We start from the raw sequence: 57,671 nt of genomic DNA on the forward strand, positions 1-57,671 counted from the left end.
GGATTGCAGGCTTGCCTAATTATATCAAGGCTTACTTGCCTATTTCAGTCTGCGAAAGTTGAGTTATAATAATAAAAGGTGGGTATTGGTATGACTGGATTAATTATTAAATTACTCGTGTGTCCAATAGGGGTTATTTTAGCTTCATGGATCTTTCCTAACGTGAATTTTGCCAATTGGTATCAACCGATCATAATCGGTGTTGTATTAGCTGTGGTTGGATATGCAATGGAGTATTTATTATTACGTGAGGAAACAAACTGGTTAAGCGTTTTAATGGATTTCGCTGCTTCGGCAATTATTGTGTATATCGGAGCAGGATTTTTTATTGGTGCAGATGTTACCGTGTGGGGAGCTATTTTGACAGGTGCTTTGCTAGCGGTGACTGAGATCTTTCAACACAACTGGTTACTACGCAGCGGTCGTATCCGAAAAGAACAAGTCAGTGAATAATAAGAAAATAAATCACGTAGAAGTAGGATATGCTCTACGTGATTTTAATAGAAATTACCATTCATCTAAAAACGTATCTATAAAATTTTCCATAAAATCGTGTCGTTCTTGTGCCATTTTTATTGCAGTATTTGTATTCATCGTATATTTTAATGTAAACAACTTATCGTAAAAGTGTTGAACGGAAGAATTCTTAGACTCACTCTCACTATACATCACCTGACCTTTAAACCCACCGTAAGCAAATGTTCTGGCAATACCAACAGCACCTAATGCATCTAGTCTATCTGCATCCTGAACAATTTTACCTTCGAGTGTTTCAGGTATTTGATTGCCTTTACTAAACGAGACATCTTTGATAGCATGATCTATTAGCTTGATTGCAGAAGGTTCTAAATCTATCGACTGAAAAACCTCATATAATTCCTCTAGTTCCTTCTTGGGATCCTTAAATAGCTTGTGATCTCCGACATCATGGACCCACGCTGCAATTTCACAAATAAAAACGTTGGCATGTTCTGACTGGGCTATTTCTTTAGCAGTTCGGGCAACTCGACGCATATGATAAAAGTCATGTCCAGTGACATCATCCTTAAAAAGTTCATATATATAATCTGTAATAGCCTTTAATTGTTGTTCTTTATTCATTAAAACAATCCAACAATTTTACCATCCTGGGTTACATCCATGTTCAATGCAGCTGGTTTTTTAGGTAATCCTGGCATTGTCATCATATCACCGGTTAAAACAACAATAAATCCTGCACCAACTGATGCACGAAGTTCTCTAATCGTAATTGTAAATCCACTAGGTCTACCTAATAAGCTTGGATCGTCTGATAATGAGTATTGTGTTTTAGCCATACATACTGGTAATTCTCCCCACCCTTGTTGTTGATAAAAAGCAATCTGTTTTTTTGCTTTACTTGATAGTTCAATATCATCAGCACCATATACACGTTGGGCGACTTTTCTTATTTTTGTTTCTAAGCTCTCTTCTAATTCATACATGTATTGGAAATTACGATCAGCTTGTTCTGTTTTCTCTAATACCTTTTCTGCTAAAGCAACGCCGCCTTCTCCACCTTTAGCCCACACCTCTGTTAGGGCAACCTCAATGTTTCTGGATTCACACCATGATTCAATGAAATTTGTTTCCGCTTCGGTGTCTGTTGGAAATTTATTGATCGCAACTACAAATGGTAACCCAAATTGTTCAATCGTTTCTATATGCTTTTTCAGATTTTCCATTCCTGATTTTAAGGCATCTACATTTTCTACCGTTAATTTATCTTTATCAACTCCACCATGCATTTTTAATGCGCGTACAGTAGCTACGATAACAACTGCATCTGTTTCGAATTTACCAGCACGTGACTTAATATCAAGGAATTTTTCCGCTCCAAGATCCGCTCCAAACCCAGCTTCTGTTACAACAAAATCACCAAGTTTTGCAGCAGTTTTGGTAGCCATTATACTATTACAACCATGTGCAATATTTGCAAATGGACCACCATGGATAATAGCAGGAGTATTTTCAGTAGTTTGAACAAGATTTGGTTTCATCGCGTCCTTTAGTAAAAGTGTTAATGCGCCTTCCACCTTTAAATCCTTCACTGTTATTGGCTCCTCCTCATATGTATAACCAATAACGATCTGTGATATCCTTTCCTTTAAGTCATCAAGACTCGTTGCTAAACATAAAATAGCCATAATTTCCGAAGCGACTGTGATCGTAAATCCGTCTTCTCTCGGTACACCTCGTAATGGGCCACCTAAACCAACTACTATTTGACGTAGTGCCCGGTCATTCATGTCCATTACTCGTTTCCATTCAATTCTTCTGGGATCAATATTAAGATCGTTACCGCGGTGAATATGATTATCAATCAATGCTGCAAGTGCATTATTAGCACTTGTGATAGCGTGAAGATCTCCAGTGAAATGCAAGTTAATATCCCCCATTGGAAGAACTTGAGAATATCCACCACCAGCAGCTCCACCCTTCATTCCCATTACAGGACCTAACGAAGGTTCACGTAAAGCAATTACTGCTTTTTTTCCTATTTTATTAAGTGCCTGACCTAGTCCAACAGTAACTGTAGATTTCCCCTCGCCTGCTGGAGTTGGGTTGATTGAAGTTACTAATACAATCTTGCCATTTGGTTTTTCTTTTAATTTTGTTAATAAGTTGTCCGATAGTTTAGCTTTTGTGTGACCATAAGGCTCCCAATCTTCTTCTGTTAAGTTAAGTCCAGCTGTAATTTCACTAATGTGCTTAAGTGTTGCTTCTTGGGCAATTTCAATATCTGTCTTCATAAAAGATTATTCCCTCCTTATTAGATACCTTTAGTGTAACGTAAAGTTGTCTATCTTTACCATAGTTACATTATTTTGATAGCGTTTTCATTATATAACTTTTCAGGAAAAAATAATAGATCGTATACTAAAAAAAATTTCAAGATATTGATGCCTACTCATTGACTAACATAACTATATAAGCTATATTGGACATAAGCAATGAAGATGTACGGATTCATTAGAGACAGGCGGCTTCTATAGAAGTGGATGCAATCATGATCCTACACTTCTATACGAAGTTGCCTTTTTTGGTATTCCGCCATCTGATTTGTATTAACACGTTTCACGTGAAAGTTTTTAGGAGGATTATTTACATGGAAAACGGAGTAGTAAAATGGTTCAATGCAGAAAAAGGTTATGGTTTTGTTCAAGTTGAAGGTGGAAATGATGTATTCGTACATTATTCTGCAATCCAAGAAGAAGGTTTCAAATCTTTAGAAGAAGGTCAAGAAGTCTCTTTTGAAATTGTTGAAGGCGAACGTGGCCCACAAGCTGCAAACGTAACTAAAAAATAACAGATAACATGAATAGATAAAAGCGGTAATCTTAGTGATTACCGTTTTTTTTTGAGTTTAGGAAAATTTATTAGTGTTACACGTGATTGAATATTCCTAATAATGGAAGTGCCATTTTTTGTCAACTATTAGATACAGCTGTATTTTGTACAATCCCTTTTTATGGGCTATTTCCCCTTCAAGTATGGATAGAAATTTTTATCACTACCTAAGTCATAAAATTGATTGTCGCATTAATTAGATACACCGTTTATGTATATAGCTAAAACGTATGAATAACAACGATTAAAATGAGGATAGTTGCTAAACTATCCTCATTTCTAAATCGCAAGCAAAGTATAACTTTCAAGGCGCTTACGCTTTTGTTCTTCTTCTTTATGAAGTTGCCTTCGTTAATGCCTTTTCTTCACGTGGAATTCTTATACGTAATAACAACATATGAAGTATTGGGAATACAAATGCTGTTAAATAAGCTCCAAATAGTAACGGTATAAGAAATAACTCCAATGCGACAATAATGTAATTTGGGTGTTTTACATATTTATATGGTCCTTTTTTAATCAGCGAAACTCCAGGTAATACAATGATCTTTGTATTCCAGAATCTGCCTAATGTATGAATACACCATACCCTTGTTATTTGTGTTGCGATAAAGATGGTGAATAAAAAGTAATTCAAAGGCTGGTTAAAACCTTCGCGCGCAATACTTTCAACTATAATTGAAATGAAGAACAAACTGTGAAGGTATATAAACCATTTGTAATGTTTGGCCCCTTTCTCTATTCCCCCTCTCTCCTTCATCCACCTTTCATTACTTCTTGCAATGATTAATTCAACAAGACGCTGACAAACAATTCCAATTAGCAGTATCCACATTATTAGACTCATTTTTTCCACTCCAGTAATAATCAAATAACACACTTTAATTAGATATAGTTTGTTCTGTTTGACGCAAAATATCACCTTTTTTTCACATAATTTTCACAAACTTTTCTAACAAAAATGTTAGTAAACCTTTGTTAATCAACCGCTTAAGCATAATTGAACATTATGTGAAACGTCCCTGATTTTAGTAATTTCAGTTTCTAATTTGTGTATGATGAAAACAGATAGATAAACCTGCCCGAAAGGAGTGTGGAAAATGAATAGTGTGGAAGAGAAAAAAAGTCATCCACAACCTCAAAAAGAGAGTCCAGACTTAAAAGGAACGTTAATTTCTGTAATGTTATTAGGCTCATTTATACTAATAAGCTGGTTTGGGGTGTATATACTTTTTATTTCTAGATAGTTAAGCAGAATTGGGGGAGTGTTGAACAATGCATTTACACAAGTTTGAAAAGATCTGGTTAGTATTTGGAGTTGGTTCATTAGTTTTATTTTTAGTAGTCATAGGTATTGGAGCATTTTATAAAGGTACCCACCCATCAAGTCACCTAGCAACCATAGATCCACAAAATATTGAAGCTGAAGAAGCTTTTCAACAAGATAACTTAGGGATGACGAAAGTGGAGGATGACAAATATATTGTAAATTTAGTAGCATCTGCATTTAATTATGACTTCGGTGTAGATGATGAAGGTAGTCCGGTAAAAACAATACGCATTCCAAAAGGATCAACTGTATTGTTTCAAGCAACTACAAAAGACGTTGTTCATGGCTTTCAAATCGCAGGTACAAATGTAAATATGATGGTAGAACCTGGATATATAAGCCGCTATGAAACCGTCCTTGATAAACCTGGTGAGTATACGATTGTTTGTAATGAATATTGCGGTATGGGTCACCATTTGATGTTTGCGACAGTGGAGGTGTATGAATAATGAATACAGAAAAACTAGGTTTAACAAAATTTGATTCAAAATTAACGATGGCTTTTTTATACGTAGCATTTATTTCTTTATTAATTGGGGGATTAATGGGTTTATTACAAACTCTTGTACGTTCAGGAACGTTAGAATTACCATGGGGAATTGATTATTATCAAGTCCTTACGGTACATGGTGTCATATTGGGTCTTGTGTTAACTACTTTTTTCATTATTGGTTTTCAGTATGCTTTAATGGCAAAAACAGTTGGTATTTCTAAAAAGCAAGGTAAATACGCATGGCTTGGTTTTTGGGTAATGCTGATTGGTACTACAATGTCTGCCATTACGATTTTGTTAGGAAAAGCAAGTGTACTATATACATTTTATGCACCATTAAAAGCACATCCAGCCTTTTATATTGGTTTGGCACTAGTAGTTGTAGGTAGCTGGATTGCTTGTTTCGTTAATTTCAGACAACTTTATGTATGGAAAAAAGAACACAAAGGTGAAAAATCACCACTACTTTCATTTATGGTTGTTATAAATATGCTTCTGTGGTTTATCGCGACACTTGGAGTAGCTGCTACGGTCTTAATTCAATTTATACCGTGGTCATTAGGTTATGCAGAAACCATTAATGTCTTGGTTAGTAGAACGTTATTTTGGTATTTTGGTCACCCATTAGTGTATTTCTGGTTATTACCTGCTTACATGGCATGGTATGCAATTATTCCAAAGATAATCGGTGGAAAGATTTTCAGTGATTCATTAGCACGACTTTCCTTTGTTCTATTTTTAATGTTTTCCATTCCAGTCGGATTCCACCATCAGCTCACAGAGCCCGGAATTGACCCAACGTGGAAGTTCATTCAGGTAGTTCTTACGTTTATGGTTATCATTCCATCTCTACTTACAGCATTTTCTATGTTTGCGATGTTTGAGATTACGGGACGTCGTAAAGGGTTTAAAGGATTATTCGGATGGTTTAAACACTTACCATGGAAAGATGTTCGGTTTTTTGCACCTATGGTAGGTATGTTGGCGTTTATACCAGCAGGAACAGGTGGAATTATCAATGCTTCTCACCAGTTAAATAATGTTATACACAATACCATTTGGGTAACAGGGCACTTCCACTTAACTGTTGCAACAACGGTTATATTGACTTTCTTTGGAATATCCTATTGGTTAATACCTGCTTTAACTGGAAGAAAACTTACTTTCAAAATGAACAAATTAGGTATTATTCAAACAATCATTTGGGCAGTTGGAATGTCAATTATGTCAGGGGCAATGCACATTCAGGGCTTACTTGGTGCACCTAGACGTTCTTCTTACTCCACATATGGTGGAACTGAACAGGCAACTGATTGGATTGGGTATCAAATGGCACAGGCTATTGGTGGATCCATCTTATTTATTGGAATAATACTAATGGTATATATATTTGTTAACTTAACTTTCTTTGCGCCTAAAGGTGTTGAAGAGTTTCCAATTGCTGAGGAGGAATCAGATGCAGAGCCAACACCTATGTTTTTGGAAAACTGGAAGCTATGGGTTGGACTTACAGTTGCATTAATTCTGTTTGCATACACGATACCGTTTATAGATATTATTCAACAATCGCCACCAGGGTCCCCACCATTTGATTGGCCAATTGGAAACTCTTAATTAATTAGAAAGAGGTCAGCATTATATATGCTGACCTCTTTTCATATTGGCTGAGTTTTCGCTCAACAATGCTTTTTCTTCACAACGTACTCTCATTCGTAATAACTGAATATGAAGTATTGGACATATAATAACTGTGATATAAGCACCAAATAATAGGAAGATGGTAAGTAGTTCTATCCAAGTATATTTGGGTGTTTTAGATATTTGTAAGGCCCTTTACTAATTACGATCCTTGTCCTTTATCCAATGTTCATTTCTTCAGGCGATTACTAATTCGATTAATCGCTGACTTATAATAACAGCCAATAAAAGTCACATTAACATCGATATCATGTCCACTCCATTAAGATTAATTCTGAACTAAAACCGGGTCCCAGAGCAGACAAGATACTTCGTTCACCTTTTGAAATACTTTCATTCATCCACTCATAGAGAACATAAAACACCGTTGCAGATGACATATTTCCATGATTTGCTAATACCTTATAAGATTTGGATAGTTTTTGTTTGGGGCTTTGTAATACTTCCTCCATCGCTTCCAAAACTTTTTTTCCACCTGGATGTGCTATAAAGGAATGAATTCTCTCTTCTGTAAGTTCATTTTCATACAAAAATGAGTTAATATGTTCATTCCAAAAAGTATTCACTAATGCTGGAATACTTTTAGAAAAGATGACTTCTAAACCGCCATGTGTAACTTCCCACCCCATAACATTAGTACTATTTTTCTTCGTTAAAGAGCTAGTAGCAGTTATTTTAGGTACTGTTTTCTTGCGATAGCTGAAAAAGTTAGAGTTTTCTCCAACTACTAATGCAGCACCGACTCCATCACCGAAAAGCGCACTTCCTATTACATTACTTTTTTTAACATCATCTTTTTGAAATGTTAAACTGCATAGCTCACAACAAATAATTAATGCCATTTTATCAGAATTAGCTTTAATCCAATCAAATGTTCGAGATAATCCGATTGCACCACCCGCACAACCTAGGCCCCATAAAGGCATTCGATTAATATCTGTGCGAAAAGGTCGTTTATTTAATAAATGAGCATCAATCGATGGCGTCGCAATACCTGTACTTGAAACGAATATAATCATATCAATTGCCTCATATGGAATATCTTTAGACAAAAATTGATTGTTACCTAAACAATGATCAATAGCTTCTAAAGCATACTTTTGAGCAAAATGTTGATACAGATTGTTACTTTCCTGGAACGAATGGTTTTCATTAAACCATTCTTGATCAACTACAAATTGGCGATTATGAACTTTGGCATTATCAAATACAGGCATTAATCTGTCTAATCTATTGTTGGAAGGAAAAATCCCTTTAACTAACTCCTTTATTCTTTGTTGCGATAGATTGTTTTCAGGTATACCAACGCCAGTAGAACAGATATAAGCCATAGTGCCACCCTTTTTACCTTTATTATTCCTATAAATGGCAAAAATATGTTTCTTAACCGATTACAATTGGTAAATAGAACTATACTTTTTCATTAAATAATTTACTAAATGTTCCGGATTTAACTTTTCTTTTGTAACGTCTTCTATAATTTCTAACGGTTTTTTCATTTTTCCATATTGATGAACATTTTTGGTTAACCAATTCCGCAATTGGTTAAAGTCGCCTTTAGTTATAATTTCATCCAGATTGATTTCCTGTGTTAACGTGTTGTGTAGTTGAGCTGAATACATGTATCCAAGTGCGTAGGAAGGAAAATATCCAAAATCTCCTCCTGACCAATGAATATCCTGTAATACGCCCTCCTTATCCGAAGGGGGTGTAATACCTAAGTAGTTATTCATTTTTTCATTCCAAAGCCCTGGTAAGTCCTTCACCTTAATTTCCCCATTAATCAGAGCTTTTTCCAATTCATACCGAATCATGATATGCAGTGGGTAGGTTAGTTCATCAGCTTCTATTCGTATAAAGGAAGGCTTTACTTCATTTACAGCACGATAAAAATCATCTAACGGAACGTTTTGAAAATGTGCTGGCGCATGAGATTTAAATAATTCATAATGTGATTCCCAAAACGCTTTATTTCTACCTACAAAGTTTTCCCAGAACAATGACTGGGATTCATGAATCCCCATCGATGTGCCGGTAGCTAACGGTGTATTGATAAGCTCACTATTTATATTTTGCTCATATAACGCATGGCCACCCTCATGAATGGTTCCAAACACTGCCATTCGAAAGTCTTTTTCATCATATCGCGTAGTCACACGGACATCATTCCTATTTAAAGCAATAGCGAAAGGATGCACCGTTTCATCGAGACGACCAGATGTGAAATTATACCCCATTCGTTTTAAGACTTCTACGCTAAATGCTTCTTGGTCTTTTTTTGGAAAATGACCTGTTAATACACTAGCATCTGGTTTATGAGTACTACCATTTATCTTATCCATTAAAGATGTTAATGATTTACGCAATTCGGGAAACACATGATCCAATGTTTTTGTTGTTACACCTGGTTCAAAATTATGTAAAAGTGCATCATAGATGTTATCTTCATATCCCCAGTAGTTAGCAAACTTTTTATTATAGTCTACCAACTGCTCTAAATAAGGTTGAAACAATGAAAAATCAGCATTTTCTCTTGCTTCCTGCCAGATGGATTCAGATTTTGTCTGAAGCATCACATATTCTTTAAATTCCTGATTTGGAATTTTACGATTTCGTTCATATGTTTCTTCACACTCTTCAATTGTCTTTTTCATTACTTCATTTTCAGTTGAATCTTTCAATACATCTATAAAATATTTCATTTTCTCTGATGTTTCAATTTGGTGAAGCTTTTCAGATAGAAAACCAACTACTTCTGAACGTTGTTCTATACCATTTTTCGGAATTTTTGTACTCATATCCCAATGAGCTAACATAATTGCTTCCCGGTATGAGGCTTGTTCCTTTAATAAGTTTTTAAAATCTTTTTCTATTAAGTACGTATCCATGTTTTACCCCCCTATATATGTCTACCAAAGTATTGATAATAATTCGTTTGTATGAACCCGTTGAATAGTTTACGTTTTTTAGTTGCTTTTTGACCATATTGCTGTTCAAATTGTTCAAATGCAGTCATAATGTACACGCTCCATGATGGATTATCCTTCATTATGGTTCCAAAATCTTTATACATCTTAGCAATTTCTTCCTTATCCCCTAAACGTTGACCATATGGAGGGTTACCTATGATATATCCATTATTTTTTCTGATAAACAAATCTTTTACCTGCATTTGTTTCCATTCAATTAAATCACCTAAACCTGCTTCTTTCGCATTATCAATTGCAATTTTAGTCATATTTTGATCAATATCTGAACCAGTAATATCCAGTTTTTGATCATAATTAGCTTGGTCTTCTGCCTCCTCAAAAGCTTGGTCCCAATACTTCTGTTTGATAAATTTCCATTCTTCAGAGGCAAACTCACGATTAAATCCTGGTGCGATATTTTGACCTATTAAAGCGGCTTCAATAGGTATAGTACCCGAACCACAAAAAGGATCAATTAATGGATATTCCGGCTTCCAATTTGTCAACATTATTAAAGCTGCAGCCATCGTTTCCTTTAGTGGAGCTTCCCCTTGACCAACTCTATAGCCCCTTTTATGTAGCCCAGCACCTGAAGAATCGAGAGTTAATGTTACAATGTCTTTATTTAAGGCTACCTCTACTTTATATAAAGGTCCATCTTCAGGTAAGTCAGAAGCTAAACCAAACTTAAGCTTTAAGCGCTCAGCTATTGATTTTTTTACAATAGCTTGACAATCCGGAACACTATACAAGGTAGACTTCTGAGATTTTCCGCTAACAGGAAATTTTCCGTCTTCACCTATATAATCCTCCCATGGTAATGCTTTAGTTGACTCAAACAACTGATCAAAGGTTTTTGCAGTAAACTGACCAACAAGCACCCTGATCCGATCTGCTGATCTGAGCCATAAATTACAACGCGGGATTGCTGAAACAGGTGCATCGAACACTACTTTTCCATTTTCAACGCTTACATCATACCCAAGTGCTTTTACTTCATTGGCTACTATGGACTCTAAACCCATTGCAGCAGTTGCTATAAGTGTGACATTTTGATTCATGTAACTATCCCTTCCCTTACTAAACTTAAATCAGTATTAGTTTACCATAGTGTAGAAAAAATAAGAACAAAAGCGAAAGCGTCCGTTTAGCGACGTATGGGCTGCGCCCGCGCATCGCGGGTGGGTCGACGTTGCCGCCGAAAGCGGCGAAGTTAGTCGATCTTCCAAATCTTAATGAGATTCACTCCAGAGTATAAGATTCACTCTGACTTTCGCCATTATTGGCGAAAAGTCAAGTTCATCTAAAAGGAAACATGCCCCTTCATAGGGGTATGCCGACGTTGGGCCGGGAGCCCGCTTTTAGTCGGCCTTCCTTTGCTAAGCGATTCGATGTTGACTTATCGTGAGGAGGATCAGGAAGCCCACTAGGCGCTAGAGCTGGACGTGGCTTACACAGTCGAATAAATTATCCACAGGTACCAAATTTTATAACTTCTAAACTAAAAAAAACCTTATAAAGGCACTATGCCATTAAAAGGTTTTTGTTTATGACGTATAAGACCATTGAATACTCGATAAGCCATGTTCTGTACCATTGTACTACAAACGGCGGTCAACCTTGTACTTTGGTTGTAATCATCTCTCTACAAGTAACTAAATTACTCGTCTCTCTTTCGGTTCATTTCCCTACTCAAGAATGCCCCTACCATTGTTTGGGTTGCTCACTCGTGGGGTTTACCTCGTTCCATTCAGATCGTTTCCAATCTGACTTCGTCACTGTGGCACTTTCAAGTGTACTTGTCCGTATCATAAAGACGTAGGACTTTTCACTGCCGTTAACCATTAAGGTTACCTTGACTTATGATTTCGTCAAGCACGAACACTACAAACGTCTCAGTTAGTGTGAGCATGGACTTTCCTCTGCATTTAGCATGCAGCGATTACATGAGCACTCAATTTTTTGTTATCATCAGTATACCATAAATAAGTTTATATTTCATTGGTGAATAAAGGTAATTACTCGGTATCTGCAAACTTCTTACCGAATACAGATTTCTCCAAATTGGATAGACGTTTCAAAATATCATAATTAACTTGATGATTCGGTGTAGTAGACCTTGTACGAGTATTATCCGACTGCTTCTTAAGCCGATCATTTTCCTGTCTTAGTTGTTCAATCTCTTGTTGAAATGCTTCATAATCCTGGATTACGGTATCAAGAAATTCATCCACTTCTTCTTGATGATATCCTCGCATAGCCGTTTTGAAATTCTTCTCCAATATTTCTTTTCCTGTTAGTTGAATACGATTTAAACTCATATAATAATCACCTCATAACTTTCAAATTCTTTTTGATTTTTAAGTAAACATAGTAAGTTGTCCATTTAATTGTATTAGTTATCCTTGAATTTATGCGTATTTTTCATTCATTAGTTATTATAACATTATTAGACAAACTTGTCTTTTTACCTAATGTACAAATGTACAAAATTTAACCAATCAAAATAAAGAGAAGCTTTTTTGGCTTCTCTTTATGTTAAATCACTCGGTTGAAAAGAAAATGGTAGCAATTCTTCCATCGTTATTGTTTTTGTATTGTTATGTAAGTTTGTTAAGTGAATTTTAGTTGTACTATCAAAAAACTCACTCATAACTTGTCTACAAGACCCACAAGGTGGCACTGGTCTTTGTGTGTCCGCTGCAACAGCTAATTCAGCAAAAGTAAATTCTCCATCTTCTATTGCTTTAAAAATAGCAACTCGCTCAGCACAACATGTAACAGGGTATGCTGCGTTTTCAATATTACATCCCGTATACAATTTTCCTGATTTAGTAAGTAGTGCTGCTCCCACTGGAAACTTGGAATATGGTACATATGCTTTATTTCTACTATTAATTGCCTCTTTTAAAAGATCTTCTTGATTCATTATGTATCCCCTTTCACAATGAGTGGAAGGTAATTATAAAGGATACCCATGGGATTGTAAAGGATTCATACTTGTTTTAAGTCACTTAACAATTGGTCAAAGATAAAATGTATAGAATGATTTAACTCCATATAACGCTTACGTTTTACATCTACATAAAAGCTATGTAGTAAAAGTAATTCCATATTTTCTCTTGTTGATGTGATCTGTTGAGGGTGTACATTAACTTTTCTCTCTTTGACTATAGCTAATGCACTCTCCTCCCATTCCTCCAAGAGTCTATAAACAGGATCTGTTTTCTCTTTTACATGTAGAAAAAATTGCTTATTCTTTTTACTCTCAGGTGGGTCGGAATTTTCGAATTGATCCTTTAAAACGTCCAAATATTTTTTTAGTTGTTTGGTGTGTTCCTGTAATTCCATTACCATTCCTACCTTTATTTTTATTCTAACTAATACCATATCACTTTTAGATCAAATTGGCACATATTTAAATAGGAATGTTTCCATTACGAAATGTTTGCTATGAATAACTTTGCAGATAATATCTTCTCTTGTTGTTTTTTATAATCCTTTTCTAGTTCATTTTCTATTTTCATGGTCAATTTTTGCTCTGTTAACCTTATTTGATCAGATACTTGTTGTAATGCCCTTGAAAACTCAACCTTTTCTACGCCGTCACACGTATAATTTTTTTTTGCAGCAATTGCCATTAATACCACCTCACAAAGAGTTATTGTTTATAATAGTTCGGCATGGCTGCATATTCACCTTCCTATTCGACAAAACTAGAACTAATGATACAAAACTAGTGAAAATAATCATTTTTTTAGGGAAATAACACAAAATATAATAAAGGAGGTTTACTATGAAAAAGCAAAAAGGAAGAAAAAATGAAGAAAGACGTAAAAAAGACACCTTGAAAACAGGTGACAAAAAACTGGATGGACCTAATAGACCTTCTACTTAAAAAAGGTAGTTCGATTACTACGGATTTGTCATAACTGACAAATCCTTTTTTACGAGTAAAGAAAGATTTGGCAAATATATTATTGCTGACAGTATAAGCCTTGTCCAGCTCCAGCGCCTAGCGCCTCGAGGTTTTAAGCAAAAACTCCCCGTGGCAAAGAACGCCACAATAATTTTTTACTTAAGCTATGCCTGAGGCTGATCAAGGCGCTTGCGCTTTTCTTCTTGTCTAGGAAATTATAAAATTAGGAGCCTGTGGATAATTTATTTACTGCTTAAGCCACGTCCAGCTCCAGCACCCGTGCTGTTAGTGGGCTTCCTGATCCTCCTTACGATAAGTCAACATCGAATCGCTACCGCTCTTCGTGTTTCCTTTAAGGAAGATCAACTAACTTCGCCGCTTTGCGCGGCAACGTCGACCCACCCGCGATGCGCGGGCGCAGCCCATACGTCGCTAAACGGGCGCTTGCGCTTTTCTTCTTTAAATTAACTTTATATGATAGTATGCAAAAATCATGTTTCTTTTATTATAAAAAGATTCCGTGATATCGAAATTCGAATCTTTTGGAATGTTTCTAAACCATTTCTTTTTAAGCCCCCTCGATTTAAACCAATCGCTACGAATATTATTATGATGCGTAATTTCTGGATAAATCATTCTTAGTATGGGGCTGTATGGGAATGGTAAATCAAGAAATTGTTCATAATCACGTCTGGAACCAGTATATTCAACACGAATTAAGAAATCCAATATATGATGATAGGTATCTTTATGGAAAAGAACAGACGCAATTTGCTTACCTAACGAAATTCGTTTGGTTAAATTCGTGAAATCATGTACAAACAATCCGTATAACTTAAGTGTTTTCGTTGGTACAATAATTGCATTCATGAACAATAAATTTTGCATTTGATAAGGGACTTTATGAAAAACGTTCTGTTTAAAGTAATTGTTCTTAACAACTGGGGCTTCGATAACATTTTGCTCATTAATAATAAGTGCGGTCATTAGCCTTTCTTGATCTTGATATGTCCAAAAGCGATACCATTCTTCTATCATAAATACGGAAACGTTAAATTCTTTTAATAAATAAAAAAGTGGTTTATTTCGTTTTATTGATAGTATATAGATCAATAATTGGGGATAAGCATCTGAAAATATTAACCAGTTTGCTCTTTCATATGTCATAAATAATCTAGTACGTTCGTTTTCATGGAAAAGCTTTTGAAATGGAGGCAAATACAAGTCAGTCATATTCCATCCAGCATTTCTCGATACCACACTAGCAAGCAGTGACCATTTAATTTCAGGATAGGTTAAATATATGTTTTGATACGCTTTTGTTCGGGAAATGTTATCAACATTATGCTCTCTTGTCCTTTTTATTATATAATGTAAATAGGCTTGTTCTCCCCCTTTTATCAACATCTTATATACCTACTTTCTTTACAATCTAATGGTCTTACTAACTGTATTTTGTACAGGTTTTCTGATATGATACTGTAATATGCTGGGGGTAACATATATGAAATATCCAAATGGAACAAAAATGATAAAATCAAATTATAAAGATAATTTTACAAGTAAACAGAGTTTTGGTAACCGAGGTATGACACTTGAAGAAGATATCAACGCAACAAACAACTATTATGTAGAAACGGATAGAGCAATTATTCATAAAAAGCCAACACCTGTTCAAATAGTTAATGTGAATTATCCTAAAAGAAGTGCTGCAGTTATTACAGAAGGATATTTTAAACAAGCTTCAACAACAGATTATAATGGGATCTATCGTAATAAATATATTGACTTTGAAGCAAAAGTAACAAAGAATAAAACGCTATTTCCATTAGCTAATATCCATGAACATCAAATAAAACATATGGAATCAATAACACGACATGGTGGAATTTCCTTTATCGTCATTCGCTTTGCATTGTATAATGAAACATATTTTTTGCAAGGAGAGAAACTTTTTTCATATTGGAACGACAAATTAAAAGGTGGTAGAAAATCAATACCATATCAAGCTATAAAAGAGGAGGGTTTTTTTATACCCTTTCACTACCAGGCAAGAGTAAACTATTTATCAATTATAGATAAGCTTTATTTTTAGAGATGGAGGTATGGAGCTATGGCAGATAACAGCCAATCTCGTACAGCAAGAAGGAAGCAAAAAAAATCAAATAAAAAACCTATATGGAAAAAGATATTATTAATAACATCAATTGTCGTTTTAGCTTTGGGTTTAGGTGTAGGTGTACTGTTTGCGTATTATATTGCCACAGCACCAGAAATTGATGCATCTCAATTATCAGACCCATTATCTTCTAAAATTTATGATAAAGATGGTGAATTGTTTGCAGATCTTGGCTCAGAGCAACGCTCTCAAATAGAGTTTGGTGAATTACCGCCAATATTAATTGATGCTGTAACTGCGACAGAGGATTCACGATTCTTCACTCACTCTGGTATTGATTTATTAAGAATTGGTGGAGCAATTAAAGCAAACATAACAAATGGTTTTGGTTCTGAAGGTGCAAGTACTATTACGCAACAAGTTGTTGAAAAATCATTCTTATCACCGGAGAAGAAGATTAGCCTAAAAGTACAAGAACAATGGTTAGCATTAAAACTAGAACGAGAATATTCTAAAGAAGCAATAATGGAAATGTATTTAAATAAAATTCATTATGGCAATAATTCATACGGTGTAGCGAAGGCTGCACAAAATTATTTTGGTAAAACGGATTTAAGTGAGCTAACACTACCAGAAGCAGCTATTCTTGCAGGTTTACCACAACGTCCTTCGGCTTATAACCCGTTTGAAAATCCGGATTTAACTAAGGAACGTATGAATACTGTGTTAGACCTTATGGTACGACATGAAAAAATCACACAAGAGGAAGCCGATGAAGCAAGAGAAGTAGATATTCCATCACTTTTAAGAGAGGATCGTCCGGATTCATCGCCTTATGAGGCTTTCTTACAACAAATTAGAGACGAGATTTCTAAAAAAGTTGATGGTGCAGATATATATACCGATGGTTTAAAGATTTATACAACGTTAGATACAAATGCACAAGAGTATGTAGAATTTCTACTATCAGACAGTGAAGATAATCCTATAAACTATCCTGAACCAGTAGAGGACGAAAATGGTAATCCAGTCGATGTGCAAGCTGGTATGGTATTATTGGATACAAAAAATGGAGCGATTCGAGCCATTGGAGGCGCCCGTGGTGGATTGGAAAATGATGGCCACAATTTCGCGATTGACGGTGAAGGACGACAACCTGGTTCTACATTTAAACCAATCGTGGCATATGGTCCAGCAATTGAACATAATCAATTGTCAACATACCATCAAATAAACGATGACGGTCCTTTTGATATCGCCGGTACTGATAGCCAAATTAATAACTGGGATGGCAGCAGTAGAGGTTGGATGTCTATGCGTTATGCTTTAAGTGAATCATTAAACGTCCCAGCAGTAAAAACGTTAGAAGAAAATGGTTCAGGTAATGCTAAAAGTTTTGCTGAAGGATTAGGAATTGAATTTGCTAATGACAATGTAACTATCGGGGATGCAATTGGTGGAACTGGTACTGGTGTTACCCCACTAGAATTAGCAGGTGCTTATCGTGCATTTGGTAATCAAGGTATCTATAATGAACCTTATGCTGTTACTGAAGTTGAATTTCCAGATGGCAAAACAATCGATTTAAAACCTAAGGCGGAAGCTGCTATGTCAGATTATACTGCTTATATGATAACGGATATGCTAAAAACAGCTGTTGAGGAAGGCACCGGTACTGCAGCAAATGTTTCTGGGTTACCTGTTGCTGGTAAAACTGGTACAACGAATTTAAAAGACAAAAACGGCAGTCCTGATTCATGGTTCAGTGGATACACAACCAACTATACGCTTTCTATTTGGACTGGGTATGGCGACAGTAATCAAAGAGTATTGCCGGATACGAAAATCCCACATGCCTTGTTCAAACATACGATGAGCGAAATCTCAAAAGACATAGACACTCCAGACTTTGTAAAACCAGATTCGGTTGTAGAGGTCGAAGTTGAGAAAGGATCTAGACCAGCAAAATTACCAAGTGATTTTACACCTAGTTCAGAAATCGTAACAGAATTATTTGTAAAAGGGTATGAACCAGATGACACATCAGAAAAGTATGATCAACTCGATCCTGTTAATAACTTAACAGCAGAATATGATGAGGATTCAGATTCCATTCAAGTCGAGTGGGACTATAACTCTGATGAGGATGTATCATTTGAAATAAGTGCTAGTGAAGATGGCGGCCAAATGAATGGTCTATCTTCTACAGAAGACACTTCATTTGAAATTTCCAACGTAGAACCTGGAGCGGAATATGAAATCCAAGTAGTTGTCGTTAGTAACGAGCATGACTCCATTACTAGTGAACCTTCATCAACTAAAGTGTCAGTTCCAGAAGAACAGGAAAATATTCCTTCTATTGATAACTTAGAAGCATCTTATAACGCTGAAAACAATATGATCGACGTTTCGTGGGGATATAATGGACCACCAGCAGAATTCGAAGTGGATGTAAATGGTCAAACACAAACAGTTGGTTCTAACGGGATAGAAATTACCAATATTAGTCCTGGAGAATATAACATTACGATTACCCCAATCGGTCAGAATGGAGCTAACAGTGATGTTCGAGGAGAATCACAAAGCACTACGATTAATGTAGAAAGCGATGATGATAATAACGACGAAGAAAATGCCGATAATAATGATGAGGTAAACGTTGATGGCGAAGGCCTAGGTGGCGGTAATGACGACAATGATGGAAATAATGAAGATGATGACGCACAAGATCCAGAAGATCAATAAGAATAGGCAATCAATCTTAGAAAACGTGGCTTTTCGCCAAACCTTAGTTCCACTCATCTACTAAAAAAGAGGTAAACTTCAATGAAGTTTACCTCTTTTTTCTTATCAAAATTTCTACAAAGAATCCACTTTTTTCATTCGCTTCTGTCCCTCCCTGCATATTTCTAATAAAGGACATTCCGGGCAGTTTGGATTTTTTGCCTTGCAATGATATCTACCAAAAAAAATCAAACGATGATGAGTATCCGTCCACTCTTCTTTTGGAACTTTGCGCATTAATGTTTGTTCAACTTCTAAGACAGAGTCCTTCCACTTACAAATAGCTAATCGCTTGGATACGCGTTCGACATGTGTATCAACAGCAATTGCTGGTTCATGAAATGCAACAGAAGCTACAACATTTGCCGTCTTCCTCCCCACTCCTGCCAATTTCATTAATTCTGTTTTTGTTTGTGGTACTTCCCCGTTGTATTCTTCAAGTAACATCGTACAAAGCTTTCGAATATTTTTAGCCTTATTGCGATAAAGTCCAATTGACCGGATATCCTGCTCTAGTTCTTCCAACGATACTTCTAGATAATCACTTGGCTTTTGATATTTTTTAAACAACTCAGCAGTTACTTTATTGACTAACACATCGGTACATTGAGCTGAAAGCAATACAGCAATCACCAGATCAAATGGATTTCTATGGTTTAATTCACATTCTGCATGGGGAAACATTTTTGTTATTTCATCTAAACAAAATCTAACTTGTGCCTTGTTGAGCATTTTATTAATCTTCTCCCTCTAACCAATTATAATAAAATGAAGTATCTCTCTTTTTAGTTTCAACCTGTGTTTGTGTCTGATTAGTATGAAAGGATTTACTTACTTCTCTTGCTTGTTCTACAGAATGAATACCTTTTCTTTTCCAGTCTCTTAATATGCGATCGATATATTTAAAATTTAATTTTCCCATTAAAACAGACTCTCTAAGTGCTGCCTTTATTAATGCGGGAATAACTTCATCTACATCGATCCAGGCATTAATTGTCTCTATTTCAAAAGGAGACAATGGTCTACCGAATTCTTGTTCGAACAGGATAAAAATAGTTCCATCTTCACCTTGGTCATCCTGCTTTTGCTTATCTTCAACAGTGAAAAGTTTTTCCCAAAGTGGTTCTAAGCTATAAGATTCACTAAGTATGTTTTGCTCATTCTTGGATTGTTCAATCGTTATAAACTTTTTCTGAATTAGCTTTCGTAAAATAGTTGAACACTCTTTTTCGTCCATTGTTAGGACAGTTGCAAGTTCATTTGGAGTCGGAAAATCTATATATTCTTGTAAAGATCGATGAATTTGCACTATTACCATGACATCTCTCTCATCAAGACCTAATTGTTTATACGAAGTAAGTAGTCGACTAGGTATCTGTACTTGGTTTAATAATATATGTTGAAAAGAAACAAATTTTGTCATAATTAATAACACCTCAAATATAGTATAGCATGAAAAATAGTAAAATCCCTCGCATTTAGCAAGGGATTTGTTAACCTATTTTATTATGGATGTAAACGATTCAACAACCGTGGGAATGGAATTGTTTCTCGAACATGGTCTACACCAGATAACCATGCAACAGTTCTTTCAAGCCCTAAACCGAAACCAGAATGTGGTACACTACCATATTGGCGTAATTCCAAATACCATTTATAGGCTGGTCCTGTTAACCCATGTGCTTCATATTGTTCCTTCATTAGCTCCAAATCATCAATACGTTGTGAACCACCGATGATCTCCCCATAACCTTCAGGTGCAATTAAGTCAGCACATAATACCACATCAGAGCGGTTTGGATCTGGCTTCATATAAAATGCTTTTATATCTTTTGGATAATTTGTGATGAATACTGGTTTATCAAAGCTTTCTGCAATTGCAGTTTCATGAGGTGCGCCAAAGTCCTCTCCCCATTCGATATCGGTGAATCCTTTTTCTTTAAGCATCCCCACTGCATCATCATATGAAATTCTTGGAAATGGTGCTTGAATTTTTTCAAGCTGGGTTGTATCACGTTCAAGTAAATTTAATTCAATTTTACAATTCGATAATACAGATTGGGCAATAAAACTAACATACTGCTCCTGTATTTGTAAGCTTTCTTCATGATTTACAAAAGCCATTTCAGGTTCAATCATCCAGAATTCAATTAAATGTCTTCTTGTTTTTGACTTTTCAGCACGAAATGTAGGTCCAAATGAAAATACCTTCCCAAATGCCATTGCAGCTGCTTCCATATAAAGTTGTCCACTTTGTGATAAGTATGCTTCTTCATCAAAATACTTGGTGTGGAATAATTCTGTTGTACCTTCTGCTGATGATCCAGTCAAAATTGGAGGATCAATTTTGACATAACCATTTTCATTGAAAAATTGGTATGTCGAACGGATGATTTCATTGCGTATTTTCATTACAGCGTGTTGTCTTTTAGATCGTAACCATAGATGGCGATGGTCCATTAAAAATTCTGTACCATGATCTTTTGGAGTAATTGGATAGTCAACTGCCTCATGAATAAGTTCAATACCACTTACCTGCATTTCAAATCCAAGTGGTGATCGTTTATCCTCTACAATTGTACCTGTTATGTACATCGAAGACTCTTGTGTCATATTTTTTGCTAGCTGAAATGTTTCATCCTCGTCACCATTTTTTGCAACTACAGCCTGCATAAATCCTGTTCCATCTCGTAGTTGTAAAAAAGCTATTTTTCCGCTAGAACGTTTATTAGCTAGCCATGCTCCAATTGTTACTTCTTTTCCTTCGTAATCATGTACTTGTGATATAGTTGTCTTCAAGAAAATTACCCCCAAAATCTATAATTGATGGTTCATGACAAAACGTTTTATACGTTTTGCAGCTTCTTTTAAATTTTCCGTAGAAATAGCATAAGATAATCGTACATTTTGTGGCGATCCAAAACCAGACCCCGGCACGAGAGCTACTTTCTCTTCCTCAAGTAATGCAGTTACCCATTCATCAACACGTTCAAATCCATTTTGTTTAACAGCTTCTTGTACGTTTGGGAACAAGTAAAATGCACCCATTGGTTTTTGGCAGGATATGCCAGGAATATCATTCATTAACTCATGTAATAGATCAAGTCTTTCTGAGAAATCCTTTTTCATTTGATCCAATGCACCATTTCCTGATTGATAAGCCGCTAATGCTGCATATTGTGCAATTGAAGTTGGATTGGAGGTGGAATGTGATGCAAGGTTCGTCATTGCTTTAATGATGGTTTTATCCCCCGCTGCATATCCTATTCTCCATCCGGTCATGGCATGTGATTTCGATACACCATTAATGATAATAGTCTGTTGTTTTACCTTTTCTGAAACTTGCGCTATTGAATTGTGTGGATCGCCAGTATAAATTAACTTTTCATAAATTTCGTCTGAAACAATTAAAATATTATGTTTAATACAAACCTCACTAAGTTCAATCAATTCTTCCTTATTATACATCATACCAGTAGGATTACTTGGAGAGTTAATGATAACTGCTTTCGTCTTTTCTGTTATCGTATTTTCCAATTGCTCTGGAGTCAGTTTAAAACTGTTTTCTTCTAAAGCATTAACGACTACTGGATTTCCTCCTGCAAGCTTTATTTGTTCAGGATAACTCACCCAATACGGTGCTGGAACGATTACTTCGTCACTTTCATTTAACAGAACCTGGAACAAGGTGTATAAAGCATGTTTAGCACCAGTTGTAACGATTATTTCTTCGGTCGAGTAGGATAAGTCATTATCTTGTTTAAATTTGTTTACAATAGCTTCTCTAAGCTCTAAAATACCACCAGCTGGTGTGTACTTTGTTAATCCATTTCTCATTGCATTTTCTGCAGCCTCAATAATATATTCAGGTGTGTTAAAATCTGGTTCACCTGCACCTAACCCGATAACATCGTGTCCCTGTTGCTTAAGTTCTTTTGCCATTGCTGTTATTGCTAGTGTAGAGGATGGAGTTAATGTTTTTACTCGTTCAGCTAAATTCATTTCCATTCACCTTCCTATTTAAATGTTTTTTTGAACCTAAATCGTTCATATCTTGAGCCATCATTCATGGATAGATAATCTAACACATGCCTATCACTATTATCTCGATAAGTTACTTCCCATAATGGTCTATTGTTTACCATTGCTGGTGAAATTTTAATTAATTTACAATGATTACATTGTTCCTTCCACTGGCTTTTGATCGATTCCAAGGATATGATATTGGATTGATCCATGATCGTAATATCCTCATCTTCATCATCCAACGGTAAAAAAACTATTTTTTTATCATTACCAGTAGTCTCACCGAATAATACATGATACGTAATGGCACCACTAAATGTATATATGTTATTAACTTTTGTCAATTCTGTATTGCTAAGTACTGTGTCTTGTGATGACGCATAACCAGATTTCTTTTGCTGCTGTATATCCTGATATAAAAATACTCCATAAACTAAACAAGAAATAAAGACTAAACAAACGAACCCAATAATCCATTTTAACCAGTTAGGTACGATAAATTGTGAATACTGCTTGTTCTTCATGGTCACCATCCAGAGCTAATCCAAACATAAGGTTTTCTTTTTTTAATGTTCGATTTAAACAATCGACAATTTTATACATATCTGATGAATATTGGATTTTTAAGGTTGATAAAGTCTTTATTTTATTATCCATCTTTTCCCCTCCATTATTAAAATGCTTCTTATTTTATCAAATTTTACTACACATTTTAAGGCTACGTTTGTTTAAACTATAGATAACGTTGAAAATAAATAATCATAAATAGTATAACAGTCATTTCAACAAAATGGTTTTGTTTTTATTTATTTCAACAAATATTCCAACCCATACCATTATACACTGATGCATCAATTACATGCATCAGTGGTTTTTTGTCATGAAATGTTCAAACGCTCTTACCTTTTAAAACCACTTTTCTGCCTTTTCTATTAGCTGTTGGGTGGAATCGTGTGTGATTGGAACATTTGGTATGGAATCAATAAAGTATTTGCCATAACGTGCTTTAATGATACGAGCATCACATACAAAGACAATACCACGATCGCTAGATGATCGAATTAGCCTGCCAAATCCTTGCTTAAATCTTATTACAGCATTTGGTAATGATAATTCCATAAAAGCATTTTTTCCTTTTTGTTTTAAATAACTCGATTTAGCCTCGTATATCGGGTGATTTGGTGGCTGAAAAGGAAGTCTTACGATCATTAAACAAGATAAGTCCTCACCAGGTATATCGACACCCTCCCAAAAGGAACTTGTCCCTAATAAAATGGATTGGTCAAATGTTTGAAAGTTTTTCTTCAGTCTTGCACGACTTCCACTGGATATTCCTTGCGCTATTAACATATAGCTGTTGATGTCAATCGTTTCCTTTAAAAGTGTATATGATTTACGAAGCATTTCATAGGAAGTAAAAAGTACAAGCATTCTCCCTTTGGTTACTTCAGCTAAAGATAAGATTGCTTCACAAACAGAATAAATAAAATCATCCATATTTCCATACTTAATATCTGGAAAGTCATTAGGCACCATAAGTTGTACCTGGTTTTCATACGAAAATGGTGAATTAATCTTCATGGTTACTACATTTTCTGATTGTAGACCGAGACGATCTTGTATAAAAGAAAAAGAGCTTTTCATTGTCAATGTGGCACTAGTTAAAATTACACTCTTCTTTTTTGCAAAAAAATCTTCATGGAGAAAGTCCGAAATATCAGTTGGTTCACTGTATAAATAAACAGCATTTCTCGCACCACTTGCCTCAATTTCGATCCATTTAACCTCCGTCTTTGGTGTTTCCATTATAAACAATTTTTCAACACGATCAATTAGTGATTGAAGTTGATTCATACAATTTAATATATCTTCATTATCAAATCTGTCATAATGCTCCATTTTCTCCAGATACTCTTTAAAATTGGACAGCATATGAATTAGATCCCTAAGGAAAAACGTTAGTCTCGTAGCCATTTCAACCACTGTATTCCATTTAGCTGAATTCTCTTTACCTAAGTCAAACCGATATTGTATTCTACCGATGTCACTTAATGATTTGTCATTTTTGTGCTGCGTATAAACATATTGAAATATTGTTCGAAATAAGTCATCAGTCTCATGTTTTGTTATTCCATACATATCATTCCATTTTTCAAGTAACGGGTGATTTTCATCTACACTATACTTCTTGATCAACTTACCTATAAAATTATCTTCTTCAATGGTACCAATCTGGTTAAGACTGTATTGTAAAGTTACATAATCTAATTTTAAGCCATAATGTTTAGATGCGGTTTCTTCTAAATGATGTGCCTCATCAACAATTGCTTTTTCGTACGCTGGCAAGAACTGATAGTCGTTAAACATGTCTGTACAGAGTAGAGCATGATTTGTAATTACTACATTTGCTTGTTGTGCTTTTTTCCTTGCTTTTTGATAAAAAGAACGGGAAAACCACGGTGAGTGTGGATCCATTATACCTTCTGAATCTGTAGAAATCTTTTTATAAAACAGATAACCACTTGAAGGTAACTGAATCTCATCAATATCCCCTGTCTCGGTTTCGGTAAGCCAAACTAAAATCATAGCCTTCGTTAGTATAACATCGTAATTTTCCTGTTGCTCAGATGCTAATTCATGAGCAAATTTTTCAAGGCTAATATAGTGCTGCTTCCCTTTTAATAACGCTACTTTAAACGGAATTGACACTAACTTACTTATTAATGGTATTTCTTCTTCTAATAATTGAGATTGTAATTGAGTTGTATAGGTGCTTATTATAATCCGCTTCTGTGTCAAAGCAGCTTCATAAATTGCAGGAATTAAATAAGCGAGTGATTTTCCTGTACCAGTTTCTGCCTCGATTAAAGCGTGGGATTTAGATTGAAATGCATCATATATAGTCTCTGACATTTCCCTCTGCCCACTGCGTTTTTCATAGTTGTCCATAAATTGGTGCATACTGCCATTTGTTTCATAGATGTCATCTAAGTAAATTCCAAAAGGCGTTTCAATTTCATCCTCTGTGACAGAATGGTCGACCATTTTCTTATACGCTAATCCACCATATGTATCCATATCGTCACGTTTCTGTAATGAAAAAGCTAAAGCATGGTGCCTTTCATCAAGTAAATGACTTAAATCAGACTTAAGTGATTTTTCTAAATGAAGTAAATGGCTGACTGTTTCAAATGGTAACTGATTTATTTTTTGTTTCATTTTTAAAAATAGTTTTGCAGTTACAAACGCATCAGACAATGCTCGATGAGGGTCTGAATGATGTATATCCAAGTATTCTGTTAATTGCCCCAACTTAAAGCTTGGAGATTGGGGGTAGAGTATTCGAGCAAGTTCTACTGTATCAATTACCGGATTTGTTAATCTTTCCATCCCTAATCCAGCAAATTCTTCATTTATAAATCCTAAATCAAACGGAACATTATGTGCTATTAGGTAACTATCTTTACACATTTCAGCAATGTCACTTGCTTGTTCATGAAAAGTCGGTGCATAGGCCACATCCTCATCATGAATTCCTGTCAGATTAGATATAAAAGGCGGAATGGGCTGATTAGGATTAAGTAGGGTGGAGAATTCATCGACAATAACATCATCTTCAATAATCACTAAACCAACTTCAATAATCTTATCACTTTTTGCCGGGGAATGCCCTGTAGTTTCCAAATCAATTACAACATATTTGTCCATTGTTCCACCTTACTCTCTATAATAAGTAAATGTATTATAAAAGAAAAAACCCTTATCAAAAATGATAAGAGTATCACACCCGCCTACATTTTAGTTAATGGAGGTTCCTGATCGATAAGTTGCTCGATTTCATTTTCTTCATTCATTATAGCAACTTTTGGTTTAAACGATGCTAACTCTTCATGGGAAACAGAAGCATAAGACACTACGATAACCGTATCTCCTTTTTAAACAAATCTTGCAGCTGCTCCATTTAAACATATAACTTTGGATCCTCTTTCACCAGGGATCACATAAGTTTCTAATCTTGCACCATTGTTATTATTTACTATTTGTACTTTCTCATGTGGTAAAATATCAACTTGTTCTAATATGTCCTAATCAATCGCTACACTGCCGATATAATGTAAGTTTGCTTCTGTGACACGTGCATGGTGAAGTTTAGCTTTCATCATGGTGCGAAACATACTTACTTCCCCCATTTATATTTGTTTAATTAAATTTCCATATTCATCAAAAAGGAGGTTGTCGATTAACCTAGCACGATTAAAGTGTACTGCAACTGCTAATACTACAGGGCGATTGACCACAGAAACGGGTTCTAACTGAGGATAACTTAATAATTCAACATAATCTATTCTGCCTGATGTATGATTATTAATCACATCCATAACCTCTTTTACAATAATATCAGTATTTGTCTCTCCGTCAACTACTAATTTTCGGCCTTTATTTAATGCGCCATATAGCTGTGGAGCTTCCTGACGTTCCTTGTTTGTTAAATAAACATTTCTGCTACTTTTAGCCAGTCCATCTTTTTCTCTAGTTGTTGATACAGGAATTAATTCAATTGGAAAATTTAAGTCTTTAATTAGTGCATCAACCACCGCAACTTGTTGAGCATCCTTCATACCAAAATAGGTTTTACTCGGTTGAATGATATGGAATAGCTTTGACAGAACTGTAATAACACCTTCAAAATGTCCTGGACGAGAACGGCCACATAATACATCTGCTCGATCTTCAATATTCATCGATATGATCAATGGTGTAGGATACATGTCTTGAATTTCTGGTAAAAATAAATAATCTACACCTACCTGCTCTGCGACAGTCGTGTCTTGTTGTTCATCTCTTGGGTATTGTTCGAAATCCTCACTTGGACCGAATTGCAGTGGATTAACAAATATGCTGGTTACAACAATGTCATTTTCTTGCTTGGCCCTTTTCATTAGGTTCGTATGACCTTCATGAAAGAAACCCATTGTTGCAACAAAACCTATTTGTTTGTTTTGTCGGATAAGTTCTAACGATTTAAGTTGCATTTCCTGCAATGATCGAATAATTTCCATAATATCTCCCTACTTAATCAGTTGGTAAAAAATCAGCGTTTTTGATGGTAAAGGAATGTTCATCTTTTGGAAAAGATTCTTGCCTTACTTCAGAAACATATGACCTAATTCCTTCGATTCCAGTTGAATTATAATCAGCATAGGTTTTAACGAATTTTGGTACACGGCTTACTCCGTATTGTAAAATATCATGATAGACCAATACTTGCCCATCACAATTTATACCAGCACCAATTCCAATTGTTGGGATGGTTAATGCATTTGTTATGATGGATGCCAGTTCTTTTGGAACGCATTCCAATACAAGTGCGATGGCACCACGTTCGGCTATCGCTTTAGCATCCTGAAGTAGTTTTTCTGCTGCTTCTGAATCATTACCTTGGACTTTATAGCCACCTAATACATGAACAGATTGTGGAGTAAGTCCTAAGTGAGCAACTACAGGAATTCCAGCTTCACTTAGACGTTCTGTTAATAATAATGCCTCTGTAGATGCACCTTCTATCTTGATTGCCTGAGCATCCGTCTGTTGAAATATTTTTTGAGCATTAGCTAACGAATCTTCTAATGATATATGATACGACATAAATGGCATATCCACGACCATAAACGTATCCGGGGCACCACGCTTTACCGCTTTTGCATGATGAACCATATCGTCTACTGTAACTTGAACAGTTGAGGCGTAACCTAAAACGACCATCCCTAATGAATCGCCAACTAAAATCATATCAACATCCGCTTCTTCGACTACTTTAGCAGAAGGGTAATCGTATGCAGTAATCATGGAGATCTTCTGTTTATTGTGCTTCATTTTCTGTAGATCTAACCTACTCAACATGGCTCTCTCTCCTTGTTAATTCCACTCAATTTCAGCAGAATATAATTTTTTTATTTCACCATCTTTAGTCGTTAATAATGCACCATCCTCAGCAATACCTAAGAATTTTCCTTTCCAACTCTCACGCATCGTTTTTATCGTGACTATTTCTCCAATCTTGTAGCCATAACGTTCCCAAATTACTTTGACATCTGAAAATCCATTCTCTATGTATTTCGAATAAGCATCTTCAAATTTAACTAAAATATGTTGAATAAGCTCTGTTATATTCCAACTATTGGTTGACTCTATTTGTAACGAGGTAGCTTTTCCCCTTAGATCCTCAGGAATTTCATCTACGTCTTGATTAACATTTATACCCATACCAATCACAACATATTGAATCTGGTCCTGTTCAGCCTGCATTTCTGTTAAAATACCAGCCGTTTTTTTATTATGTATAAAGATATCGTTAGGCCATTTAATTTTAGGTTCTAATGCAGTAAATTCTGCTAACGTCTCTGCTAATATAGTGGCAGACAATAACGTTAATTGTGGTGCAAGATGGGGTGGAATTTCTGGTTTCAGTACAATACTCATCCAGATACCCTTGCCCTTGGCTGAATGCCAAGAACGGTTCATCCTTCCCTTACCCTTGGTTTGCTCATCTGCTATTATTACTGTTCCATGTACTGCATCTTCTTGTACTGCTTGATGAGCTACTTGTTGTGTGGATGGTGTAACAGATTTATGAATAATTGTTTTACCAAGCCATTTTGTATTTAACCCCCATTGAAGTGTATTTGCACTTAGTTTGTCAGGGTATTCTAAAATTCGATAGCCTTTCTTGGAGACACCCTCAATGTTATATCCGTCCTTTTCGAGTTCTTTCATATGCTTCCATACAGCACTACGGGATATGTTCAGTTTTTCAGACAGATTTTGGCCGGAAATATATTGTTCTTTAGCGTTTGCTAATAGTTCAATTAGTCTATTTCGGGTGGATTCCAATTTATCCACTCCTTTATCATCAATTTTTCATTCGTTACATTATCAAATACAACCTCTTTTTCAATTCGATCCAACAAATGTCCCACCCAAGGACCCTTTTTTGTATTAGGAAATAATTGATGAATATCATTTCCATCTAATGCCAAATCCTTCTTTGTTTGTATACAGAGCTGATCTTCAATTGAATCTATTTCATGACGAGAAATCTTAGATGGGCATGGTAACAACAAATTCTGTAATCGAATAAAACCATTATAATAATCATGATGTAAGCTATAGACTAGCCAGTTATCAAGACCATACTTACGGTAATATGTAAGTGCATCTGCTAGCTGTAACGCTTCAATTCTTGTTTTATTAGAACATTTCCATTGCCGAATCCATTCCTGTATGCTCACTTCAGACTCTACATGATGAAATAAGGCAATTATTTCAGCAAACGAGTGTAATGGTTTAATAGGAGCCGGAATTCGTTCCACTATATATGGATATTCTATCATAATTGGTAAATGTTTATATACATTTGTTTGTTTTAAATAGTCTATTCCCAGGTTAACAAAATCTCCGGCAAATAGCTTTACAATTTCATTTGCGATACGCTCCACAGCAAGATCTTTTATTTGGTGCTGTACTTGCTTTATATTGTCTAGTGTTTTATCTTCTATTACAAATCCTAATTGACTAGAAAAGCGAAGAGCGCGAATAATGCGGAGTGCATCCTCTGTAAAACGCTCATAGCCATTCCCTACCGTGCGAATCAATTTATGTTTTATATCGTCTCTGCCATTAAACAAGTCAATTATACTACCATCTTTATCCATTGCTAGTGCATTTATTGTAAAGTCTCTTCTTTTTAAATCTTGATCAATCGTTTGAATAAATTGTACATCGTCCGGGTGTCTTTTATCAGAGTAACTTCCATCAATTCGGAAGGTAGTAACTTCATAGGATTGCTTGTTGTGGCGAACGATTACCGTTCCATGGTCAATACCAACAGGAATCACCTTTTGAAAAATTTCTTGTACCGCTTGTGGTTTAGCAGAAGTTGCAATATCTATGTCACCAATGGAACGATTCAACAGTAAATCACGAACACAGCCACCCACAAAATAAGCCTGATGGCCATGGATTTCTAATTCTTCTATTATTGCTGTCGCTTCTTCAAAAGGATGGTTAAGCATAATCATCACCAATTTCTTATTTAGAATGACTTATTACTCTATTATATAAATCCATATATTGGTTTACGATTTCTTGTGAGTGAAAATTCTTCCTAGCGTGTGTTAATGCATTTCTGGAAAATTTCTCTAATAACGCTTCATTACCCAATAATTGAATAGCAAAAGAAGCCGCTTTGTCTGTTTCCCCTAATTCAACAATATATCCTGTTTCATTATGACGAATTACTTCAGGAATTCCACCTACATTAGTTCCGATACAAGGTACTCGGCATGACATTGCTTCTAATAAAACTAATCCAAAGCTTTCTTTTTCAGACATAAGTAGTTTTAAGTCAGAAATAGATAGTAAATCACTAATATTCTTTTGCTTTCCTAAAAATAAAATACTATCCTGTAACCCAAGCTCTGAAACTAGTTGAAACGCTTCTGCATATTCCGGCCCATCCCCTATCAAAAGAAGCTTTGTGTCGATCTGACTTTGAATTTTATTAAATGTATGTATAACATCAAAAATGCGTTTTACTTTTCGAAAATTAGATATATGGATAATTACTTTTTCATTTGGTTCAATTCCATACTGCTCTTTAATAGTTGTTAATTCTTTCTTTTTGTATTCTTCTTCATTCACGAAATTATAGATAACGTGTATATCTTTGGTTATCCCTAACATGTCTTTTGTTTGGTCCACTAAACTTTTAGAGACAGCAGTAACTGCATCAGACTGTTCAATTCCATGTTTAATCATTTTCTTAAAAGTATGATCAATACCCAAAACGGTAATATCCGTACCATGTAATGTCGTAACAATCTTTACATCATGTTCAGCTATGTCTCGAGCTAAAATAGCACATATAGCATGTGGCATTGCATAATGTACATGTAAAATATCAAGTTTTTCTCTATCGATTACCTCTGCCATCTTATTCGCTAATGCAAGATCATATGGTGGATATTGAAACACTGGATAATGATTTAATTCAACTTCATGATAATAGATCGAGGGATAAACCCGATTCAACCGAAACGGTAAACTTGAGGTTATGAAGTGAATTTCATTACCAAGCTCGGCCATTAACATTCCTAACTCAGTGGCAATAATCCCAGAACCACCCACTGTAGGATAACAAGTAATACCTATTTTTTTCATTCGTTTGATTCCCTTTGTTTATTTTCTTTAACAATTTCTCTCCAATCGAAATCGCCACGCTCCAAGGCGCGAATTACAATTTCTGCAGCAGCCAAATTCGTTGCTAATGGGATTAGATGTACATCACATAAACGCATAAGTGCACTTACATCAGGTTCATGAGGCTGAGCTGTTAATGGGTCGCGAAAAAAGATGACAACATCCATCTGATTATTTGCAATCATAGCACCTATTTGTTGATCTCCACCGAGTGGTCCTGACTGAAATCTATGAATAGATAAACCAGTAGCCTCCGTTATTTTTTCCCCTGTAGTACCAGTTGCAAATAAGCGATGTTTTTCTAATACGTTTTTATATGCAATACTAAAACCAATAATATCCTGCTTCTTTTTATCATGAGCAATAAGTGCAATGTTCATATAAAGCCCCCCTGTAACTATCATTGTTACTTAATTGATTGTCACTATGTTTTCAAGACCATAAACTAATTCATTCATATTCATTACTTCTTTTACAGCTAATTTAATACCATCCATAAATGAATCACGATTATATGAATCATGTTTTATGGTTAATGATTGGCCCGGTCCACCAAAGATAACTTCCTGGTGAGCAACAAGACCTGGTAGGCGTACACTATGAATTTTCATTCCATCTATGTCAGAACCACGAGCACCTGACATAGTCTCTTTCTCTTCTGGATGTCCTTGTTTTTTGTATTTTCTGGAGTCCATAATAAGCTCAGCAGTTTTTACAGCAGACCCAGAAGGAGCATCCAGTTTTTTATCATGGTGTTTTTCAATAATTTCCACATCGGGGAAATAGGACGCTGCCAATTTCGCAAACTGCATCATTAGAATCGCACCAACAGCAAAATTAGGTGCAATTATACAACCAGTGTTCTGCAATGAAGCGAGATTTGACAATTCGTTTACTTGTTCAGTTGAAAATCCTGATGTTCCTACAACCGTACGTATTTGATTATCTAATGCTATTCTAGTGTGATTAAATCCAGCATCAGGTATTGTTAAATCTATAAAAACATCAGCATCAACTGTTTTAAAACATTCATTGGCATCATCAAATATTGGTACATTTAAATTGGGTAGCATCGTAATTTCCTTGCTTTGTTTACCATTGTTTTTACGATCAATACAAGCAACCAATTCAAAGGATTCTTCCTCATTTATCATTTTAATTGCTTTTGAACCCATTCTTCCACGAGGTCCTGCTATTATTATTTTTATTGACATTGTTGTTTGCCTCCTACACGTATGTAATCTATTTTCACATTCTAAGTTTGATCTTTTCTTGTCCACCTGTTTTTATCCCTGGTTTCGATCTTCGTTATCGATTTATCAAAAGCCTCAGATAAGTCTATATCTAAAGAATTAGCGAAGCAAGTAAGTACAAAGATTATGTCTCCTAGCTCATCTTCAATCGCTTTGTCCTTTTCCGTTTCTTTTTTTGGTTTCTCACCATAGTGATGATTAACTTCCCGAGCCATTTCTCCTAATTCCTCTGTTAATCTTGCCATCAAACTTAGTGGGGAAAAATATCCCTCTTCAAATTGAGATATATAAGTATCTACTCGTTTCTGAATATCCTGTGTGGTATATAGTGGTTTGTTAATTGACATCACTTCCCCCTTCATCTTGAATCTTCTTTAATGTTAGCTAAAAGGGATTAGTTTGACAAATTATTCACACTGTAATAATAAAAATAAGGATTGTTCTTGTTATTATTGTTGACTATAATAGTGGAAGTGCCTATGCAATTTATGGTAATTACAGGATTGGAGGGTTACAGATGTTTGGGTTAAAATTTAAAAATATCTTTTTTATTATCTTTGGTTCAGCCATTTTTTCATTTGGTATTGTACATTTCAATATGCAGAATAACCTTGGTGAAGGTGGATTTACGGGTATTACCCTGCTTCTTTATTTTGCCTGGGAATGGGACCCTGCAATTACAAATATCATCTTAAATATACCGCTATTTTTCATAGGATGGAAGTTTCTAGGTAGGAGTACGTTTATTTATACGATTATTGGTACGTTTGCAGTTTCATTATTTTTAATGATTTTTCAAATTAATCCCTTTCCGACGTATCTGCAGTCGGATATGACACTTGCAGCTCTTTTTGCTGGTGTGTTTATCGGTGTGGGTCTTGGAATAATATTTAGATATGGTGGTACTACTGGTGGGGTTGATATAATTGCGAGGCTCGTCCATAAATATGTTGGTTGGACGATGGGGCGGACAATGTTTTTATTTGATTTCGTCGTTATAACAACATCTGTCTTTACTATTTTAGAACTAGTAGAAGGTATGTATACACTTGTTGCTGTTTATATTGCTGCAAGGGTTATCGACTTTATACAAGAAGGCTCGTATTCAGCACGTGGTGCAACGATTATATCTAGTGAAAGCAACTTAATTGCTCAAACCATAATTAAGGAAATGGATCGGGGAGTTACCGTGTTGGATGGAAGAGGAAGTTTTACAGGCGAAAGACGTGATGTGTTATATTGTATTGTAGGCAGAAATGAAATTGTCCGGTTGAAAAACATTATTAACGGAATAGACCCACATGCGTTTGTAGCGGTAAGTACAGTACATGATGTTGTTGGCGAAGGGTTTACACTGGATGAGAATAAAAATCCAATTGATGACTAAAATCTAAGGCTGTTTTCTAAAAAGTTGTTTTTGCCATAATAGATATAAAATGCGACGTAACTTGATGTGACGGTTAACCTACCGCTATGGAAATACACTTCGCTTTCACCCATCCGGGTACAAGTGCGACATCTGCTTCGTTTCACTGCGCAGTGTCTTCTACCCGTGGGCGGCTGATGAGCCTCCTCGAGCTAACGCTCTCTGGGGTCTCAACTAGGAGGCTGTCCGACGAAGTGAAATTGCCGAATATTTATTCAAAATATGGTGGATTATACATTAATAATTCAGTGTGAATGCATATATATTCACAGAAATTATTCCATCGGACAGCCTCCTAGGCCTCTGCTCCCACAGGATAAGGAAAGCTACATAGCTAGACATCGCACGAAGAAAATGTGGTCTTTACATTTTCAAGGAGTCTACGTGTATTTCCTCCGCTGTTATTTCCGTTACTGTCGTGGGACTGTATCTGTATTAATAAAACACCTTACCAGTTCGGATGAGCGGAGGGCGGTGACTCCTGTGGGAACAGCACGTGTCCGAAGACCCCGCAGAGTGGTTTTCTCGAGGAGGCTGAGGCCGTGCCCGCGGAAAGCATCCGTCCGTAGCGATCCCGGACGGCGGCAATAGCACAACTTATAGAAATAAACCAAGCGTTACGACGCATTTTATATCAACTGCGAGAATAACGCAGCAACAAAACATACGATATGAAACAAAACTAAAAGGATGACATGCTTGTGTTAGCATGTCATCCTTTTAGTTTTTCATATTAATCACTACTTGCTGTGTACATTAAAATAAATCGTACTAGTTCTGCAACAGCTACTAATGCTGCTGCTACATAGGTTAATGCTGCTGCATTTAACACCTTTTTCGTTTCACGTTCCTCGTTATTATTTATAACACCAGTAGCTACCAACTGTCCCATTGCTCTGTTGGAAGCATCAAACTCAACCGGTAATGTTACTAATTGGAACAATACTGCTGCTGACATAAAAATTATCCCAAGCAATAACAGATTTCCCATCTGGAAAATAATACCGGCAAAGATTAAGAAGAATGACATTTTATTTCCTAAACTGGCAACAGGAACTAATGAAGAACGGAAACGTAAGAATGCATATTCTTCAGCATCCTGAATAGCGTGTCCAACTTCGTGTGCAGCAATTGCAGATGATGCCATGGACTGTCCATGATAGTTCCCACTAGAAAGCCTTACTATCTTTTTACGTGGGTCGTAGTGATCAGAAAGCATTCCTTTGGTTTCTCCGACTTGTACGTCAAATAATCCATTATCATTTAATATTTTACGAGCAACCTCAGCGCCTGTCATGGATGAGGATGTTGCTTTTTTAGAATATTTCTTATACGTACTTTTAACTTTAGATTGAGCCCACATCGGGATAATTAATAATAGGGCGATGTAGATAAGATATCCTCCAAGTGACATGTATATTCCTCCATTAAATTCAATAGTCTATCTATGGTCAATTTTAGTCAAAATTGATGAATCAGTCAACTATTTAAATCTTTTCTTCATTCGTTTTTTTTGTTCACCTTTATATTTTCTCCAACTTACATAAGATAATGTAATAGCAATCCATCCACCAACAATAAGGATCATCCAATAAAAAGGAATCATTTCAGTATTTTTTTTTGTTTCTGTCTTTGCGACGGTATCTGCTATGATATCACTTGGTTGGATGAATAAAAAGATAACAATCCCTATGAGTACAATGAAGACCAACCTCTTAAAATTCTTATCCATAGAGACCACCTCACATACATATTCTGTTCCTAATAAATGTATGATTCGACGGAAGAATATATAACATAGAACTTATAGACTATTTACTCTTTTTTTAGAAATAGTTAATTTATAAGCTATGAATATCGATAATATACTAAGCCAAAATGTAAAATAACCTATTTCATTCATATAATCATTCAAGGATGAATAAACTGGCATCATTCCAAAAACATAATCAATGATATCATTATGTAACGTCCAAATAGAAGCGAATACAATATGTCTTAATTTTATTTTATAAAAAGGAGCATAAAGTAAGCCTTGTATTGCCATTGCACCATGTGACGCAATTAACATGTACCCTTGCCAACTTAATGTCCCATTTATTTCCAGCGTTAAAAGATTCATTACTACAGCCCAAATACCATATTTAAATAACGTCATAATTGCTAATGCTTCTATGTAAGGTACATGTTTTTTAAAAATAAAAAATAACAAAAATATAGTAAAAAACAAACTGGCTGTAGGACTATCAGGCACAAAAACAAGAAACTTTGCTGGTGTATTAGAAAGTTGACTTTCATACCACATATAGCCATAAATAGTACCCACTAAATTAATAATAAACAAGCTGATAACAAATCGTTTATCAAGAAGAATATATTTAATCATTGTGTCTTTTACTTCCTTTCCAACCCATTTAAATATGGAAAAAAAACACCTTCACCAAATGGCAAAGGTGTTTTTTATATTGAAATGTTATTCATTTGCTTGTTCATTTACGGAAACAATAAATTCAACCAATTGATCTAACTCTTCGTCTGAACCAGTAAATTGATCTGCAGGCATTGTGGCAATACCTTCTTGTGCGATTGTTGCAATTTCATCAGCAGAACGATCTATACCTGTTAATGATGGCCCAGCTGGACCTCCTGAAAGATCTTCACCATGACAAGTCATACAATTGTTTTCATATATAGCATATCCAGGATCTTCTTGATCTATTTCTATCTCGGATTCTGGAATTGGTTTATTCTGTTCTGCTCGAGCTTCCCAATCAACATGTGAAGCAGATTCATATGTTAGCCATATAACAGAAGCTACACCTAGTAACATCATTCCAACTGCAATTGGTCGTTGATGAGGTCTTCTACCAGGACCATTGTCTAAAAACGGAGCTAATAAAAGTCCACCAAAAGCAAGTCCAGGAAGAACTAAAATACCAAACAGTATATATGGTCCACTAGCAAAATCATATTTTAACAGTTCATACAAGAACAAGAAGTACCAGTCCGGCAAAGGTATATATGCTGCATCAGTTGGATCCGCAACACCTTCTAAAGGTGATGGATGAGCTAAGGTTAAGCTCATAAATCCAACTAAGAATACCGCTCCTACCAACCATTCTTTTAATAAAAAGTTGGGCCAAAATGCTTCCGTTCTACCAGGATATTCAGAGTAATCTTTTGGTATATTTGGTTTACGTTCGGCAGAAATACGTGAGTCTCCGACGAACTTCATTCCTTTACCCTTGTGCACAGCTTTTCCCTCCTTTTAAGTTTATAGTGGCCCAGAAATTCCTTGTTTACGGATTAAGACAAAGTGTGCTCCCATCAGAGCGAACAAGGCTCCTGGCAAAAAGAATACGTGAATAGCAAAGAATCTTGTTAATGTTTGAGCACCAACAATATTTGCATCACCAGCCAGCAATGTTTTAATTTCTTGACCTAAGAAAGGAACCTGCTCTGCTATTTCAAGTCCTACTTGTGTTGCAAAGAAAGCTTTGTTATCCCAAGGTAGTAAATAACCCGTAAATCCAAGTCCGAGCATAGTAAAGAAAATCAATACTCCAACCATCCAGTTAAGCTCACGTGGTTTTTTATACGCGCCTTGGAAAAATACGCGCAATGTATGTAAAAATAGCATAACAATAACAACACTTGCGCCCCAATGGTGCATTCCTCTTACAATCTGACCATGCGCTACTTCTGTTTGTAAGTAATAGACAGATTTCCAAGCGTTTTCAATATCTGGAACATAATACATCGTTAAAAACATTCCAGAAAGTATTTGGATAACAACTACAAAGAATGTTAAACCCCCAAAGCAATAAACAAAAGCTGAGAAATGGTGGGCGGGATTAACATGTTCTGGTACTTCATGATCCGCAATATCGCGCCATAAAGGCGTAACATCTATACGCTCATCAATCCAATCGTAAATTTTCTGTAGCATAAATAATTACGCCTCCCCTCTTGGTTTTGCCATGCCTAAGTATAACATTCCATTTTCTACTTTTTGCTCATACTCATCTAATGGCGCTAAAGGTGGTGTGTTTGGAACATTTGTACCGTCTTTATAATAGCGTCCATCGTGACATGGGCAGAAAAATTCGTTTGGATACTCTTCGCTACCTTCCCAAGATACTACACAACCAAGGTGTTTACATATTGGGGAAAGTGCCAAAATCTCGTCATTCTCATTTCTAAAAACCCATGCCGTTTTACCAACTTCAGACTCATACCAACCATCCACTTGATCGATCTTCCAATCGACACGCTGTGGTTCAGTTGTAATATCCTCAACAGCTAACCCTACATTTTGTAAATCTCCAGCTGCAGATGGTTTTAAAACCGGGTCAACCGCCATTCGCAACATAGGAACAAGCATTCCTGCTGCCATGAATCCTCCAACACCAGTAAGTGTATAATTTAGAAATTGCCGACGGGATACTTGTTGCTTCTTTTCACTCATGATTTTCCCCCCTCTATTGATTAATCACGGACAAATAATTTTTAATCAGATTACTAGGACATTACCATGATAGCGCAAACTGTTTGTCCGGTCAATAAAAATAGTAATTGTTAACAAAAGTTTCGATTTCCATAGCTTGTATCATTTCATGTATTACCAATAGGACCTAATTAGGTCTACTATTTGGGCTACTTGTTCACGAATCATCGTATTCATTTCTTTTGTGTGTAAATCTCCTGATTGTATCCCGGGAAACCATAACAATGTTCCTTCCATAGCTTGTTCACTTTTTTTCCATGTGGAATCAAATGTAATAAAAAAAGTATGAATAAATGGCTGTTGTTTTGCATCTTTTACCCATTCATTTATTCGTTCGACTTCATTGTCTTTTGTTGAATTCTTAAGATAGTTATAACTTGGCATCAACATAATACGACCTGTTAATTCTTTTTCAATTTCCTTTGAAAAAAGCGAAAGAACTTCACGTTGAAACGCACTCTTTTCTAAATCGTCATCTTGTGATAGTTGAAAAGGTATGAGTGGTACTACAATTGTATCAACATACTCCTTCGCCTGCTTATACTGTTCCAAGTCTGATTTAATCCATTTCATGATAAATCCAGCCTTTCTATGTATTCTTCTACAAATTCTAAAAAAATATAATACTGTTTTTTAAATCTTATCTTAATTGGGCAAAAAAAATCAACCTATTGCTTTTGCATTTTAGGTTGATTCCTATTCGTTGCCTCAAGATTATGTAATTCTTTTGCTAAGCGGAAAAAGGTTTCTTGATCTTTTTCATCTAATGATCTATCTATTGACTCTTCAATTATTCTCTTTTTGTATTCGAATAAAGACTTATCTAATAAATTTCTAGCAATCTCCTGGTCCTGTTTTGTAATAAAATAAGTTTCGGGAATAAATGGGTTTTCTTCTATTACGGAAACATACAATGGATTTTGGTGAGATTGATTAAAATTAAGCTGTATATATAAGGCATCATTTTGGTTTAAACGAATATCGTGAAAGGATTTTTCAGCATCTGTAGTAACAAATGAATTTTTGTAGAACCGAAAAGGTATTTCCTCCGAACAATGACTAGACATAATAATTCCTCTTGGACAAAATTTTACATCGTGGACAAAATGAACATGTGATAATATTTTGTTATGGTTAATTAGATAATTTAAGATCCAAACACTCTCACGTTTCTTTAGTTGATAATGATTTAAAAACCATTGAATAAATGTCTTTTTCTCTTCTGCGGAAATAGGAGTTTGCATCTAACATATCCCTCCTTAGTATCCATTTCTAACTAAGACCCTTGATTCTCCCCTGTTTGTTTTAGACGGTTCAGGTGTTCTTCAATCTCCGTATCTAATGGTTGTTGCTCCAAATACAATTCAAATACTGGAATTGCTTTATTGATCCTCCCTTCTTCTGTTAGAAAATAGGCGTATTCTTTCAGGAAGTCACTATCTTGGTTTAGAGTATTATATGCTTCATTATAGTGTTTTAATGCATCTTCATATAATTCATTTTCATTATATGCTCGGGCTAACTCCCACTCATACTGAGGATCTTGTGCCCCTGTATGTTTTATTTCTGTTAACAGATCAATAATTCCAGTGAAATCATCTCGAGATTTTAACAATTCGATCAAAAACAATACTGCATCCTTATAATCCGGATCTAATGCGACTGCTTCTCGAACCCACTTCTCACTTTCCTGATCTTTATCAAGCTGGTGTGCTATAGACCCTGCATAAAAATATAGTTCTTTATTAAACTCATCGATTGATAACCCTTTTTTGGCTGTTTCATAAGCATTATCTATCATTTCTTCTTCCACGTATGCTTTTGCTAACTGATAATATACGGTATGGTAATATGAATCGATTTCAATTACGTGCTCCCATGCCTTTATAGCAATATCATTTCGACCTGCATGGTATGCAGTAAAACCATACTTAAACAATGTATCAGGATGTTCACTATCAACATCTTGGAAAATTAGTAAAGCTTTTTCATATTCCCCTATAGCCGCATTCGCTTCTGCTAGCCGGTCGTTAATAGATACGTTTGCCATCTCTTTTGTATAGGGTAGAATTTTCTCATAATGCGTAATAGCCTTTTTGTAATCACCAGTAGAAAATAACAGTTCACCTAGTGCAAAATCAACTAATGGTTCATTAGGTTCATACTGTTTAGCAGTAAGTAATTTTAGTTCTGCTACCTCAAATAGACCTTGTGCCTGATATAAATCAGCTAATTGAATAAGAGTTTGTAAATATGCTTCATCATCTTCTCCTATTTCATTTAATAAATTTATAGCCTCTTCATCGTTGTCTAGTTCTATATAAATATCAGCAAGCATTACTTTTAATTCACTTTCATCTGGATATTGCTGTAGTAACTCAAACAAAATTACACTAGCTTCTTCTAAGTAACCCCACTGTAAATACAACTCAGCAATTGTATATCTTTCTTCTTCATCTGCTAAAGGTAAATATTCTTCTAACATAGCGATTGCTTTATTCGATTCATTACTTTCCATCAACCGAACTGCTTCCATAATTGTTTCCATCACGAACTTCCTTTCATACATCAACAATGTCTCTAGTAAATTTCATCATACAGAAAAGCTTCTTTATCTTCAAATAAAAGAAATGCTGAACAAAGGTCAATCTATTCCTTTACCAAGGGAATAGTACGTCCTTGAAAAAGAAGGTCGCTTTTTCTTCGCTGTCGATGCCTTCCTTGTTCTGTACGTCGGAGCTGGACGTGCCCGTTTCTGTAGATACATAACTTTCAAAATTCACTTTCTCTACTATTAAAAAAGAACCTGCAATGAGCAGATTCTTCAGCTTGTTACCTGATTAAGGTCATCAAAAAATCCTGGATATGATATGGCAACAGAAGATGTGTCATCTATTACTACATCTTCTTTGGTTATAAGCGAAGATATAGCTGCCATCATGGCAATTCGGTGATCATCATAGGAAGTAACATGACCACCTTTTAATGGTGTCTGTCCGTGAATAATCATGCCATCCTCTGTAGCCTCAATACGTGCACCCAAATTGGAAAGCCCTTCAACAACTGCAGCGATACGATCCGTTTCTTTTAATCGAAGCTCACCTGCGTCACGAATTACAGTTTTACCTTTTGCCTGGGTGGCCAACAGCGCGATAATAGGTAATTCGTCAATCAATCTAGGAATAATGTCTCCACCAATTGTAATACCTGTCAGCTCACTATAGTCAACTGTAATATCCCCTGTGGGCTCCGTTTTGATGGCTTCATTCGCATTTATACTAACAGAACCGCCCATTTGTTTTAACACATCAATAATACCCGTTCTCGTTTTATTCAACCCAACATTTTCCAACGTTAATGTACTATTAGGTACAATTGCTGCTGCTACTAAAAAGAATGCAGCAGAAGAAATATCCCCTGGTACAAAAACATCAGTTGCTGTTAACTGTTGTTTATTCGTAACTTTTATATGCTGATCACTTTTTGCTACATCTGCTCCAAACGCTTGTAGCATTATTTCTGTATGATCTCGAGTCGAAGTAGGTTCAATGACTTCGGTAGTACCATCAGTAAGAAGTCCTGCAAACAGAATTGCAGACTTAACCTGAGCACTCTTTACTGGAAGTGTATACTTGATTGGGCTTAAATTACCCCCTCTTATGGATATTGGTAAATAGTCTCCTTCACTTCGTCCGTCAAAATAAGCGCCCATTTGTTTTAAAGGTGAAACAACACGGTTCATTGGTCGTTTACTTAGTGAAGCGTCTCCATAAACGGTAGTAAAAAATGGAAGTCCGGCTAATATTCCTAACATTAGTCTGGCTGTTGTTCCGGAATTACCAAAGTATAATGGTTCTTTTGGTTCAATGAAAGAAGAAAATCCATCACTTTGTATTAGAACAGTCTGATCACTTTTTTCAATAGTTACACCCAATGCACGGAATGCATGAATAGTTCGCATACAGTCTTCCCCATCTAAAAAATGAGTTACCTTGGTTCTTCCTTTAGCTAATGACCCCAATATGACCGCTCTATGAGATATTGATTTATCTCCAGGTACCTGAATTACTCCTGAAATAGCTTTGGAATGAGGATTAAGACGTACTTCACTCATTTAACATCACTTCCCTTATTATTTGTCCTAGTATAAGAAACTATAAATTTTGGAGCTGTGGATAATTTATTAACTGTGTAAGCCACGTCCAGTGCCGACGACGCCACAGGATAAGGAAAGCTCCCCTGAAAAGCATCGCACGTAGAAAAGCGCATTTCTTTTTCAAGGACGTGGCGTTTTCATCGGCCAGCGCCCGTACTGCTAGTGGGCTTCCTGATCCTTCTTACGATATGTCAACATCGATTCGCTCACGCTTTATCTCATACGGATATGGAAGATCGATTAATACCACCGCTTTCGGCGGCAACGTCGACCCACCCGCGATGCGTGGGCGCATTTAGCTTTTGTCAATCTTATTGTTCAATCATTATTTCGTATCCATTTTCCCTTAAAAGGTGATAGCTTTCCTGTTGTTCTTCTTGTGAGGCAACACTTAGCCGTAAAACACCTGTAATTCCTTGCCGTATTTCTAGAATTTCTATGTTTGTTATACTAATATCTTTCGTTGCGAGTAGTTGTGCAACAGAAGCGATTGCACCAGTTTGGTCTCTAATATCCACATATAAGTCATAAAAGGAAGGAATGGCACCTCTTTTCTTTTCTCCTAATCCATCTCTGTATTCTTTAGCTTGGTTAAGATAGGAGGTCAATTGTGTTTTATCATTTCGTTCTAGTAGATTTTTTATATCTTTCATCTGGTCAATCCATTCTTGAAGTAATTGCGACATTTTCACTCTGTTATGATAAAAAATATCCTGCCATAAATCTGGGTTACTTGAAGCGATTCTAGTAATATCACGAAATCCACCTGCTGCAAGTTTTGGAATATAATCATGTGTATGTTCCCATTTTTTAGCTTGATGAACGAGTGAAGAAGCTATTAAATGCGGAAAATGTGACACTACTGCAGTCATTTCATCATGTTCTGTAGGCTTTAACGTTATAAAATTACTTTTCGTAGGCTTTAACACGTCTTTTAGTACTTCTACAGTTCTTTCTTCACATTTAGAACCAGGTGTCAATACATAAATGGCATTTTCAAACAAATGCTCTTTGGCAGCTTGTATCCCTTTTTTATGTGACCCCGCCATTGGATGTCCACCAATAAAGGCTATTCGTTGATTGGATAGTGATTCAGCAACATGAATTACTGAAGTTTTAACAGAGGAAACATCCGAAATAACAACATTTTGATCATATGTAAACGAATCTAATTCATGCAGTAACTGAATGGTTTGTGTTATCGGTGTTGCCAAAAATATATAATCAGATCTTTTAGACGCATCCTGGATATTAGAAGCTATTTCATCAATGATTCCATGCATATGTGCATATTTAACGGTTTGATCATTAATATCAAATCCGATAACATGATTGTCTGTTGACTGGGCTAAGCATTTTGCCAATGACCCACCTATTAGCCCAAGTCCAATTACAAATATGGTACGTTTCATTATTATATCTCCTTGCTAGTCTCCTTGTGTAACTTACCTAAAAGAGTTTTAATTTGTTCCATATCATCTTCAGAACCAATCGTTAAGCGAATCGTATTTGGGCAACCTAATCCTTCACCTGATCGCACAATAAATCCGCGTTCTAACAAATACTGGAACGTATCATCTCCACTGATTGGAGTGGAAATCAATAAAAAGTTTGTCTGTGAATCATAATAGTTCCAACCTAACTCATCCAAATAGTGTTGCAGATCCTGTTTTATTTCTTTGTTTTTCTTTATCGAGTTTTGAATAAACTCCTGGTCCTCTAAGGCTATTATTGCAGCCTGCTGAGTCAAAGAAGTCGTGTTAAAAGGACCTCTGACAACATTTAAATTTGAAATGGTATTTTCATTTGAAACCCCATAACCAACGCGTAGTCCCGCTAATCCATATGCTTTCGAAAAAGTACGTAATACAATTAGATTAGGATGCTTTGTTATTAAATTAATAGCTTCAGGATCTAATTCTTGATCAATATACTCATAATATGCCTCATCTAAAACCACCAAAACATGTTTTGGACATCTATTTAGAAAATCATATAACGCATCTTTTGGGATAATTGAGCCAGTTGGATTGTTTGGTGAACAAAGCCAAATAATTTTTGTCTCACTATCGATAGCATGTAACATTGCTTCAAGATCATGATATCCATTAACGGTTGGTATCTCTGTGACTACAGCGCCCTCAACCAATGCATTATGACGATATTGTGGGAATGTTGGTGTGGCCATAATTGTATTAACACCAGGGTACAAATAGGCACGACACAACATTTGGACGATTTCATCTGATCCGCTTCCAAATATAAGTTGGTTATCCATAACATGTAATTTCTTAGCTAATGAAGCTCTAAGATTTGTAGTATAGCCATCTGGATAGACATTAAATGAATGCTTCATGCCCATTAGTTGTTCCTCTACCTTAGAGGAGTAGCCAAATGGGTTTTCATTTGAAGCTAATTTCACTATATGTGACAAGTTGTATTCCTTTTTAACATCTTCAATTTGTTTTCCTGGTTGATATTGTGATAACTGATTTAATATTAGCTTCCCATTCATCCTATTTACTCACCCTTCTCGTATTAAATATGGCCGTTTTCTTCTGTGTGAACCAAGTATTAACTATTTAGTAACTCGTCTGTGAATGATGATAAATATAAGTTCAAATCATCTTCACTTACTTCTTCTATCACTGGTACTCCAACATCTTTTAATAGGACCATTTGAAGTTTACCACTAACAGCTTTCTTATCTGATTTCATTCTATTCAACAAATTATTTGTATTTATACTGCCTAGTTGCAAAGGGTAATTATTATTCTGTAGCCATTCAAGAAGTTCTTGATCAGGCAGTTTTATAAAATATTTCTGTTCGCTTACTCTCATAGCAAACAACATACCAATAGCCACTGCTTCTCCATGTGTAATGGAACCATACCCAAGTTCACTCTCAATCGCATGACCTAGCGTGTGTCCAAGGTTTAGGTATTTGCGTGTATTCGCCTCTCGTTCATCCTGTTCTACAATAGTGGCCTTTATAGCGATCCCTTGGCGTATGTGTGTAGTCAATTGTTCATTTGTTAGTGAAGTAAGGGAAGTATCCATTATTGACTTAAAAAAGCTCTCATCTGCAATTAATGCTTCTTTTATTAATTCAGCATAACCTGATCGAACCTCTTTCTCACTTACTGTTTCTAGTACTTGCACATCATAGACGACTGCTACAGGCGGATAAAAATTACCTATTAAGTTCTTACCAAGTTCATGATTGATCGCGACTTTTCCTCCGACACTACTATCATGCGCAAGTATAGTTGTGGGCATTTGAATATAATCAATTCCTCGCATATACGTTGCCGCTACAAAACCAGCTAAATCACCAACAACTCCTCCACCAAGAGCAATAATAAGTGATTCTCTATCTAAGCCATATTGTATTGCTTCTGTATGCACCTGATAATATGTTTGAATCCCTTTTGAGCGTTCTGTAGCAGGTATGATTGTTGTATACACACGTTCAGATGGTAAGCTCTCTTTAACATCCTCCAAATATAAAGGTGCAACGTTTTCATCAGTTATTATAAGAATGGAAGAATACGTTTTTGCTAGGAGTTCATTTACATTAAAGCGTATATTTTCCCTAATATAAATATGATAAGAGTGTGAGCTTGATTTTATGAATAGATCATTCACTAAAAGCACCTGATTTCTTCACGATAATCATCAATGGCTTTTTTTAGCTTAGAGAACTGATCATTTGGAAACTGTTCTGTTATAGCTTTAGCTAGCTCAAATGCAACAATATGTTCCATAACTACAGATGCTGCTGGTACAGCACAAGAATCCGAGCGTTCAATACTTGCGTTAAATGGTTCTTTCGTTTCAATATCCACACTTTGAAGTGGTTTATATAGTGTTGGGATTGGTTTCATAACACCTTTGACAACAAGTGGCATTCCAGTAGTCATACCACCTTCAAAACCACCTAAACGATTTGTTTTTCGGTAATAGCCATTTTCTTCATCCCAGGCAATTTCATCATGTACTTGACTGCCGTTCTTCCGAGCTGCTTCAAAACCTAACCCAAACTCTACACCTTTAAACGCATTAATACTCATGACACTTCCAGCAACTCTTCCATCAAGCTTTCGGTCATAATGAACATAAGATCCAATACCAGCTGGCATACCTTCTACATAAACCTCTACTACTCCACCAATCGAATCCCCATCTTTTTTTGCAACGTCAATCGCATCCATCATTTCTTTTTCCACCTTGGAATCTAAGGTTCTCACAGGTGATTGTTCAGATATACTTTTTCGTTCATCGATAGAAAGTGATGGGTTTTCATTTGCTCTAATTCCAGCGATCTCTTTTACATACCCGGAAATCTCTATACCTAAATGTTTTAAAAGAGTTTTTGCTACTGCTCCGGCAGCTACACGTGCTGCTGTTTCCCGTGCTGAGGAACGTTCCAATACATTCCGCATATCCCGGTGACCATATTTTAAAGATCCGTTTAAATCTGCGTGCCCAGGTCGAGGGCGTGAAATGGTTCGTCGTATTTTTATGTCTTCTTGTATAGGATCTTCTCCCATAATATCGGTCCAATGTTTAAAATCATCATTATGTATCACTAAAGAAATGGGGGATCCCAAGGTATAACCGTGCCGAACACCACTTGTTATATCTACAAGATCTTTTTCAATCTGCATTCGTTTACCTCGCCCATGTCCTTTTTGTCTACGAAGTAAAGATTCGTTAATATCTTCTTTAAGTAATGGCATATGTGAAGGTATTCCTTCAATTATTGTTGTTAATTGTTTACCATGTGATTCACCTGCAGTTAGGTAGCGCATCCCTAATTCCTCCTTCTAAGATTTTCATATTACTATATCATATCTGCTTTTAATTTTGGTGATATTATCTCAAAATTTAAATAGAAAAGATAATAGTTAATTATAAATCTGTTTGACTAAATATGCAAAATGATAAAAGACATTAAATAAATAACTCTTGCCAAGAGACAAGAGCCGTGTAACAAATAAGCCATTTTATATTTTTTGATAAAAAAAAGTATCTAACAATCTAAAGTTAAATCTGTTTGGTGTGAAAATTTGTTCTGTACTACCAACAAACAATATACCATTTTGGTTGAGTACATTACTAAAATGCTGATAAATAGAGTTCTTTGCATGGTCAGTAAAATATATTAATACATTTCTACATATGATTAAATCGACTTTTTTCGGATAATTATCACTTAACAAATTATGTCTTTTAAAAAGTACTAGTTCTTTAATCTTATTATCTAAATGATACAAGCCTTGATCTTTTTTAAAATATTTTTCCCTCATCGTAACTGGCAAGTCTTTTAATGCCTGTTCTTTATATACCCCTTGCCTAGCTTGCACCAACACATTTTCATCAATATCTGTTGCGAGGATCTTAAAATTTTTATGGGGATAATGCTCTTTCATAAGTAATGCAATACTATAAGGTTCTTCTCCTGTAGAGCAAGCTGCACTCCAAATTGTTACCTGTTCTTTGCTGTTCATCAAATAAGGTAATATACTAGATTCCAAAACATGCCATCTTTTAGGGTTACGATAGAATTCGGATACATTAATGGTAATCCGATCAACAAATTCCTTTAACAGATCAGTATGGTTCTCTAAGGCCCTAAAATAATCATCAAACGTAAGAAAGCCACGTTTATTTCTTAACGATGTTAATCTTCGTTTCATTTGTACTTCTTTGTATAATGTTAAGTCAATTCCTAACTTTCCATTTATTCTGGATATAAATGTACTATATTCTTCTGACATGGTATTGACCTCTTTCATCGAACATTAGTAAAGAAAACCTCCGTATCATAACGGAGGTAAATTAATTAGTAAATCCATGAACTATCTTGTTTATCATATGAAAGTACATCATCACTATTAAAGAATAAGTTGATTTCTCTTTCGGCGCTTTCTAATGAATCCGAACCATGAATTATGTTTTTACCAACAGTTACTCCAAAATCACCACGGATTGTTCCTGTTGCCGCTTCCTGAGGATTTGTTGCTCCCATCATATCGCGAGCTGTTTTGATTACTTCTTCACCTTCCCAAACCATAGCAAATACAGGACCTGAAGTAATGAAATCAACTAATTCACCAAAGAATGGTCGCTCTTTATGTTCACCATAGTGTGTTTTTGCCAATTCATCCGAAATGTACATTAACTTTGCTCCTGCTAACTTAAAGCCTTTCTTTTCAAAACGGCTTACAATATCGCCAACTAAATTGCGTTGTACACCATCAGGTTTTACCATTAAAAATGTCTTTTCCATATTTTACACCTCTTATTATGTATATTTCTTCACCCATGGAAGAAATTGCACTTACATGCAACCGTTAAAATTCTATCAAACTTTCCGAAAAATAACAATACAGTTATGAACGTCTATTACCTATAAATTTCGCAATATCCTGTAAGGTATGTTTTGCTTTACTATCTGGTAGAGGTTCTAATGCCTTTAAAGCCTTTTTTAAGTATAAATTACTAACGTGATAAGAATTCTTAATTGCATCTGTTTTTTTCAACATTTCTATTAGCGTATTCATATCGTTATGGTTTACTTTTTCTGGATTGGTAAACGTTTCTTTCACGAAAGAATTAAAAGATTCATTTTGCATAGCAAATAAAACAGGAAGTGTCACATTCCCTTGAAGCAGATCATTTCCTGATGGTTTACCCAATTCTTTTACAGTTGATGTAAAATCAAGAATGTCATCGATAATTTGGTAAGACATACCAATATAGTAGCCATACTGGTACAGCCGATTTGCTTGATTTTCAGGAAGCTCTGCAGTAATTGCTCCTAACTTACAGCTTGTTGCAATTAACAATGCTGTTTTACGTTTTATTCTACGTAAGTAATTACGTAAATTTTGATCCCAATTATACTTGTCTTTTATTTGCTCAATTTCCCCAACAACAAGTTCTACCATAGCCTTAGACAAAACGCGATGAGTATTTGGAATTTTTATAGAAGCAATATGTTCCAATGCGCTAGCAAATATATAATCACCTGTGTACATTGCCACCCGATTATCATAAATATGCTTAACAGTTGGCTTACCTCTACGTAAGTCGGCATCATCAATTACGTCATCATGCACTAGCGATGCCATATGAATTAATTCAAGGGAAACAGCAACTGTTTTAATTCGCTCCAGATCATAATTACCTAATTGTCCTGTCAACAAGACAAAAACAGGGCGTATTCGTTTTCCCCCTGCTCGTAATAATTGTGTTGATGCTTCTCGCAATACAGGATGTTCTGCTTGTATGACTTTATTTAAGGCTTCTTCAATCTGGTCTAGGTCTTTTTTTAAATATCCATATGTTTTAGCTAATTTCATTCGTGTCACCTTTAACTTTTAAGTTCCTGTATTATTGTTCTACTTTGCTTTGTTCTTTCATACCCATATGCATAGCAGCAACTCCACCAGTATAACCTTTCACTTCAACACGTGAAAAACCAGCATCCAAGAACATTTGCTTTAATTCTTTTTTATCTGGAAAGTCTTTTGCTGATTCATGTAACCATGCATATTCTTTATAACTTTTAGCAAACAACCTACCGATTAACGGCATAATAAAACGGAAATAAAAATAATATAACTGGCGAAAAACGGCTAAAGTCGGTTGTGATGTTTCTAAACAAATTACTCTTCCGTCAGACTTTACAACTCGTCGCATCTCTTTTAGCACCGTCATATAGTCTGGAACATTTCGTAGTCCAAATCCTATCGTTACATAATCAAACTCGTTATCTTTAAATGGTAACTCCATAGCATTTCCATGAATAAAGGATAACTGATCATATTTTAGTTCATTATTTTTTTCTTTTGCTATCGATAACATATTTTGACTAAAGTCCAACCCGATTACTTTTCCTTCTGAGCCTGTAGCTTCAGCCATTGCTATTGACCAATCTCCTGTACCACAACACACATCAAGAGCAGTAGAGCCCTTATTAACTTTCATTCGTTTCATCACATCTTTTCGCCATGCTTTATGACGCTGAAATGAAATGATTGAATTCATCGAATCATATTTATTATAAATTTTTTCAAAGACATGATGAACACGTTCTTCCTTAGATTGTTCCTGCATCGTTACCCTTCTTCCACAGCTGAAGTCTCTTTTGTTAAAATATCCTTTACTAAAGGTGTAGTAAATATAGTAAAAGATGACCTAGATAAAGTTCCGTTTGAAAAGTAGTTTTTCATATCTACTATTTTTTCCTGAATAATTGTTTCCACTTTAAATAACAAGGAATTGTAATTTTCTTTTGGGGCTTCATGTAGCCAATCCTCAAATAGCGGTGAGAAACCAACTGCCCTAACCTGGTTTTTTTCCTGGATTAATTTATTAACGAACAACCATTCTTCAGATATATTTTTCATCTTAGCTTGCTGAAGGAAATCAGCAACGTACAAGACTAACGTACTTTCTACCTTTTTTACATTTCTAAAGAATTCATGTATTGATTGAGGTTCACGATAATAAATTTTCATTTTATATTCATTAATTTCCTTGATTGCACTTGCTAGTATCTCAATCATTCTAAAATCTTCAATTTCTGAAAGAAGAAAGTAATATAGTCCACTATAATAATCGCCAGCCAAGACGGTTAACTGTTTTGGTTTTTTTCCGTCAGAACCATTTGTATTTGATACCAAATCATGTGTATCTAAAGCTATTTGTACTAACATTGTAGTTATAATATACTGCTTTTTTTTAATGTCTGGCAAATTAGTGTTATTAATAATCGCGGTTAATATAAGTAGCTTTTCTTCATCAATTTTGGGCTTTTTAATATATTTATCTAAGTATGTATGCTGCAGTTTTTCTTCAATCATTTGTTTCATATCATTTATGTCCATACTTGAGGTCTGCACATCCATCACCTAAGCCCTTTCATCTCTTTCTAAATTATATAGATATTATAGCATATTTTATGTATGATCCATAACAAAGAAATCCCGTTTCAAAGAGATAAATAGATGACAATAGCTAGATCATCAATCGTTGGTAATTTCACCATGACTCGTTTGAATAATTGATTTGCCTCTAACCTTAACAGCAGAAGTATGTTCTGTGAATTGTGCAATCATAACTTCATTTTTATCTAATTTTTCAGAGTGATGGAAGCGTGTATCAGTTCCTCTAGTTAACCCAATAACATTAACACCATCTTCTAGAGCCTTTATAACAAAAAAATCATTTTTACCATTTATATTTTCCATAATAACTCTCCTCAACTAATTTTAAGTGTATTGAAACAACCTCTTCTATTATTATAAAGGAAATAGAAAAAGGGCACGTATAAAACGCACCCTTTCTGCCCTATGTAGAAATTACTTAACGCTATCTTTTAGGGCTTTACCTGGTTTAAAAGCAGGAACTTTACTTGCAGGAATTTCAATTTCTTCCCCAGTTTGTGGATTGCGACCTTTACGTGCAGAACGCTCACGTACTTCAAAGTTACCGAATCCGATTAACTGTACTTTTTCACCTTTTTTAAGTGAATCCATGACAGATTCAAAAACTGCATCAACAGCTTTTGTAGCATCCTTCTTAGATAGTTCACCTTTTTCAGCAACTGCGTTTACTAAGTCTGTTTTGTTCATGACATTCACCTCCTCCCAAAAAGTTTCAATCGACATTGGAACAAATAATAACTCTATCATCATTTGTTCACCAAATTGCCTATTTTTATACTAGCATGCCAACCTTTCTTTGGTTGACAAGGCTTATATTAACTGAGTTCACTACAAAATTCAACAATAATTTCCTATTTTCTCGGTTTTTATTAGATTTTTAGCTAAAATTTACCATTTAGTATTAAAAAATTACATTAAATGGAATTTCCTTCAACTGCACTCTCCCCCCTTGGCATAGCTGCATTTATTTCATTTCTAATGATATATATACGACATATATACTAAATACCCTTCTAACTTCTTAAAATAACTACAATTTAAAAATAACTAACAATAATAGCTCCATATTTTTTAACAATAAAAAAAGCAGCTATAATCAGCTGCTATAAAATGATGGCTATTAAGCCCCCAGATCCTTCATTAATGATCCGTTCTAGTGTATCTTTAAGTTTGTACCTGGCATTTTCAGGCATTAGTGAAATTTTGGCTTGAATGCCTTCTCTAACTATAGAGTTTAATGATCTACCGAATATATCTGATTCCCATATCGATAATGGATCTTCTTCAAAATCCTGCATTAAGTATCTCACTAATTCTTCACTCTGTTTTTCAGTTCCAATGATAGGTGCAAATTCAGACTCCACATCTACTTTAATCATGTGTATAGATGGGGCTACAGCTTTAAGTCTAACACCATATCTGGAACCTTGCCTTATGATTTCTGGCTCATCTAAAATCATATCCTCTAACGATGGAGCCGCAATACCATATCCTGTTTGTTTAACCATTTGAATAGCAGTCGAAACGTGATCATACTCTTTCTTTGCATGAGCAAATTCCTGCATTAATTCAAGCAAGTGGTCTTTCCCACGGATTTCTTCACCTACGATTTCTTTCAATATTTGATCATATAAGTAGTCCGGTGCGTGTAAATCAATTTCTGCAACCCCATCTCCCATTTCCATTCCCGCTAGGTTTGCATTGTTAATATAGTCATACTCTGCAAAATCTCCTATAATATGATCCACATCTCTCAGTCTTCTGATATTCTTTACAGTGTCTTGAATAGCTTCTTGATAGTTTTCGCGAAGCCAGTGATCTTCTTTTAAGACCATTACCCAGCTTGGAAGGTTTACATTTACTTCTAGTACTGGGAATTCATAAAGTGATTCTCTTAGGACGTTATAAACATCATGCTCTGTCATGGATTCAATGCTCATTGCTAAGACTGGAATATTATGTTCTTCTGCTAATTCTTGTCTTAGTAATTCTGTTTCCTGACTTGTTGGTCTAACCGAGTTAACCACCATAATAAACGGCTTACCAACTTCTTTTAATTCTTCAATTACTCTGGACTCCGCATCTACATAATCAGAACGAGGAATTTCTCCAATTGTTCCATCAGTAGTAACAACAACACCTATCGTAGAATGTTCCTGAATCACCTTTCTAGTACCAATTTCTGCAGCGTCATGAAATGGAATTGGATCCTCATACCATGGAGTGTTGATCATCCTAGGTCCATTTTCGTCCTCAAATCCCTTAGCACCCTCAACAGCATAACCCACACAATCAACTAATCGCACATTTACATCAAGACCTTCATCTACATGAACCGATACTGCTTGATTAGGTATAAATTTAGGTTCGGTGGTCATAATTGTCTTACCTGCTGCACTTTGGGGTAACTCATCATGCGCTCTAACTCTTTCACTCTCTTCTTCGATATTGGGTAGAACAACCAACTCCATAAATCTTTTAATGAAGGTTGATTTTCCAGTTCGGACAGCACCTACAATACCAAGATAAATATCTCCATTCGTCCGTTTCGAAATATCTTTAAAAATATCAATTCTCTCCAAGCGATCCCCTCCCGATCTCCTCTACCATTTATTAATGAACATACTACGAATAATTGACATTACAAGTCTATGACGTTGTCCTATCAAATTATGACTTAATTGTCTGTAAAAGATTAAAAATCATTATGTTTATGTTTGTGAATGATATCTGTTTGGTCACCTAGTACATGAATCCAGAAAGGATCATAAGGTGAAACATACACACAATCACTTCATTTACTGATCTCGGGAACAAAAAAATCCCTTGAAACAATATATGTTACAAGGGAATTTATATGTTATTTATTTTTTGAAAGTAAAGAAAGTATATAACTTGAAAGTTTTGTACTTTATCTACAGAATCGGCCACGTCCAGCTCCAGCGCCTAGACACTCGAGACATAAGCAGTTCGACTTGGGTAAATTCATCCACACTACGCGATCTGCTTATGCTTGTCGTGTCTTTCAAGGCGCTTCTAGCTTTTGTTCTTGTCTAGGAAATTATAAAATTAGGAGCCTGTGGATAATTTATTTACTGCTTAAGCCACGTCCAGCTCCAGCGCCCAGCGACTAGTGGGCTTCCTGATCCTCCTTACGATAAGTCAACATCGATTCGCTACCGCTCTTCGTGTTTCCTTTATCTCATGCGGATAAGTCCAGCCCATACGTCGCTAAACGGGCGCTTGCGCTTTTGTTCTATCAGAACTTCTATGAGGAAGGGCCTAAATTAATTGTATAAAAGTCAAATCTTATTATTCTCCATTAAATACTGGTTCCCCATTTTTTACTGTATACGGCATAGAATATGCTGGAGCGAAAGGGGTGTGGTCCGTAAGTATATAACGGATATCATCACCTTCTTTATAATTATGGTCATACTTTTGTAATGCGTTGTATAAATCAACACGGTAATCGACAAATAACTCTCCATCTGTATTCATAACTATAGGCAGATTCTCTTTTGAGTAGGGGCTTACAACATATTCGGCTTCTATCCCTAAAGCTTCATAATCAATAGTATAAACACCCTCTGCCATCTCTTCACCAAATGGAGGATATATATGTTTATTACGGTAAATTTCAAGTTTAACATTTACAGAACGAATGGATTCTGTGACACGTAAGTCTATTAATTTTACACGTGGGTCATCTTCAGGTGTCAGCAATGTATATTGGTAAATACCACCATTCTCATAGGCATTACCAGGAATATCAGAAATAAGATTTTGATTCTTCAATGCTGTAAAATCAACTAAATATTTTTGAAAAATAGGTGTATCACTATCTTTCGTTTTAATTGGAACTAATCCTTGAGCTTCTTCTTTATACGTATTTACAGCCTGCTGTATACGTTCTAATTGATCTTCATTTGGTGTTTGGTTCTTTGACAGTTCATTATTTGGATATAAACAACCACTTAATATGAAAACAAGCAATAACGCGCTAAGAGCACGGATATATGTAAGCTTCATAAAACAATACCCCCCTATCCAACTATCCTGTTGGTCCACTAAACACAATATATAATATAATAAGACCACCAAATAATAATGAAATATATGCTAATACTGAAATAATCCCTGCAAACCAACCTTTTAACTTATATCTGCTAAGTAAAATAAGGCCGATAGAAAGAATCAAAAGCGCCATTCCAGCAAAGGAAATATACATATTTAACATCGATTGTGACATGTATTTCACTCCTATTTTAAAACGTGTAACCTATATCGCACACAGTATTATAACATATGGCTTGTCGCCTCTAGTAGTATAAATCCAATTCGTACATAAAATTGTCACCTACACTAGCTATCCTAACCAAGAACAAAAGTTAGAAGCGCCCTTACAGGCTAAGTTCTCCACGTCCTTGAAAAGTTTCGCTATTTCTGTGTGCGATGTTTTGCTGTCGAAGCATTCCTTGTCCTGTACGTCGAAACTGAACGTAGCTAACGCAGTTAATAAATTTTCCACAGCCTCCAAAATTTATAGTACGCTAGACAATAAAATATCCGAGATGAAGGGGGCAATCTTCATCTCGGTTTGACTAAATAACACCCAATGCAACTCTATCCATGAATGCTTGTGCGATTTATTTTATGCGAGCAAACGCATCAGTGCATCCTCACTTGCCCAGTTTCGATTATTTTTTAAAAATTTGATTAAGTGATTGCATATCCATTGGCATATTTTTGTTTGTAATAGACTTAACAATTTTGTCTTCTTTTTCCTTTGAAATTGGTCTGTTAGCTACTTTAGCTAAATGCCTTACAAGTTTTCTAACTGTTTTTTCATCTGAAAAATCAGCATGTTTTACGGAATTTGCAACTTTATACACTTCATCGGGGTCGATGTTTGCATTTTTTTGTAAATTGTCAAAAAGGTTTTTCTGAAAATTACTCACATGCTCGCCTCCTTGCTATGTTAATTCAACATATTATATGCAAGGAGAGCAATTCCGTGTTATTGAGAATACATAGAGCTTAACAATCTTGCCAAGTCATCCATTTCCTCACGTTTGTTGCGATTCATCAACTGTTCCACTACTTGTTTTGGTTCTTTGTCATTAAATAAAATTTCATATATTCCCAAAGTTATCGGCATTTCAATATTTTGCTTTTTGGCGAATTGATATGCTGCTTTTGTTGTTCTAACCCCTTCAACTACCATTCCCATTTGATCTAAAACATCATCTAACTTGTTTCCTTTACCTAATAGGTTGCCTGCACGCCAGTTTCGACTATGGACACTCGTACACGTTACTATTAAGTCGCCTACCCCTGGTAAACCAAGGAAAGTTAACGGATTTGCACCTAAGGATGTTCCAAGACGAGCAATTTCAGCTAA

General features: G+C 35.5%; 61 protein-coding genes, 1 other RNA gene and 1 pseudogene (1 of these 63 running past the window's edge). 8 read left to right on the plus strand and 55 right to left on the minus strand.

Going from position 1 to position 57,671, the window contains the following annotated elements:
- Window positions 1-90 precede the first annotated feature (90 nt).
- A complete protein-coding gene (locus ACFQ3N_RS09570; RefSeq protein ID WP_390361802.1) occupies window positions 91-453 on the plus strand; it encodes a DUF2512 family protein in 363 nt (120 codons plus the stop codon).
- Window positions 454-507: 54 nt separating this feature from the next.
- Here the strand turns inward: ACFQ3N_RS09570 and ACFQ3N_RS09575 are convergent, their stop codons facing one another.
- Both ACFQ3N_RS09575 and ACFQ3N_RS09580 read right to left on the minus strand, forming a co-directional pair.
- Window positions 508-1,101: an HD domain-containing protein gene (locus tag ACFQ3N_RS09575; RefSeq protein WP_390361804.1), complete on the minus strand. Its 594-nt coding sequence runs from the start codon at window positions 1,099-1,101 to the stop codon at window positions 508-510.
- Complete coding sequence (locus ACFQ3N_RS09580; protein WP_390361806.1) at window positions 1,101-2,771, minus strand: formate--tetrahydrofolate ligase; 1,671 nt, start codon at window positions 2,769-2,771, stop codon at window positions 1,101-1,103. Before ACFQ3N_RS09580 ends, ACFQ3N_RS09575 begins: the two co-directional genes overlap by 1 nt.
- A gap of 356 nt (window positions 2,772-3,127) precedes the next feature.
- Here ACFQ3N_RS09580 and ACFQ3N_RS09585 point away from each other — a divergent pair, with 356 nt between their 5' ends.
- Window positions 3,128-3,328 (plus strand): cold-shock protein, encoded by a 201-nt coding sequence (locus tag ACFQ3N_RS09585; protein ID WP_390361808.1) that lies wholly within the window; start codon window positions 3,128-3,130, stop codon window positions 3,326-3,328.
- 375 nt (window positions 3,329-3,703) lie between these two features.
- Here the strand turns inward: ACFQ3N_RS09585 and ACFQ3N_RS09590 are convergent, their stop codons facing one another.
- The gene (locus tag ACFQ3N_RS09590; RefSeq protein WP_390361810.1) at window positions 3,704-4,216 is read right to left on the minus strand and encodes an isoprenylcysteine carboxyl methyltransferase family protein; all 513 of its coding nucleotides are present in this window, start codon (window positions 4,214-4,216) and stop codon (window positions 3,704-3,706) included.
- Window positions 4,217-4,469: 253 nt separating this feature from the next.
- On the opposite strand from ACFQ3N_RS09590, the gene ACFQ3N_RS09595 reads away from it, so the two are divergent.
- From ACFQ3N_RS09595 to ACFQ3N_RS09605, 3 genes are read left to right on the plus strand one after another with little or no spacing between them, the layout of a single operon-like run.
- Complete coding sequence (locus ACFQ3N_RS09595; RefSeq protein ID WP_390361812.1) at window positions 4,470-4,616, plus strand: cytochrome c oxidase subunit 2A; 147 nt, start codon at window positions 4,470-4,472, stop codon at window positions 4,614-4,616.
- Between the two features lie 28 nt (window positions 4,617-4,644).
- Window positions 4,645-5,148, plus strand: coding sequence for a cytochrome c oxidase subunit II (locus tag ACFQ3N_RS09600; RefSeq protein WP_390361814.1), 504 nt, complete (start codon window positions 4,645-4,647; stop codon window positions 5,146-5,148).
- Entirely contained in the window at window positions 5,148-6,806 is a 1,659-nt protein-coding gene (locus ACFQ3N_RS09605) for a b(o/a)3-type cytochrome-c oxidase subunit 1 (protein ID WP_390361816.1), read from the plus strand. Before ACFQ3N_RS09600 ends, ACFQ3N_RS09605 begins: the two co-directional genes overlap by 1 nt.
- A gap of 21 nt (window positions 6,807-6,827) precedes the next feature.
- On the opposite strand, the gene ACFQ3N_RS09610 is transcribed toward ACFQ3N_RS09605, so the two are convergent.
- The 10 genes from ACFQ3N_RS09610 to ACFQ3N_RS09655 all read right to left on the minus strand — a co-directional run bounded on the left by ACFQ3N_RS09610 (window position 6,828) and on the right by ACFQ3N_RS09655 (window position 15,185).
- Window positions 6,828-7,013 (minus strand): isoprenylcysteine carboxylmethyltransferase family protein, encoded by a 186-nt coding sequence (locus tag ACFQ3N_RS09610; RefSeq protein ID WP_390361933.1) that lies wholly within the window; start codon window positions 7,011-7,013, stop codon window positions 6,828-6,830.
- Window positions 7,014-7,138: 125 nt separating this feature from the next.
- The gene (locus ACFQ3N_RS09615) at window positions 7,139-8,221 is read right to left on the minus strand and encodes a type III polyketide synthase (protein ID WP_390361818.1); all 1,083 of its coding nucleotides are present in this window, start codon (window positions 8,219-8,221) and stop codon (window positions 7,139-7,141) included.
- 60 nt (window positions 8,222-8,281) lie between these two features.
- Window positions 8,282-9,778 (minus strand): carboxypeptidase M32, encoded by a 1,497-nt coding sequence (locus ACFQ3N_RS09620; RefSeq protein ID WP_390361820.1) that lies wholly within the window; start codon window positions 9,776-9,778, stop codon window positions 8,282-8,284.
- An 11-nt stretch (window positions 9,779-9,789) separates the two neighbouring features.
- The gene (locus ACFQ3N_RS09625) at window positions 9,790-10,920 is read right to left on the minus strand and encodes a THUMP domain-containing class I SAM-dependent RNA methyltransferase (RefSeq protein ID WP_390361822.1); all 1,131 of its coding nucleotides are present in this window, start codon (window positions 10,918-10,920) and stop codon (window positions 9,790-9,792) included.
- Between the two features lie 511 nt (window positions 10,921-11,431).
- Window positions 11,432-11,813, minus strand: an RNA gene (rnpB, locus tag ACFQ3N_RS09630) — RNase P RNA component class B.
- Window positions 11,814-11,877: 64 nt separating this feature from the next.
- Window positions 11,878-12,180, minus strand: coding sequence for a cell division regulator GpsB (gpsB, locus tag ACFQ3N_RS09635; protein ID WP_390361824.1), 303 nt, complete (start codon window positions 12,178-12,180; stop codon window positions 11,878-11,880).
- Between the two features lie 212 nt (window positions 12,181-12,392).
- Window positions 12,393-12,788, minus strand: coding sequence for a cytidine deaminase (locus tag ACFQ3N_RS09640; protein ID WP_390361826.1), 396 nt, complete (start codon window positions 12,786-12,788; stop codon window positions 12,393-12,395).
- A 65-nt stretch (window positions 12,789-12,853) separates the two neighbouring features.
- Window positions 12,854-13,210 carry a DUF1798 family protein gene (locus ACFQ3N_RS09645; RefSeq protein WP_390361828.1) on the minus strand — a complete coding sequence of 119 codons (357 nt, stop codon included), beginning with the start codon at window positions 13,208-13,210 and terminating at the stop codon, window positions 12,854-12,856.
- Window positions 13,211-13,296: 86 nt separating this feature from the next.
- Window positions 13,297-13,500 carry a hypothetical protein gene (locus ACFQ3N_RS09650; protein ID WP_390361830.1) on the minus strand — a complete coding sequence of 68 codons (204 nt, stop codon included), beginning with the start codon at window positions 13,498-13,500 and terminating at the stop codon, window positions 13,297-13,299.
- A gap of 737 nt (window positions 13,501-14,237) precedes the next feature.
- Window positions 14,238-15,185 carry a DUF2515 family protein gene (locus tag ACFQ3N_RS09655; RefSeq protein WP_390361832.1) on the minus strand — a complete coding sequence of 316 codons (948 nt, stop codon included), beginning with the start codon at window positions 15,183-15,185 and terminating at the stop codon, window positions 14,238-14,240.
- 97 nt (window positions 15,186-15,282) lie between these two features.
- Here ACFQ3N_RS09655 and recU point away from each other — a divergent pair, with 97 nt between their 5' ends.
- Window positions 15,283-15,873, plus strand: a complete 591-nt coding sequence (gene recU, locus ACFQ3N_RS09660; protein WP_390361834.1) for a Holliday junction resolvase RecU — start codon at window positions 15,283-15,285, stop codon at window positions 15,871-15,873.
- An 18-nt stretch (window positions 15,874-15,891) separates the two neighbouring features.
- Entirely contained in the window at window positions 15,892-18,642 is a 2,751-nt protein-coding gene (locus ACFQ3N_RS09665) for a PBP1A family penicillin-binding protein (protein ID WP_390361836.1), read from the plus strand.
- Window positions 18,643-18,756: 114 nt separating this feature from the next.
- On the opposite strand, the gene nth is transcribed toward ACFQ3N_RS09665, so the two are convergent.
- The 16 genes and pseudogenes from nth to ACFQ3N_RS09745 all read right to left on the minus strand — a co-directional run bounded on the left by nth (window position 18,757) and on the right by ACFQ3N_RS09745 (window position 33,565).
- Window positions 18,757-19,413: an endonuclease III gene (gene nth / locus ACFQ3N_RS09670; protein WP_390361838.1), complete on the minus strand. Its 657-nt coding sequence runs from the start codon at window positions 19,411-19,413 to the stop codon at window positions 18,757-18,759.
- Between the two features lie 4 nt (window positions 19,414-19,417).
- On the minus strand, window positions 19,418-20,104 hold the full coding sequence (locus ACFQ3N_RS09675; RefSeq protein ID WP_390361840.1) for a DnaD domain-containing protein: 687 nt from the start codon (window positions 20,102-20,104) through the stop codon (window positions 19,418-19,420).
- An 83-nt stretch (window positions 20,105-20,187) separates the two neighbouring features.
- A complete protein-coding gene (asnS, locus tag ACFQ3N_RS09680; RefSeq protein WP_390361842.1) occupies window positions 20,188-21,480 on the minus strand; it encodes an asparagine--tRNA ligase in 1,293 nt (430 codons plus the stop codon).
- Window positions 21,481-21,498: 18 nt separating this feature from the next.
- Window positions 21,499-22,683 (minus strand): pyridoxal phosphate-dependent aminotransferase, encoded by a 1,185-nt coding sequence (locus ACFQ3N_RS09685; RefSeq protein WP_390361935.1) that lies wholly within the window; start codon window positions 22,681-22,683, stop codon window positions 21,499-21,501.
- Window positions 22,684-22,697: 14 nt separating this feature from the next.
- Complete coding sequence (locus ACFQ3N_RS09690; protein ID WP_390361844.1) at window positions 22,698-23,231, minus strand: cell wall elongation regulator TseB-like domain-containing protein; 534 nt, start codon at window positions 23,229-23,231, stop codon at window positions 22,698-22,700.
- Window positions 23,194-23,364 (minus strand): YpmA family protein, encoded by a 171-nt coding sequence (locus ACFQ3N_RS09695; protein ID WP_390361846.1) that lies wholly within the window; start codon window positions 23,362-23,364, stop codon window positions 23,194-23,196. The genes ACFQ3N_RS09690 and ACFQ3N_RS09695 overlap by 38 nt, the downstream gene beginning before the upstream one ends.
- A gap of 249 nt (window positions 23,365-23,613) precedes the next feature.
- Window positions 23,614-26,415: an ATP-dependent DNA helicase DinG gene (dinG, locus tag ACFQ3N_RS09700; RefSeq protein WP_390361848.1), complete on the minus strand. Its 2,802-nt coding sequence runs from the start codon at window positions 26,413-26,415 to the stop codon at window positions 23,614-23,616.
- An 83-nt stretch (window positions 26,416-26,498) separates the two neighbouring features.
- Window positions 26,499-26,882: pseudogene (gene panD, locus ACFQ3N_RS09705) on the minus strand (aspartate 1-decarboxylase).
- A gap of 15 nt (window positions 26,883-26,897) precedes the next feature.
- Window positions 26,898-27,767, minus strand: coding sequence for a pantoate--beta-alanine ligase (gene panC, locus ACFQ3N_RS09710; RefSeq protein WP_390361850.1), 870 nt, complete (start codon window positions 27,765-27,767; stop codon window positions 26,898-26,900).
- Window positions 27,768-27,780: 13 nt separating this feature from the next.
- A complete protein-coding gene (gene panB / locus ACFQ3N_RS09715; RefSeq protein WP_390361852.1) occupies window positions 27,781-28,608 on the minus strand; it encodes a 3-methyl-2-oxobutanoate hydroxymethyltransferase in 828 nt (275 codons plus the stop codon).
- Window positions 28,609-28,623: 15 nt separating this feature from the next.
- Window positions 28,624-29,607, minus strand: coding sequence for a biotin--[acetyl-CoA-carboxylase] ligase (locus tag ACFQ3N_RS09720; RefSeq protein ID WP_390361854.1), 984 nt, complete (start codon window positions 29,605-29,607; stop codon window positions 28,624-28,626).
- On the minus strand, window positions 29,574-30,785 hold the full coding sequence (locus ACFQ3N_RS09725) for a CCA tRNA nucleotidyltransferase (protein WP_390361937.1): 1,212 nt from the start codon (window positions 30,783-30,785) through the stop codon (window positions 29,574-29,576). The genes ACFQ3N_RS09720 and ACFQ3N_RS09725 overlap by 34 nt, the downstream gene beginning before the upstream one ends.
- Before the next feature lie 10 nt (window positions 30,786-30,795).
- Window positions 30,796-31,926, minus strand: a complete 1,131-nt coding sequence (bshA, locus tag ACFQ3N_RS09730; RefSeq protein ID WP_390361856.1) for an N-acetyl-alpha-D-glucosaminyl L-malate synthase BshA — start codon at window positions 31,924-31,926, stop codon at window positions 30,796-30,798.
- Entirely contained in the window at window positions 31,923-32,345 is a 423-nt protein-coding gene (gene mgsA / locus ACFQ3N_RS09735) for a methylglyoxal synthase (protein WP_390361858.1), read from the minus strand. Before mgsA ends, bshA begins: the two co-directional genes overlap by 4 nt.
- Before the next feature lie 30 nt (window positions 32,346-32,375).
- The gene (gene dapB, locus ACFQ3N_RS09740) at window positions 32,376-33,179 is read right to left on the minus strand and encodes a 4-hydroxy-tetrahydrodipicolinate reductase (protein ID WP_390361860.1); all 804 of its coding nucleotides are present in this window, start codon (window positions 33,177-33,179) and stop codon (window positions 32,376-32,378) included.
- Between the two features lie 41 nt (window positions 33,180-33,220).
- Complete coding sequence (locus ACFQ3N_RS09745) at window positions 33,221-33,565, minus strand: nucleotide pyrophosphohydrolase (protein ID WP_390361862.1); 345 nt, start codon at window positions 33,563-33,565, stop codon at window positions 33,221-33,223.
- Between the two features lie 170 nt (window positions 33,566-33,735).
- Between ACFQ3N_RS09745 and ACFQ3N_RS09750 the strand changes: the two genes are divergently transcribed.
- Window positions 33,736-34,605 carry a YitT family protein gene (locus ACFQ3N_RS09750; RefSeq protein ID WP_390361864.1) on the plus strand — a complete coding sequence of 290 codons (870 nt, stop codon included), beginning with the start codon at window positions 33,736-33,738 and terminating at the stop codon, window positions 34,603-34,605.
- Window positions 34,606-35,377: 772 nt separating this feature from the next.
- Here the strand turns inward: ACFQ3N_RS09750 and ACFQ3N_RS09755 are convergent.
- The 26 genes from ACFQ3N_RS09755 to ACFQ3N_RS09880 form a co-directional block, all read right to left on the minus strand.
- Window positions 35,378-36,058 carry a zinc metallopeptidase gene (locus tag ACFQ3N_RS09755; RefSeq protein ID WP_390361865.1) on the minus strand — a complete coding sequence of 227 codons (681 nt, stop codon included), beginning with the start codon at window positions 36,056-36,058 and terminating at the stop codon, window positions 35,378-35,380.
- A 69-nt stretch (window positions 36,059-36,127) separates the two neighbouring features.
- Entirely contained in the window at window positions 36,128-36,376 is a 249-nt protein-coding gene (locus ACFQ3N_RS09760; RefSeq protein WP_390361867.1) for a sporulation protein YpjB, read from the minus strand.
- 72 nt (window positions 36,377-36,448) lie between these two features.
- Window positions 36,449-37,030, minus strand: coding sequence for a DUF1405 domain-containing protein (locus tag ACFQ3N_RS09765; protein ID WP_390361869.1), 582 nt, complete (start codon window positions 37,028-37,030; stop codon window positions 36,449-36,451).
- Window positions 37,031-37,117: 87 nt separating this feature from the next.
- Window positions 37,118-37,897: a menaquinol-cytochrome c reductase cytochrome b/c subunit gene (locus ACFQ3N_RS09770; protein WP_390361871.1), complete on the minus strand. Its 780-nt coding sequence runs from the start codon at window positions 37,895-37,897 to the stop codon at window positions 37,118-37,120.
- A 21-nt stretch (window positions 37,898-37,918) separates the two neighbouring features.
- Window positions 37,919-38,593, minus strand: coding sequence for a menaquinol-cytochrome c reductase cytochrome b subunit (gene qcrB, locus ACFQ3N_RS09775; RefSeq protein WP_390361873.1), 675 nt, complete (start codon window positions 38,591-38,593; stop codon window positions 37,919-37,921).
- Between the two features lie 6 nt (window positions 38,594-38,599).
- Window positions 38,600-39,112: a QcrA and Rieske domain-containing protein gene (locus ACFQ3N_RS09780; RefSeq protein WP_390361875.1), complete on the minus strand. Its 513-nt coding sequence runs from the start codon at window positions 39,110-39,112 to the stop codon at window positions 38,600-38,602.
- Between the two features lie 153 nt (window positions 39,113-39,265).
- The gene (locus ACFQ3N_RS09785) at window positions 39,266-39,724 is read right to left on the minus strand and encodes a YpiF family protein (protein ID WP_390361877.1); all 459 of its coding nucleotides are present in this window, start codon (window positions 39,722-39,724) and stop codon (window positions 39,266-39,268) included.
- Window positions 39,725-39,819: 95 nt separating this feature from the next.
- Window positions 39,820-40,395, minus strand: coding sequence for a ReoY family proteolytic degradation factor (locus ACFQ3N_RS09790; protein ID WP_390361879.1), 576 nt, complete (start codon window positions 40,393-40,395; stop codon window positions 39,820-39,822).
- A 32-nt stretch (window positions 40,396-40,427) separates the two neighbouring features.
- Window positions 40,428-41,699 carry a tetratricopeptide repeat protein gene (locus ACFQ3N_RS09795; protein ID WP_390361881.1) on the minus strand — a complete coding sequence of 424 codons (1,272 nt, stop codon included), beginning with the start codon at window positions 41,697-41,699 and terminating at the stop codon, window positions 40,428-40,430.
- A 276-nt stretch (window positions 41,700-41,975) separates the two neighbouring features.
- Window positions 41,976-43,265, minus strand: coding sequence for a 3-phosphoshikimate 1-carboxyvinyltransferase (gene aroA / locus ACFQ3N_RS09800; protein ID WP_390361883.1), 1,290 nt, complete (start codon window positions 43,263-43,265; stop codon window positions 41,976-41,978).
- A gap of 353 nt (window positions 43,266-43,618) precedes the next feature.
- Window positions 43,619-44,719 carry a prephenate dehydrogenase gene (locus tag ACFQ3N_RS09805; RefSeq protein ID WP_390361885.1) on the minus strand — a complete coding sequence of 367 codons (1,101 nt, stop codon included), beginning with the start codon at window positions 44,717-44,719 and terminating at the stop codon, window positions 43,619-43,621.
- Window positions 44,720-44,721: 2 nt separating this feature from the next.
- Window positions 44,722-45,822, minus strand: coding sequence for a histidinol-phosphate transaminase (gene hisC, locus ACFQ3N_RS09810; RefSeq protein WP_390361887.1), 1,101 nt, complete (start codon window positions 45,820-45,822; stop codon window positions 44,722-44,724).
- A gap of 59 nt (window positions 45,823-45,881) precedes the next feature.
- Entirely contained in the window at window positions 45,882-46,955 is a 1,074-nt protein-coding gene (gene aroB / locus ACFQ3N_RS09815) for a 3-dehydroquinate synthase (protein ID WP_390361889.1), read from the minus strand.
- Window positions 46,955-48,121 carry a chorismate synthase gene (aroC, locus tag ACFQ3N_RS09820; RefSeq protein ID WP_390361891.1) on the minus strand — a complete coding sequence of 389 codons (1,167 nt, stop codon included), beginning with the start codon at window positions 48,119-48,121 and terminating at the stop codon, window positions 46,955-46,957. Before aroC ends, aroB begins: the two co-directional genes overlap by 1 nt.
- A gap of 195 nt (window positions 48,122-48,316) precedes the next feature.
- Window positions 48,317-49,090: a CheR family methyltransferase gene (locus tag ACFQ3N_RS09825; RefSeq protein ID WP_390361893.1), complete on the minus strand. Its 774-nt coding sequence runs from the start codon at window positions 49,088-49,090 to the stop codon at window positions 48,317-48,319.
- A gap of 65 nt (window positions 49,091-49,155) precedes the next feature.
- Window positions 49,156-49,602: a nucleoside-diphosphate kinase gene (ndk, locus tag ACFQ3N_RS09830; RefSeq protein ID WP_390361895.1), complete on the minus strand. Its 447-nt coding sequence runs from the start codon at window positions 49,600-49,602 to the stop codon at window positions 49,156-49,158.
- A gap of 103 nt (window positions 49,603-49,705) precedes the next feature.
- Window positions 49,706-50,677 carry a heptaprenyl diphosphate synthase component II gene (gene hepT, locus ACFQ3N_RS09835; RefSeq protein WP_390361897.1) on the minus strand — a complete coding sequence of 324 codons (972 nt, stop codon included), beginning with the start codon at window positions 50,675-50,677 and terminating at the stop codon, window positions 49,706-49,708.
- Between the two features lie 31 nt (window positions 50,678-50,708).
- On the minus strand, window positions 50,709-51,434 hold the full coding sequence (locus ACFQ3N_RS09840) for a demethylmenaquinone methyltransferase (protein WP_390361899.1): 726 nt from the start codon (window positions 51,432-51,434) through the stop codon (window positions 50,709-50,711).
- 2 nt (window positions 51,435-51,436) lie between these two features.
- A complete protein-coding gene (locus ACFQ3N_RS09845; protein WP_390361901.1) occupies window positions 51,437-52,207 on the minus strand; it encodes a heptaprenyl diphosphate synthase component 1 in 771 nt (256 codons plus the stop codon).
- Between the two features lie 138 nt (window positions 52,208-52,345).
- Window positions 52,346-52,570 carry a trp RNA-binding attenuation protein MtrB gene (gene mtrB, locus ACFQ3N_RS09850; protein WP_390361903.1) on the minus strand — a complete coding sequence of 75 codons (225 nt, stop codon included), beginning with the start codon at window positions 52,568-52,570 and terminating at the stop codon, window positions 52,346-52,348.
- Window positions 52,571-52,681: 111 nt separating this feature from the next.
- Window positions 52,682-52,954: an HU family DNA-binding protein gene (locus tag ACFQ3N_RS09855; RefSeq protein ID WP_390361905.1), complete on the minus strand. Its 273-nt coding sequence runs from the start codon at window positions 52,952-52,954 to the stop codon at window positions 52,682-52,684.
- A gap of 416 nt (window positions 52,955-53,370) precedes the next feature.
- Window positions 53,371-54,849, minus strand: a complete 1,479-nt coding sequence (gene spoIVA, locus ACFQ3N_RS09860) for a stage IV sporulation protein A (protein WP_390361907.1) — start codon at window positions 54,847-54,849, stop codon at window positions 53,371-53,373.
- Window positions 54,850-55,579: 730 nt separating this feature from the next.
- On the minus strand, window positions 55,580-56,299 hold the full coding sequence (locus tag ACFQ3N_RS09865; RefSeq protein WP_390361910.1) for a hypothetical protein: 720 nt from the start codon (window positions 56,297-56,299) through the stop codon (window positions 55,580-55,582).
- Window positions 56,300-56,321: 22 nt separating this feature from the next.
- Window positions 56,322-56,519 (minus strand): DUF2768 domain-containing protein, encoded by a 198-nt coding sequence (locus tag ACFQ3N_RS09870; protein WP_390361912.1) that lies wholly within the window; start codon window positions 56,517-56,519, stop codon window positions 56,322-56,324.
- A gap of 448 nt (window positions 56,520-56,967) precedes the next feature.
- The gene (locus ACFQ3N_RS09875; protein ID WP_390361914.1) at window positions 56,968-57,228 is read right to left on the minus strand and encodes a stage VI sporulation protein F; all 261 of its coding nucleotides are present in this window, start codon (window positions 57,226-57,228) and stop codon (window positions 56,968-56,970) included.
- A gap of 59 nt (window positions 57,229-57,287) precedes the next feature.
- Window positions 57,288-57,671 carry the 3' end of an NAD(P)H-dependent glycerol-3-phosphate dehydrogenase gene (locus tag ACFQ3N_RS09880; RefSeq protein ID WP_390361916.1) on the minus strand. 654 nt of this gene lie beyond the right edge of the window, so the window shows 384 of its 1,038 coding nt (coding positions 655-1,038); its start codon lies beyond the right edge, outside the window — the gene reads right to left on this strand; it ends in the stop codon at window positions 57,288-57,290.

The organism is Virgibacillus byunsanensis (assembly GCF_042675965.1).
Taxonomy (GTDB): domain Bacteria; phylum Bacillota; class Bacilli; order Bacillales; family Amphibacillaceae; genus Virgibacillus_R; species Virgibacillus_R byunsanensis.

Bases quoted from the DNA above. Each gene is read 5' to 3' on its own strand.
- ACFQ3N_RS09570 (WP_390361802.1), top strand. From the start codon at position 91: ATGACTGGATTAATTATTAAATTACTCGTGTGTCCAATAGGGGTTATT.
- ACFQ3N_RS09575 (WP_390361804.1), bottom strand. From the start codon at position 1,101: ATGAATAAAGAACAACAATTAAAGGCTATTACAGATTATATATATGAA.
- ACFQ3N_RS09580 (WP_390361806.1), bottom strand. From the start codon at position 2,771: ATGAAGACAGATATTGAAATTGCCCAAGAAGCAACACTTAAGCACATT.
- ACFQ3N_RS09585 (WP_390361808.1), top strand. From the start codon at position 3,128: ATGGAAAACGGAGTAGTAAAATGGTTCAATGCAGAAAAAGGTTATGGT.
- ACFQ3N_RS09590 (WP_390361810.1), bottom strand. From the start codon at position 4,216: ATGAGTCTAATAATGTGGATACTGCTAATTGGAATTGTTTGTCAGCGT.
- ACFQ3N_RS09595 (WP_390361812.1), top strand. From the start codon at position 4,470: ATGAATAGTGTGGAAGAGAAAAAAAGTCATCCACAACCTCAAAAAGAG.
- ACFQ3N_RS09600 (WP_390361814.1), top strand. From the start codon at position 4,645: ATGCATTTACACAAGTTTGAAAAGATCTGGTTAGTATTTGGAGTTGGT.
- ACFQ3N_RS09605 (WP_390361816.1), top strand. From the start codon at position 5,148: ATGAATACAGAAAAACTAGGTTTAACAAAATTTGATTCAAAATTAACG.
- ACFQ3N_RS09615 (WP_390361818.1), bottom strand. From the start codon at position 8,221: ATGGCTTATATCTGTTCTACTGGCGTTGGTATACCTGAAAACAATCTA.
- ACFQ3N_RS09620 (WP_390361820.1), bottom strand. From the start codon at position 9,778: ATGGATACGTACTTAATAGAAAAAGATTTTAAAAACTTATTAAAGGAA.
- ACFQ3N_RS09625 (WP_390361822.1), bottom strand. From the start codon at position 10,920: ATGAATCAAAATGTCACACTTATAGCAACTGCTGCAATGGGTTTAGAG.
- gpsB (WP_390361824.1), bottom strand. From the start codon at position 12,180: ATGAGTTTAAATCGTATTCAACTAACAGGAAAAGAAATATTGGAGAAG.
- ACFQ3N_RS09640 (WP_390361826.1), bottom strand. From the start codon at position 12,788: ATGAATCAAGAAGATCTTTTAAAAGAGGCAATTAATAGTAGAAATAAA.
- ACFQ3N_RS09645 (WP_390361828.1), bottom strand. From the start codon at position 13,210: ATGGAATTACAGGAACACACCAAACAACTAAAAAAATATTTGGACGTT.
- ACFQ3N_RS09650 (WP_390361830.1), bottom strand. From the start codon at position 13,500: ATGGCAATTGCTGCAAAAAAAAATTATACGTGTGACGGCGTAGAAAAG.
- ACFQ3N_RS09655 (WP_390361832.1), bottom strand. From the start codon at position 15,185: ATGTTGATAAAAGGGGGAGAACAAGCCTATTTACATTATATAATAAAA.
- recU (WP_390361834.1), top strand. From the start codon at position 15,283: ATGAAATATCCAAATGGAACAAAAATGATAAAATCAAATTATAAAGAT.
- ACFQ3N_RS09665 (WP_390361836.1), top strand. From the start codon at position 15,892: ATGGCAGATAACAGCCAATCTCGTACAGCAAGAAGGAAGCAAAAAAAA.
- nth (WP_390361838.1), bottom strand. From the start codon at position 19,413: ATGCTCAACAAGGCACAAGTTAGATTTTGTTTAGATGAAATAACAAAA.
- ACFQ3N_RS09675 (WP_390361840.1), bottom strand. From the start codon at position 20,104: ATGACAAAATTTGTTTCTTTTCAACATATATTATTAAACCAAGTACAG.
- ACFQ3N_RS09685 (WP_390361935.1), bottom strand. From the start codon at position 22,683: ATGAATTTAGCTGAACGAGTAAAAACATTAACTCCATCCTCTACACTA.
- ACFQ3N_RS09690 (WP_390361844.1), bottom strand. From the start codon at position 23,231: ATGAAGAACAAGCAGTATTCACAATTTATCGTACCTAACTGGTTAAAA.
- ACFQ3N_RS09695 (WP_390361846.1), bottom strand. From the start codon at position 23,364: ATGGATAATAAAATAAAGACTTTATCAACCTTAAAAATCCAATATTCA.
- dinG (WP_390361848.1), bottom strand. From the start codon at position 26,415: ATGGACAAATATGTTGTAATTGATTTGGAAACTACAGGGCATTCCCCG.
- panC (WP_390361850.1), bottom strand. From the start codon at position 27,767: ATGGAAATTATTCGATCATTGCAGGAAATGCAACTTAAATCGTTAGAA.
- panB (WP_390361852.1), bottom strand. From the start codon at position 28,608: ATGTTGAGTAGGTTAGATCTACAGAAAATGAAGCACAATAAACAGAAG.
- ACFQ3N_RS09725 (WP_390361937.1), bottom strand. From the start codon at position 30,785: ATGATTATGCTTAACCATCCTTTTGAAGAAGCGACAGCAATAATAGAA.
- bshA (WP_390361856.1), bottom strand. From the start codon at position 31,926: ATGAAAAAAATAGGTATTACTTGTTATCCTACAGTGGGTGGTTCTGGG.
- mgsA (WP_390361858.1), bottom strand. From the start codon at position 32,345: ATGAACATTGCACTTATTGCTCATGATAAAAAGAAGCAGGATATTATT.
- dapB (WP_390361860.1), bottom strand. From the start codon at position 33,179: ATGTCAATAAAAATAATAATAGCAGGACCTCGTGGAAGAATGGGTTCA.
- ACFQ3N_RS09745 (WP_390361862.1), bottom strand. From the start codon at position 33,565: ATGTCAATTAACAAACCACTATATACCACACAGGATATTCAGAAACGA.
- ACFQ3N_RS09750 (WP_390361864.1), top strand. From the start codon at position 33,736: ATGTTTGGGTTAAAATTTAAAAATATCTTTTTTATTATCTTTGGTTCA.
- ACFQ3N_RS09755 (WP_390361865.1), bottom strand. From the start codon at position 36,058: ATGTCACTTGGAGGATATCTTATCTACATCGCCCTATTATTAATTATC.
- ACFQ3N_RS09760 (WP_390361867.1), bottom strand. From the start codon at position 36,376: ATGGATAAGAATTTTAAGAGGTTGGTCTTCATTGTACTCATAGGGATT.
- ACFQ3N_RS09765 (WP_390361869.1), bottom strand. From the start codon at position 37,030: ATGATTAAATATATTCTTCTTGATAAACGATTTGTTATCAGCTTGTTT.
- qcrB (WP_390361873.1), bottom strand. From the start codon at position 38,593: ATGCTACAGAAAATTTACGATTGGATTGATGAGCGTATAGATGTTACG.
- ACFQ3N_RS09780 (WP_390361875.1), bottom strand. From the start codon at position 39,112: ATGAGTGAAAAGAAGCAACAAGTATCCCGTCGGCAATTTCTAAATTAT.
- ACFQ3N_RS09785 (WP_390361877.1), bottom strand. From the start codon at position 39,724: ATGAAATGGATTAAATCAGACTTGGAACAGTATAAGCAGGCGAAGGAG.
- ACFQ3N_RS09790 (WP_390361879.1), bottom strand. From the start codon at position 40,395: ATGCAAACTCCTATTTCCGCAGAAGAGAAAAAGACATTTATTCAATGG.
- ACFQ3N_RS09795 (WP_390361881.1), bottom strand. From the start codon at position 41,699: ATGGAAACAATTATGGAAGCAGTTCGGTTGATGGAAAGTAATGAATCG.
- aroA (WP_390361883.1), bottom strand. From the start codon at position 43,265: ATGAGTGAAGTACGTCTTAATCCTCATTCCAAAGCTATTTCAGGAGTA.
- ACFQ3N_RS09805 (WP_390361885.1), bottom strand. From the start codon at position 44,719: ATGAAACGTACCATATTTGTAATTGGACTTGGGCTAATAGGTGGGTCA.
- hisC (WP_390361887.1), bottom strand. From the start codon at position 45,822: ATGAATGGGAAGCTAATATTAAATCAGTTATCACAATATCAACCAGGA.
- aroC (WP_390361891.1), bottom strand. From the start codon at position 48,121: ATGCGCTACCTAACTGCAGGTGAATCACATGGTAAACAATTAACAACA.
- ACFQ3N_RS09825 (WP_390361893.1), bottom strand. From the start codon at position 49,090: ATGTCAGAAGAATATAGTACATTTATATCCAGAATAAATGGAAAGTTA.
- ndk (WP_390361895.1), bottom strand. From the start codon at position 49,602: ATGGAAAAGACATTTTTAATGGTAAAACCTGATGGTGTACAACGCAAT.
- hepT (WP_390361897.1), bottom strand. From the start codon at position 50,677: ATGAAATTAGCTAAAACATATGGATATTTAAAAAAAGACCTAGACCAG.
- ACFQ3N_RS09840 (WP_390361899.1), bottom strand. From the start codon at position 51,434: ATGCAGGAACAATCTAAGGAAGAACGTGTTCATCATGTCTTTGAAAAA.
- ACFQ3N_RS09845 (WP_390361901.1), bottom strand. From the start codon at position 52,207: ATGGACATAAATGATATGAAACAAATGATTGAAGAAAAACTGCAGCAT.
- mtrB (WP_390361903.1), bottom strand. From the start codon at position 52,570: ATGGAAAATATAAATGGTAAAAATGATTTTTTTGTTATAAAGGCTCTA.
- ACFQ3N_RS09855 (WP_390361905.1), bottom strand. From the start codon at position 52,954: ATGAACAAAACAGACTTAGTAAACGCAGTTGCTGAAAAAGGTGAACTA.
- ACFQ3N_RS09865 (WP_390361910.1), bottom strand. From the start codon at position 56,299: ATGAAGCTTACATATATCCGTGCTCTTAGCGCGTTATTGCTTGTTTTC.
- ACFQ3N_RS09870 (WP_390361912.1), bottom strand. From the start codon at position 56,519: ATGTCACAATCGATGTTAAATATGTATATTTCCTTTGCTGGAATGGCG.